Genomic DNA, 48574 nt, shown 5'->3' with positions numbered 1-48574 from the left:
AGATCAGACATGTTCACCGCTCGTTTTTGAACCGTGAATCACGCCGCAAAACGGAAATCAATGGGTCCTGACCCTAGACAATATGCAATGGAAACAAGAGGCGGATCAGGGGTTAATTCGGGGGTCAGTTGCACCGCTTACGCTCAAAGAATACATCAACGGATTCTACAACCCGGGCCACCGACATTCAGCACTGAGCGGGAGCATCCGGTCGCATATTGAGGGTTCGGGCATCCGTATTGAGAAAAAACCGACGCAAGCAGCGCCGGTTTTCATAGTCTCATCCTAAGAGACTGCTAACGGTGTCAGCCGAATACACGCCCCAGTGCGCCATCGACAGCATCGGTGATTTGGTCGATGTCATCCGCGGTGGCAATCAGCGCTGGTGAGAAGCACAGAGTGTTGTTCCGACCGGGGACCGAGCGGTTGGTGACGCCGATGATCACGCCTTGCGCCATGCAGTCGGCCACAACGGCCTGGGCAAGCTTCTCATCAACTGGCTCACGGGACGCGCGGTCTGCGACCAGCTCAGCCCCCAGGAACAAGCCTTTGCCGCGTACATCGCCGATGACCTTGTGCTTTTCCATCAGCGCCTGAAGGTTGCCCGTCATCCGGTCGCCCATGGCCGAGCAGTTGCCCAACAGGTTTTCATCCTCGATAATCCGCATGTTCTCGATCGCGGCCGCTGGACCGGCGGTGCAGCCACCAAATGTCGAGATATCGCGGAAATAGCCCATCGGGTCCGAGGCGTCTTCTTTGAACATGTCAAAGACTTCCTCAGTAGTTACCATGCAGGCGATGGCGGCATAGCCCGAGGCGACACCCTTGGCCATGGTCACAAAATCTGGCTTTACGCCATATTGTTGGTAACCGAACCAGGTGCCGGTGCGGCCCACGCCGCAGACGACCTCGTCGATATGCAGCAGGATATCGTATTTCTTGCAGATTTCCTGTACGCGCTGCCAATACCCTTCGGGCGCTTCGATCACGCCGCCACCGGCGGTCACGGGCTCAAGGCACAGGGCGCCAACCGTATCGGGGCCTTCGCGCAGGATCACCTCTTCGATCTGATCCGCGGCCCATTCGCCGAAATTCTCTTCGGGCGCGCCGTCCAGCTCGTGCTTGCGGTATTCCATGCAATGCGGCACGCGGATGAAACCGGGGGCGAAAGGCCCGTACTGCGCGTTGCGCTCGTCCTGACCACCTGCCGACATCGCTGCCAGGGTCGAGCCGTGATAGTCGCGGTCACGGTACAAAATCTTGGTCTTCTTGCCGCCGTATTTCTTGTGGGCGATTTGGCGAACCATCTTGAACGCCTTCTCATTCGCCTCGCTGCCCGAGTTGGTGTAATACACGCGGCTCATGCCAGGCATTTTCTCGATCAGCTTTTCGGCGAACAAAGCACCAGGGATCGAGCCCGCCGAATTGGCGAAATAGCACAGCTTCATCAGCTGGTCGTAAACCGCCTTACAGATCGATTCGCGGCCATAGCCGACATTCACAGTCCATACGCCGCCCGATACAGCGTCCAGATGCTCTTTGCCTTTTTGATCCCAGACACGCATGCCCTTACCTTCGACAATGATGCGCGGGTCGTTGGTTTCAAAGGGTTTATGCTGGATCAAGTGGTGCCAAATATGGGCGCGGTCGGCTTCGACGACGCGGGAAAGATCGTTTTCGTTGAACGTGCCGTCCATGACATGTCCTTTCAAAATTAGCGTGTGCACATCTTGCAGAGGCGGTGTTGCCTCGGCTTGTATATTCGATGGCTCAGATCAGCGTGAATGGCCAGTACAAGATAGGGCCAGATCGGGTAGGTTGGTATCGCCAGTCGGGCACAGCACAGTTATTTGGCCGCCTCAGCCCGTATTTCTACGGGTTTGTCATGGGACTATGTTTGTGTTCAATTCGCGCAACTTGCGATTTGGGAGGATCCGCAGATGACAGGGGCCAACATATATGAACGCCACTTGGATCAATGCCAGGCGAATTATACGCCGCTGTCACCGCTAAGCTTTATCGAACGGACGGCGCAGGTCTACCCTGATTACCCGTCAGTTGTTTATGGCGTCCGCCGGTATTCCTGGGCCGAAACCTATACCCGTTGTCGTCGACTGGCGAGCGCTCTGGATAGGCGTGGAATAGGGCGAGGAGATACAGTTTCGATCATCGCAGCAAACATCCCCGAACTGTACGAGGCCCATTTTGGCATTCCCATGGCCGGCGCCGTGCTGAACGCGATTAACACCCGGCTGGACGCGCCGATCATTGCCTTCATCCTGAACCATGCGGAATCCAAGGTGCTGCTGGTCGATCCGGAATTTTCTGCGGTTGTGCAAGACGCACTTGAACAGGTTGATCACGATATTCTCGTCATCGATATCGAGGATCCCAGCTTTGATGGTGGCGAGAAACAGGGCAGTCTGACTTACGATGCGCTCTTGGCCGAGGGCGATCCCGAGTTCGCATGGTCCCTGCCAGCGGATGAATGGAATGCGATCACGCTGAATTATACCTCGGGCACCACAGGCAATCCAAAAGGGGTTGTGTATCATCACCGCGGTGCGGCCCTGAATGCCCAATCTGATCTGCTGGACTGGGGCATGCCTCGGCATTCTGTCTATCTGTGGACCTTGCCGATGTTCCACTGCAACGGCTGGTGTTTCCCTTGGGCCATGGCGGCAAATGCAGGGGTCTCGGTGTGCCTGCGGGCGGTGCGGGATGAGCCGATCTATGCCGCCTTCCGGGATGAGAAGGTCACGCATTTCTGCGGTGCGCCGATTGTTCTGAACATGTTGGCCAACGCGCCTGATAACCTTAAGGATTTCGATCACGAGATCAAAGTGATGACCGCAGGCGCACCACCTCCGGCGGCTGTGGTTAAGAAGATGGAGGATATGGGGATCGAAGTTACCCATGTCTATGGCCTGACCGAGACTTATGGTCCGTCCGTGGTCTGCGCCTGGAAGGATGAATGGAACAGCAAAGAAGGCGAAGAACGCGCCGCTTTGAAGGTTCGTCAGGGTGTGCGGTATTCGGCCCTGTCCGGCCTTATGGTGGCCGACCCGGATACGTTGGAACCCGTGCCTGCGGATGGCGAGACGCTGGGTGAGATTTTCATGCAGGGCAATGTTGTCATGAAAGGGTATCTCAAAAACTCCGATGCCACGGACAAGGCGTTCCGGGGCGGCTGGTTCGCCTCGGGCGATCTTGGGGTGATGCATGCGGATGGATATGTCGCACTCAAGGACCGGTCCAAAGATATCATCATCTCGGGAGGTGAGAATATCTCATCGGTTGAGGTTGAGGATATCTTGTACAAGCACCCCGCCGTGATGGAGGCCGCCGTGGTCGCCCGCCCCGATGACAAATGGGGCGAAACACCCTGCGCCTTTGTTGAACTCAAACCAGATGGGCAAGCGACAGAAGCAGAGATCATCGCGTTCTGCCGGGACAACATGGCCCATTTCAAGGTGCCTAAGACGGTGGTCTTCGGTCCTTTGCCAAAGACTTCGACCGGCAAGATTCAGAAGTTCAAGCTGAGAGATCAGGCGAAGGCGTTGGGTTAAAGCTGGTCGAAGATCGACAGATCCAGATCCAGCATCTCACCCATCCAAATGGCGCGGTCGCGGTGGTCTGCCAGATGCTCGCCGGTTTCGGGATGGGTGAATATCGTCAACCCTTGCCGATTCAGCGTCAGCCAGGGAATGACCTGATCAAATGCGTCGGCTGCAAAGCCCAACTGGCAGCTCCACCTTGGATGTGGGCCTACATTGCGGGCGTGCATCCGCCCCATTGCAACTGGGAACAGGCGCACTGCTTCTTCACAGAGCTGCCGGGCGGTATCCTGCGTTTCTGCATCGAAATAGACATGGGCGTGATAGCCGATGATTTCGGGCATTGGGGCCTCCTGCATTTTGTTTTGAAGAACGTAAGGCAGGGGTCAGGCAATTCCCATTCGCATCGGCACACAGACCCTGTGCAGAGGATCAGGTGGGGGCGTGTTGATCGGGATACGCTGCGGCAAAGGCTGGGTGTTTGGCGCAAGCGGCCTCGACGCCCAGGATACGGGGCAGGTCGGTCAGATCGACCTGATAGCGGCGGGCATTGTACATCTGTGGGACCAGGCAAAGATCAGCCAGCCCTGGCTGCGGCCCAGTGCAATATGGGGTCTGTTGGAAACCGCCCAACTGGGCTTCGAACGCAAGCAGACCCGGTCGTATGAAATGGTTCATCCAGTTGCCAGGCATACCTTCCGCATTCCCACTGAGCGCGGTTGCATGGCGTGCGACTGACAAATTGCAGACTGGGTGAAGATCAATTGCGATGGTTTGTGCCAGCGCCAGTGCTTGTGCGCGAATACCGGGTTCCGCAGGAAGCAACCCCAGACCCCGTGTCATGTCCAGATAGTCGATGATTGCCAAAGATTGCGTCAGCCGCAGCCCGTCAATCTCAAGCACAGGAACCAGCCCCTGCGGGTTGCGCCTCAGATGTGCATCAGATTTGTGATCTCCGGCGACAAGATCGACAGACACCGCACGATAGGTGATGCCAGCCAAGTTTAACGCGATCCGCACCCGGTAGCTGGCCGACGAGCGCCAATAATCATACAGAACTACGCCACTCATCGCGGGCCTCCTGTTTACGTCAATTCTCGTTCAGCTTGGCGGCTTTCAGGGCTTCAGACAACACCTCGGCATTTCCGATATGGTTGGCTAGCACCAGTACCAGCCGCGCATTCAGCGCGTCGCTGTCGGATTTATCCAGCCCGTCATGGGCAGCGATCAGTTCAAAATAGAAATCATCTGCATTGTCCAGATTAGGTGTGAGGATCAGTTGGGTCATCTCGCTTACTCCTTACCGGTGGCCCTGCGGATCGCCTGCCGGAATGCGTTTTCTTCGTACGTATCACGGCGGGCGGCCACGTGTTGATCGGGACGGATCAGATAAACCGCGCTGGTGGCATGCCCCAGATAGCGGCGCTTGAGCGCCAGGGTCGGATCGTCCTTAACCGACAACGCCAAGCGGGTTGCCTGAACCCCGTCTTCCTCAAGAGTGTCTGGTGCGTCGGCGTCAATCGTCAAAAGGGTAAACTTGCCCGCGAGTTTCGGCAGCAGGAACGCGGCGCCGAGGGGGGCATCCGGGCACGCTGCGCCGGGACGGGTGATATCTGGCCCGTTCAGCGCATCTGCGGAATTCAACGACGAGCCCGCATAGGTACAAGGTGTGCTCAGACGGCCGGAATTCACCAGAGGGCGCGCGAATTCGTAGTGCTCGCCCAGGTCAAGAACGGCGTCGCGCAACAGGCGGGACATCTGGGATTTCGGCGTGATAAAGTCGGTCGAGCGACTGGAATAGGCAATGTTCTCATCAGCGGCCTGCACCCGTTCATGGCTGTAGCTATCCAGCAAATAATCGGGCGCTTTTCCGTCGATAACCAGCTTCAGCTTCCAACACAGGTTGTCCGAATCCTGCACACCCGAATTGGCCCCACGCGCACCAAACGGGCTAACCTGATGGGCGCTGTCGCCGGCAAACAAGACCCGGCCATGCCGGAATCGCTCCATCCGGCGACACTGGAAGGTATAGATCGAGACCCATTCCAAATCGAATTCGACATCTTCGCCCAGCATCTCCTTGAGGCGCGGGATCACATTCTCGGGCCGTTTTTCCCGTTCCTTGTCGATTTCCCACCCCAGTTGCAGGTCAATGCGCCAGACATTGTCGGGCTGTTTGTGAAGCAGGGCGGATTGCCCCCTGTTGAACGGTGGATCAAACCAGAACCAGCGTTCGGAAGGAAAGTCAGCCTCCATCACGACATCAGCTATCAGGAAGTTATCTTCGAACACGCGCCCGTCGAAGTCCAACCCGAGCATCCTGCGGGCCGGAGAGTGCGCGCCATCACAGGCGATCAACCAGTCGGCTTCTATGTTGTAGGGGCCTTCGGGGGTCTCTACCTCAAGCGTGACATGGTCCTCATGGGTGCCGATCGCTTCGACCCTATTGCGGCCGCGAATATCGATTGGCGCGCCTTCGGCTTGGAGTGCGCGCAAGCGGTCCACAAGGATCTGTTCTAGGTGATATTGCTGCAGATTGATAAAGGCCGGATTGGCATAGCCTTGTTCTGGCTGCAAATTGAATTCATAGATCTGTCTTGTGTCGAAAAAGACCTTGCCGGTATCCCAAAGAACACCTTTCCGCACCAAGGGCTCTGCGCATCCAAGCCTGTCGGCTATGTCCAGCGTGCGCTGTGAAAAACAGATGGCCCGGCTGCCAAAGCTGACCTTGTCATTTTCGTCCAGAACGACAACCTCAACGCCCTGTTGTGCCAGATCAATAGCTGTGGCCAAGCCGATTGGCCCGGCGCCGATGACGATCACCTTGTGGCGTATTGGGGCTACGGCGTCCTGATCGGGATTTCGCGCGTAGGCGTAAAGCGGTATTTCGAAGATCTTGTTCATGGGGCTCTCCCATTGCGCTGCGCTGAGGGTCCTTTCCACCAGCCGTTCAGGCTCAGTGGTCCCGGTCCCAGGGTCTCACCAATCCGTCCTGCGAAAAACGATCTGGATCAAATGCGACCGTATGTCCTTAACTCTGCAAGGCTTCCCACATCTCCAGATCTCGTTGGGCGGTCCAGATGCGCGGGGTGTCGATCCCGCGCGCCTCGTCATAGGCACGGGCGACGTTGAAGGGCAGGCAGTGTTCATAGATCGCGTAATCGGCGAATTTCGGGTCGCATTCGGCGCGCACCGCGTCCCATGCTTCCTTCAGACTTCCTCCGCGCGCCGCAACCTTGGCTGCCGGACGATAGGTGCTGTCGACAAAATCGCGGGTGTTTTCGATGGCTGCATTGACCATGTCCTTGCCGACCAGGGCATCGCCACGGCCTGGCGCAATGGCGTCGACATCAAACCACTTGATCTCATCCAGTGTATCGCCCCAGTCGCCGAAATGCCCATCGCCGCAGTAGCAGGCCGAGTGATACTCGACGATGTCACCGGTAAACATCACATTCTGATCGGGTACATGGATCACGATATCGCCTGCTGTATGTGCGCGGCCCAGATGCTTCAGGTCAATCCGACGTTTGCCCAGATACACCGTCATGGTGTCGCTGAACGTGGTCGTTGGCCAGGTCAGACCGGGAATGCTTTCGTGCCCTTCGAACAGGCGCGGGAAACGCTGGAACTCACTGTCCCAATCTTCCTGTCCCCGTTCCACCACCATCGCGCGGGCCATGTCTGACATCAGGATCTGCTGCGCCCCAAAGGCGCTGGCACCGAGAACACGGACGGCGTGATAATGGGTCAGCGCCACATGCGTGATCGGCTTGTCGGTGACCGAGCGCACGCATTCGATTACCTTGTTGGCCAAACGGGGCGTCGCCTGTGCCTCGACAATCATGACACTGTCATCACCGATGATGACGCCCGAATTCGGATCCCCTTCGGCGGTAAAGGCATAAAGCCCGTCTCCTACCTCGGTGAACGAGATTTTCTTTTCCGACATGTCCCCCTGGGACGCAAATGCCTTGGCCATTTGTGGTTCCTTATCGCGAGTATGGGTTTTCGAGAGCGGGCAGCACGGTTCCGGCACATTCGCCAAATCCGATCGTGTACCCTTTCCCCTTGGCCGCTCCTGTCAGGGTCAGCGTGTCGCCATCCTCGATAAAGCTGCGGCTTTCGCCGGTTTCCAGTGTCAGCGGCTCTTTCCCGCCCCAGCTGAGCTCCAGCAACGAACCGCGCTCGGGCTTTGTCGGACCAGAGATCGTGCCGGACCCCAGCAGATCACCTGTGTTCATCGGGCAGCCCGACGTCGTGTGATGGGCCAACTGCTGTGCGGCGGAATAGTACATCTGACTATAGTTTGTTCGCGCGATTGTGGTTGCGGCCTTGCCGTCCGGAGCCATCGTGATCGACAGATCAATGTCATACAGCATCGGGCCGGTCTCTTTGAGGTGACCCAGCAACTCAAAATCCCGCTCGGGCGTGTCACAGCGGAAAGGTTCCAGCGCCGCCTTGGTCACGATCCATGGGCTGATCGACGTTGCGGTTGCCTTGGCCTGAAACGGCCCAAGCGGCTGATACTCCCACGCCTGAATATCGCGGGCGGACCAGTCATTCAGAAGGACATAGCCAAAGATATTGTCGTCTGCCTCTTGTACGGAAATTGGTCCGTCAGAGGGCGTGCCCACGATGGCGCCCATCTCAAGCTCGATGTCGAAACGACGGCTGGGAAGGAAGGCCGGAAGGTCCTGATCGGGGGATTTCAACTGGCCCCAGGGGCGGCGGATATCTGTTCCCGACACCACGACCGAAGACGCCCGGCCATTATACCCGATGGGAATATGCAGCCAGTTAGGGGGCAATGCATTCTCTGGTCCACGGAACATGGTGCCGACATTTTGGGCGTGGTGCCGACCGGCGTAGAAATCGGTATATTCGCTGACGGCAAAAGGCATGTGCAGCTCGGCATCTGCCTGCGCCACAAGCAAAGGCGCGACGTCCTCTTGTGCCGCGCTGCCTTCGGCCAGCAGATCCATCAGACGGTTGCGCAGGGCGGCCCAAACGGCGGGGCCTTGCTCCATCAGCGGGTTCCAGAAAGGCAGGTCGAACAGCGGTTCGTCGTCCAGAACGACCAGTCCCTCGGCCTCGGCAGCTGTGACATCAAGGATCATGTCGCCGATTGCAACACCACAATGCGGGTCTTCGCCGCCAGTCGAAAACACGCCATAAGGCAGGTTGTTCAAAGGAAAAGGGTGATCGGCAGAATTGGCCGAGCTCACCCAGGATTTCTTCAATGGCATTTTGTCTCCAAACCTCTGTCAGGGGCCAAGATTTTTCGTCGAAAAATCTGCGACCTCAATCGGAATTATTTCTTGCCCGGTGTACCGTCGAACTTTTTCTCAAGCGACGTCCAGCAGTCAATGTAATCATCCTGCAGCGGGGCCTCGGTCGCTGCAAATGATGTCAGATGCTGCGGGAACCGGGTTTCGATCATGAAGGACATCGTATTATCCAACTTATCCGGTCCAAGGTTCGAAATCGACGCGTTGTCAAAGGCATCCTGGTCAGGTCCGTGCGGCAACATCATGTTGTGCAGACTCATGCCGCCGGGAACAAAGCCCTGTGGTTTGGCGTCATACTGGCCATAGATGTTCCCCATCAGCTCAGACATGATGTTCTTGTGATACCAAGGGGGGCGGAATGTATCTTCGGCCACCATCCAGCGTTCGCGGAACAGGACAAAGTCGATATTGGCCGTGCCCGGTTGTCCAGACGGCGCGGTGAGTACGGTGAAGATCGACGGGTCAGGGTGGTCAAACAGGATCGCCCCCACCGGGCAATATGTGCGCAGGTCGTATTTGTACGGGGCATAATTGCCGTGCCAGGCGACTACATCCAGCGGGCTTTGCCCAATCTTTGTAGTGTGGAACTGCCCGCACCATTTGACAGTGACGGTCGATGGTACCTCACGGTCTTCATAGGCCGCGATAGGTGCCTTGAAATCTCGTGGGTTAGCCATACAGTTGGCGCCGATCGGGCCGCGTCCGGGCAGTTCGAATTTTTGCCCGTAATTCTCGCAGACAAAGCCACGGGCAGGGCCCTCAAGAACCTCAACCCGATAAACCAACCCGCGCGGCAGAATGGCGATTTCCTTGGGCTCAAGGTCGATGATCCCCAACTCGGTCGCAAAGCGCAGGCGGCCTTCTTGAGGCACCACCAGCAATTCGGAATCGGCCGAGAAGAAATAGTCATCCACCATCGATTCGGTGACCAGATAGATATGGCTGGCCATCCCGACCTGCGTATTCACATCCCCTGCTGTGGTCATCGTGCGCATGCCTGTCAGCCATGTCAGCCCATCTCGGGTATGAGCGACGGGGTCCCAGCGATACTGGCCCAGGCTGGTCACATCTGGGTCAACACAAGGTGCCGATTTCCAATAGGGCAGGTCGATCTTATCGTAGCGATGCGAATGCTTCACCGAAGGGCGGATACGATAGCACCAGGTGCGCTCGGGTGGGTTGGCGGTAAAGGCAGTGCCGCTCAGTTGTTCGCCGTATAGCCCATAGTTGCAGCGTTGCGGGCTGTTCATGCCCTGCGGCAGCGCACCGGGTAGGGCCTCGGTTTCGAAATCATTGCCAAAGCCGGGCATATAGCCCGGATGGGTGCCAGCGGGCGTACTGGCCTGGATCATTTTATGCGGGTCTGTCGGATGGTTCATCCTTGGCTCCTGCTGTTTTCTGCTTGTGAGATAATAGTTGATTTTGTAACTAACAAGCATGACAAAGACAGAAAGTACCGAAAGAGACGGGTTTGATCTGCTGGATTTCCTGCCCTATCTGCTGAACCGGGCAGCCGAAGAAAGCGCACTGGAATTTCAGCGTGTATACAAAGACCGCTATGGGATGCTGCGCACGGAATGGAGAGTGTTGTTTCATCTGGGCAATTACGGAGAATTGAGCGCGAAAGAAATCGGTCAACGCGCCAGGATTCACAAAACCAAGATAAGCCGCGCGGTCAGCAGGCTTGAGCAGCGCCGATTTCTTGTCAGAACCGTCAGCCAGACGGATCGCCGCGTTGAACATCTTGCATTGACCACGGCCGGACGGTCGGTTTATCGCGAATTGCGTGGTATTGCGCAGCAATATGATGCTCAGCTTGCCGCAATGTTCACAGAAAACGAGGCTACCTTGTTGCGCAAAATGTTGCGAAAGCTGGCTGATATGAATTGACCTCTGGTAATTCGAACCCTTCGCTCCCAGATGGAAGCCAGAGCGGACACAGGAATGTGAAATGACAGCCCCGAACCAAAACGCGGCAAAATCAAATGATCTGATCAACTGGCTGGTGACGCGGGGCATTGAAGGTGCCGAAAAAGAAGAATTGCTGGACGGCTATTGTACCCGTCTGATTGAACTTGGTGTGCCCCTGATGCGATTTCACGCGGCGCAATCGGCGCTGCACCCGGTATATGGCGGCACCGGATACAGCTGGTATCAAGACACCGGCGGTGATTATCAGAAATTCGAGTATTCAGAAGAGACCAGAGAAGACTGGATGAGCAGTCCTCTATATGCGATTTTACATCACGATCTTGACGGCGTCCATGAACGCATGGTCGATCAGAACGAGCCCAGCCGCTATCCATTGATCAATGAATTACGCGAAGCTGGTGCGACCGAGTATTACGCTAAAGGTGTGAATTTCGATCCGCGGTCGCAGACCTCAAAAAAAGCCGTAGATGGAGTCCTGTTGTCGTGGGCCTCAAACGCGCCGGATGGGTTTCGGGAACAGGATCTTGACCTTATCAATACGGCTCTGCCCCATTTGGGCCTGGCACTAAAGTCAGCCTCGAACGCGCGGATATCCAAAGATCTGATGCGCGTCTACTTAGGTCGGGATGCTGGACGGCGTGTTTTGTCGGGTGAAATTCGTCGCGGATCCCTACAGCAGATCGACGCCGTGATATGGAATTTTGACCTTGAAGGCTTTACCAGCCTCTCCGAGAATCTGCCCGGAATCGAGATCATCGATATGTTGAACGACTATCTGGCGGTTGCCGTTGGCGTCGTGCACGATAATGGCGGCAATATCCTGAAGTTCATGGGCGATGGACTGATGGCTATGTTCAATGTCGGCGAGATTGAAGAGGACGTGCAGGCGGCCCTGCAGGCGGTTCCCATGTTGCAGGACCGGATCGCCGAACTGAATGCGCAGCGCGAATCCGCTGGACTGCCGGTGGCCAACTTCACACTGGCCTTGCATGCGGGCGAAATTCTGTATGGCAATATCGGTTCTGAGACACGTTTGGATTTCACGGTGATCGGCCCAGCGGTGAATCAGGCCGCGCGTATCGCTGGCATGCATCGGTCCTTGGGGCAACGGATACTGATCTCGGATGACGTAGCTCGCGCGGCGCAGCCCTGCGATCAGGATCTGATCTCGGTCGGGCGCTATATGCTGCGCGGTGTGGCCGAGCCGAAAGAGCTGTTTACGGTTTATAATGTTGCCGGAACGCAATCAGGCGTTTGAGCGTCCGGTTTGAGCCCATATTAGCGATTTTCTGCAACGCGGCGTAAGTCAGCTTCCGCAAATCGGATGCAGTCTAACCGCTTGACGACAGAAAAATTTCAGATTAGCCAACGTACAGGCTGTGGACGCCTGCCTCCCGCTGACTTTTGTCTTGGTTAAGTTCTGCGACTTAATTCTCTATCTACCTCTTTCCGCATATCGCGCGGATGGTAATGCGGGTCCCATCTCAAATTGCGCGATCAGGCAAGAGAGATATGGGATATGACTGATACCCCCACTAATACATTCACCGATGGGCCGCTTGGCACCATCTACTTTAGGACCGCATTTCCGATCATTTTCGTGATGGGGATGAATGGGCTTCTGTCTGTTGCAGATGCGCTGTTTTTGGGCATTTATGTGGGTCCTGATGCGCTGGCTGCGGTCACGTTGATGTTCCCGATCTACATGCTGATTGTGGCGCTTTCCACGCTTGTGGCGAACGGCATGTCGAGCCTTCTGGCGCGATCCCTTGGCGCGGGTGACATGAACGCCGCGCGTGCCACGTTTGCAGGCGCACACGGGCTGGCAATTGGATTGGGCGCAGTCCTGATAGTGTTGTTCCTTCTATTGGGCCAGCCAGTTGCATTGCTGGCCGCTGGTGGGTCAGAGACTTTGGCCCAGATGGGGGTGGTCTACCTGCGGATTACGGTGTTTTTCTCGCCACTGTTGTTCGTGTTGTCAGTCAATTCTGATGCGTTGCGCAACGAAGGGCGCGTGGGCTTCATGGCGGCGATGAGTCTGTTGGTTTCGATTGCAAACATCGGGTTCAACTACGTACTAATCGCCGTTCTGGACATGGGCGTCGCTGGGTCAGCCTATGGAACTGCGGCGGCACAAGCGCTCGCGTTTGCGATCATTTTTGCGTTCCGATTGTTTGGGGAAACATCGCTGCGTCCTGCGACCTTGCTGTCCCATTCCGTATGCGGAAAATGGGGGCGGATCCTCGCACTGGGTGCACCACAAAGCCTCAATTTCATTGGACTAGCTCTCGGGTCGGCCGCGATTATCTCAGCCCTGCAATGGATTGGTCGTCCGGGTTATGCCGACGCAATTACTGCTTACGGGATCATCACGCGAGTCATCACCTTTGCTTTCCTGCCTCTTCTGGGCTTGTCGTTTGCAATGCAGACGATCACGGGCAACAACTATGGTGCTGAACTTTGGCAAAGGTCAGATGCAAGCCTGCGCATGGCACTTTGTGTCGCGTTTGTTTATTGCTCAATCGTGCAGGTCGTTGTGATTAGCATGCCTAGCCGGATCGCCAGCGCGTTTGTAGACGACACGTCGGTCATTGCAGAGGTTGCGCGCATCTTGCCGGTAATGACATGTGTCTTTTTCCTGTTGGGCCCGTTGATGATGATTGCGACCTATTTTCAGGCGATTGGATCTGCAGGAAAGGCAGCCCTTCTAGGGCTGACAAAACCTTATGCCTTTGCGATCCCGTTGACGTTCCTGTTGCCCCTCTGGTTTGGCGAAGTCGGCATCTGGTATGCGGGCCCGCTGGCCGAAGTGATGATGTTGGGTCTCACTGTTGTAGTGTTGTGGCTCTCCGCGCAAGACCCAGAGTTAAAATGGGGTATTTTCCACACCAAAAAAGGAGTGGCGTCATGAACACGCAGTTTCCGTCAGCTACGCAAGCCAAGGATCAAGCTAAGCGTTTGCGCACAAAATTGACCGAAGAAGGGGCATCGATTGGCCATGCCAAGTCCCTCGAGTTGGTCGCCCACCAACACGGGTTCCGCGATTGGAACACGATGTTTGCAGCCATCGGAAACGGACCACCCAAGGGATGGGCCATCGGTGACAAGGTCAGCGGAACGTATCTATCGCAACCGTTCACGGGGCATGTGGTCTCTATTTCGATCATAAAACCAGGATGGTTCCGGTTAGAACTGCACTTGGATGAAGCCGTAGACGTTGTCACATCCGAAGGCTTCTCAAATTTCCGCTCGCGCATTCGTGGTGTAATTGGTCCCAAAGGACATTCTGTTGAACGGACAAGCGACGGGCAGGCGCACCTTCAAATCAATTTATGCTGACAGGGAAATCCGGATTTTAAATTTGTCAGCGGCTGTTGGCGCGATTGAAGCCGATGGCGGTCTTGTCCCGTAACCTGTGAATATGTCGTATTAGAAATTCTGCGCAATCGGCGAATGGCAGATTTTGCCGCAGCCTTGCGGCGGCGGAACCTGACCTCTTACGGAGATTTTCGTGCGCGAGCGCGCGCAGCTAAAATACCGAAGGTACAGATTGGGCTCAAAGCCGTCATCTGACAGTTTTTGTATGGTTCAAACGATCAGAAGTGGTGGTCGATGTCTGCTGTGCGGACAAACATGCCCCTGGTATTTTCCGCTCGAATGACCGCTTTGTACGCTTTGTGATCGCGGCGAAAAACATCTCCGGCGGGAAGTAGGCCTTCGGTGGTGATGTAAAACTGAACGGTTGCTGGATAAGATCAAACCTTCGATCTGACAGAAACAGTAGACTTCTTTCTGTGGAGAAAGCCTCTGATTGAGTTATGTAAATTGCAAGATTATCGAAGTCCTTTTGATCTGTTTGAAACGAACCCACGTTGTTGGCTTCGAGTACTGATTGATGGACCAAACCAAGGTTAAGGGGTCAAGAAAGTTATTCCGTGAGGACCAAAGGCGGCAATTGCCCAGCACCTGCACTCCGATTTTCTCTGGCAGGAGACTGAAAACACCGCATTTTCAGTTCCTGAATCTCTAGTATCCGGACCTGATACCGAGAGGCTTCCAAACAATAAAGCCAAGCCATCTTTTCGCATGGAAACACCGTTCATCCAACGTTCACATTCTATATATGCGCTTTTTATCTCTGCGAGCCATATTGTCCTACTGAAATTAAATACCGTTGGTTCACAGAAACAACCGACGAGTAACCATACCGCTGCTTAGAACACCGGCTTGTTCAGAGAACTTTGGCTCACTTTCACCATATAGGGTGAAATGAAACATACCGGTTTCGTTATCTTTGTCTGTTACGCACGCCCAGTCAGTAGTGTCGCAAACTTTTCGAAAGACTAGAACCAGTGTTATGCTTTTTCACAACCCACCTATTCAATGTGGCGTGGTCAACTCGCATACTGCGTTCAGCCATGATCTCTCTATTACTTGCCCACGTAGTGCAAGTCCGCCAGCCACAAAGAAGTGCCTCTTCTGACCGTGAACTTGAAGTCAGTCTGGCCGTCATTCAAACCTGCTCGCAGAAGATCGGCAATCGTATCTTGCCCATCGATATTTTCATTTGTCGGAAAATATGCTGTCAGCTGGTCGTTCGGTTTCAGAGTTGTGCCTGGGCCTACATCTTCTGGGACATGAGCCACGCTCGTAACCCATTTTCCATTCTCTGCATATTGAGTTTGAAAAACGACGCCATTCGACAAGGTCGTGTCTTGTACGACACCCAGTGTAACGTCCCGCACTTCGACACCGTCTCTTGGGTTAGAAAGTCCGATGGTCACATCCATGGTTCCCTCTTGCGAAGGAGTAGCCCCAGATTGAAGTAGAACGGCAGCGATGGAGTTCAGATCATTGATTTCAATCCCATTGACAGAGTCAATACGCAGCCCCGCGTGAACCCAAACCGGGGCCTCACTAGCGACGTATTCCACAGTATCGGGACTATCCGCCGACGCTACAAAAGGCAGAAGAACCTTCCATTCAGACTTCACTGAAGTCGGACCTAAATCCTGAACGATTTGAGTGGTAGTATCAGCTTCGACATTCGCCTGATCTGTGTCGCCAGTGCTCACTTTAGCAGCAACTTCATCGTTAGCCTGCGCGCGCGATTCTGCCTCTGCCATCGCCATTGCGACTGCTTCGATCTCAGCCTGTGCTCGGGCTTGCGCTTCTGCTGCGGCTTTGGCTGCCGCTTCGACTTCGGCCTGCGCGCGGGCTTCTGCCTCTGCTGCGGCTTTGGCTGCCGCTTCGACTTCGGCCTGCGCGCGGGCTTCTGCCTCTGCCGCGGCTTTGGCGGCCGCTTCAACCTCGGCTTGCGCGCGTGCTTCTGCCTCGACAGCGGCTTTGGCACGTGCTTCGGCTTCGGCTTGGGCCGCCGCCTGAGCAGCCGCTTCGGCCTCAGCCTGTGCACGAGCTTCCGATTCGGTTGCCGCTTTGGCGCGGGCTTCGGCTTCGGCCTGAGCCGCTGCCTGAGCTGCAGCTTCGGCCTCAGCACGCGCTATGGTCTCTGCCTGCGCGCGGGCTTCGGCTTGGGCCAGTCGTGCCTCGGCTTCTGCGACCCGTGCGGTGGCATCTGCGATTGCTTCTGCTGTCGCCGCTGCTTCGATCTCAGCTTGGGCGCGGGCTTCAGCTTCGGCAGCCAAAACGTCCTCTTGCGTTGCTTGTGGCTCGGAGGATGGTGAAAATGCTCCGATGGCCAGCACGCCGACTACGGCACCTACAACTCCAAATGCCAGCAGCCCGCCGGTTATTGCGACACGGTTGATTCCGCCGGATGAAGAGACCGCAACTCTAACATCCTGTTCAACGGTGGTCGGTTCGGTCAAGTGATCTATCGCCTCGAGCCACTCATCAGCGGTTTGAAAGCGATCCTTTGGCATCGCCGACATAGCCTTGTCGAGCGCTTCGAGAAAGACGTCATCATACTTATCAAAGCGCCCCTGCAAAGGTTTGCAAGGATCGGGCTTTTGCTCGGCAATCGCAGAGACCCGAGTCTGGCTGTCTGGCGCGCGCTCTCCGGTGATCACATGATAGAATGTTGCCGCCAAGGAATAGAGGTCGCTAAACGGTCCTTGCACGCCGTCAGTGACATAAAATTCCTGTGGGGAATAGCCATCCTTGACTGCGCGTAAGGCAGACAAAACACGGTTTGTTTTCCTATTTTGCTCACGCGCAGCACCAAAATCAATCAATACAGGTATCTTGTTGGGTCCGACCAGAATGTTGTCAGGCGATATGTCCCGATGCAACATCCCTTGCTTGTGCATAAATGCGACCGCATCCAGAATCTGCCGCAGGATCGACATGACATCGGCTTCGTCCAGCTGGGTTTCAGCGTCGTCGATTGCGTCCAAAAGGTCCGGGCCTTCAACGAAGTCCAGTGCCATATAGGCGGTGTCGTTGTCCTCAAAGACTTGGTGCACACCAACGATATTGGGGTGATCCATAGTTGCCAGGCGCTGTGCTTCGTTGATGAAGTGCCGCACAATCTGGCGAAGATCTTCTTTGTGTTTTTGCACACGAGCCTTCACCAGCAGATTCTGTCGGCGCGCGAACATGGCTGGAAAACACTCTTTGATGACCACCTTGCGGTTGAGACTGTCATTGGCCAGATAGGTAATGCCGAAGCCGCCGCTGTTCAGGTAGTGGTCAATTTTGTACTGACCATGCAACAACCGGGCGCCGGCAGGGAGATCATCTGCGGAAGAGGCTCCGATCATCTGACCCGTATCTTCATCACCAGTCGTTACTAGTTTCATTACGTTGCCCATGCCTCGTCCCGTCCGTTATCGTCCCTTGCACATCAGGAATTATTCAATTTCCAATCACAAAACGTTTCTCAGTTATACACACTCTTTACGCGAGTCCGTTTGTTTCGTGATTTCCAGTATGCACACTGTTCGATCCAAGTTGGTCAGCGTAGGAAGTCAGTACATACAAACGTTTTACTTTTGCTTTATCGGAACCGGAACCATTGAACGGTTAAGCTATTTTGCAAAGGTTCACGACGCCTTCAAACATGTGATAATCTCAATCAAACCTTGTTTTAGCTATATGTTAGATCTTGGCTTTCAGATTAGCGGCAATGCAAGACGATCGAATGCCACGAGAGTAGTGGCGGCGCATGTTGTTTACCAACTGCGCGAAGATTTCGACCGAACGATTAGAATTCATGAATGTAGCCTGGTCAATTGACCCCTCAACTGGGGTGCGGATGGACATCAGCGTCTTGTAGCCACCTATGATTTCCAGAGCCTGAACCACGCAATCGTAGTCTACTGTTTCACCTTCGCATGAGTCGCAGTAGCGTTTTACGATGTTCAAGTATTTATCGGTTTCACTGATGCGAGAAATGCTTTCGTTCAAGCGAACCAAATCGACACTTTCAGGCAAGTCCGAGCCCCGGCCCAGCATCACTGTCGTGAACTGGTTGGCTTCGTCGGAAAAATGCTGATTGAGGTTCAACAGTCGTGCCAGTCGTTTGAGACCCAACAACCCCGAAACACGTTTGGGATTGGATTCTTCCACAAAGGCCCGCATCGTGATCGCCTTGTTTTCCCGCGCCATATAAGCTTCGATCCACTTGAGAAAACCGGCTTCGGACAGGCCGTAGTTTTCTGAAGGCATGGAATTGATCAGATCAAAGCGGCCGTTATTCAGTGTATTCCACAATACATACTCGGCGCCTTCAATCTCACCATGAGTTTGCAGTGCTATCGCATTGCTGATTGGCTGACGACCAACCCGATATCCAAAGATGGCCTCGCCGTGTTTTTGTAGGGCAGGATTGCTCAGAGCAAGCAACCAGTTTACGGTTCCCTTATCGGGATCCGGTGCACGAAGAAGCTGGTCTCGTGCCTGATGATTGATCAAGTAATCGGAAAATCCTCCAGGTACAGTATCGCGATCGATCTGACCAAGGATCATTTGCGCCGATGTGTTCCCCTGACTGGCCGCTTCCGACAAACCTTGCAGGCCTACGGCCTCGCTACCATTGAGCCAGCTGTCTACTGCGGATTTGTATGGGTCTTCCTGCGCGACAGCCGCCCCTGACAATTGCAGTAGGAAAACATTGGCCAATACTGCGAGCATTCTCATACGACGTTACTCCATTGAATTATCGTCTTGGTCACTGACCGTTGTATTCCCGTTCCGAAGCTGAGTTGGCGCTTCGCTACTGGGATGTGGTGACAACGTCTCGCAACCAGACTTCCACTCGGCGGTTGATACGGCGACCATTCTCAGTGTCGTTGCAACTTAGCGGCGAGATCTCACCATAACCCAGAGTTCGGATGGTTAACCCGTCCAGGCTGTTGGTAGGCGCTGCTTGTAGCAACGCATTGCTAACTTGTTTGGCACGCTGCTGACTGAGTGACCGGTTGGATCCCCCAGCGCCGACAGAGTCTGTGTATCCGATCAAAAGAAGTTCTTTGTTTGTGGTTTCTTCCTTGGCAAGCAACGAAGCAAGGCGCCTTATGTCGTCCTGTGCCCGCGTATCCAGGCGAGAGGATCCGAATGCAAACCGAAAGGTTATAGAACTACGGTCGGCACCGGACAGCTCAGCGGACATTTCCTGCAACTGTTTCAGGGTAACCTCTGCATCGGTTGGCATTACTGCGCCAAGATAGCGTAGTCCCTGCTCATTGGGGCCTTGCAGGGATTCACCAAGTGACACAAAGCCCGAAGCATCAATTGTCTCTTGCGCCTTTTCGCTTTCGAGGAATTGCATGAAGCGGTTCAACTGTGCTGGCGCAGTTTTGCCGGTATATGCATACAAGCGTCGGCTAAGCGGGTATTCTTCTGTCTTGATGGTGAAAGGTGTCGCTGGAACCTGAATTCCACAAACACCGCGAATTGCAAGAACCTTGGCCTCATCAGCACTTGCGAGGCTGGTAATTCCGATACCAAGCGGATCAGAAGCAACTGCTGCAGCCAATTCCGTGTCTGTTTCGAAAAAGCTTGTATCGCTCGCGTATGTTGCGCCCACGGGGTTCATGATCAGGTCATTGAAAACCAACGCAGTTCCGCTTTCAGGCGCTCGCATGTAAAGCTGGATCGGGGCATCGGGCCCACCAATCTGGCTCCAGTTGGATATGGCTCCGGAAAATATTCGCGCTAGATCCTGTTCGGCGACTGCCCGCAGTTGGTTACTTTGCGATGTAATAACAACTAGACCGTCCAGCGCAAAAATTTTCTCGTTTTCACTCGTGGTGATATCCCCGAGTCCAGCCTGCGATGCGCTCGCCAGCTCGTCGGGTTGAGCAGGGCGTGTGGTCACGGCCAGTGCTGAGTTCCCATCGACCAGTTGTTTGATCCCGTCTGCGGAGTCACCACCCATCAAGGAGACTTCGGCCAAAAACTCGCCTAGCTCGTTACGGAGCAGTAGCTTATCGACACCTTCTTCCTCAGAGCGCAAAGCAGTGCCGCCAATCTCCTCACCGAATTGCGTCGTAAGATCAGCGAATAAGACATCGACCAGGCGAGAAGAACCTGAAATGCCATATTCGACTGGACCTTCGTTCCGACTGGGGCAGGCTTCGCCAATGCATTCAACTTTGAAAGCGTCAACCGTGATTGTACCAACCACCGTTCGGAGTTCGTAATTGGCGCCATCAAAATCTATTAGCTCTCCGGTCAGAGTCATTCCGCCGTCTAAACTGTTCAACTGAACAGTTTCAGCGTTTGCCATGGTCGCGACGGACAACATCAACGCACCAGAGGTAGTTTTCAGGACCCGATTTAACATTTTCCTAACCTCAAACTTCTGATTATTGATTCTCGTTTTACTCAAGGTTGTTTCGCAAAAACTGATACAACCTTCATAATTTCTTAATGACGTAGCGGTACCCGGGAAGTTTAGTCAAGGCTGCAGCGGGGATACATAAAATTGCCTTGCTTCCCCCCACTTATGGACACGTTTGAGGCAGATTCTGACCACAGTTGGCGCTCTTTCTTAGCTTGTATCCGAAGCTGACGCGATTCAACGTCGAATTGAGTCGTGATTTTAGGGGCTCAGGTTTTCCCTGAGATTTCCCAGAACGAACCTCATACCTTTCTTGCCACGCATTCGCAGCCTTTGACCCAGGTGATTCTTAACTATTTCGGGCACTCGAACGGTTCTGTTGGAAAGTTCTGAACCCGGCGAGCGGTTTCAGCAATCGCTCGTGAGTTAGGCCGCGAGCTTGGCGAACTGCCGAAACGGACAGAATCCGGGTGTGAATTGCCCCTTGCGGATTATGTGAGGGACTTCGATATCATCCAAAGTTGCCGCTGCTGAAGCGAAGGGGTTGTGTCGCAAACTTTAAATGACGCGTACGGCACATGTGTGGGTTCAAGCCATTTAGATCAGCTTCAGCCACACTGGATGGCATTGAGGTAGTCAACATGATCCGGAAGAAACAATTCTCTAGTAATACAACCTCTGGCTTTCGGGTGTTTGCTGAGATCGCAGGATAATTGGGTCTAGCATAACGCTGGTTCTAGTCTTCGAAAAGTTGGCGACACAACCTTTGGGCCAGTCGCAAACGCGCAGCACTCCAGTTGGAGTCGTAGATGCCCATCATCGAGCACAAGCTGCAACTACACTTCGATTGTGAGGTATATTATTTTTGACACTGAGTATAATATTTCATACAACGTGTAAGTAATAATCGACTCACTAGAAGTGTTCTGTCCAATAGGGATTTCAGAAATGACCTACCAAGATCGCAATACGGTCGTCTCGATCTTCGTGAACCTCGCCGTTAGTGCATTTGTCGTTTCACGGCTTCTGGATATGAATGCCTCTGGATTGTTTGATGGCCCAGACGCTGTAAACAACTGGGCCCGCATGGTGATCTGGCTGATCCCCCTGGGCGTCGTGGCCACCATCATCGGCACCATACTGTTCAACATTGGGTTTGCGATTGTTACTCACGAACCCAAACCCAGCTTCGTCGTTGATGAACGTGACAAGATGTTCGAGCGCCGTGGCAGCTACGCCATCATTATCTTCGCGGGTGCGGGTTTTATCTCAGCTGTCGTCGCCATGGCTCTCAACGCATCAGCGCTCACTGGCTTCAACATCATCTATTTCGGAATGGCCTTCGGATCCCTGTCAGCAGATATTGTCAAATTTGCTAGCTATCGGCGGGGGTACTGATCCATGGGCAAGCTCAGGATCACCAACAACATTAGACGTCTACGCTTTGACGCAGATGAAATGACGCAAAAAGAACTCGCCGAAAAGGTTGGAGTCACCCGACAAACCATCGTTGCCATTGAAAACGCCAAATATTCACCAACGCTCGAACTGGCGATATTGATTTCTCGTGTATTCGACAAGCCCCTCGAAAAAGTCTTCGACGTCCAAGACGCCAGCTAAATCATCGCGTCTGCTGCACCCTACCAAAGGATTAGATATGTTCATCAAACCCACCCGGTTCTGGAATCTGATGGCGAGATCCTATGCCCGCCGTCCGGTCCAAAACCAAGCCGCCTATGAATACAAACTGGACATAACTGCAAGACACCTGTCCCCCCAAGACCGCGTCCTGGAATTTGGCTGTGGCACAGGTACGACGGCGCTCATTCACGCCCCAAAAGTCGCCCATATCGACGCCATCGACTATTCATCCGAAATGATCTCAATCGCCCGGGAAAAAGCCGACGCGCAGGGCAGCAAGAACATCAACTTTGAAGTCAGCGCGTTCGAGTGCTGGCCTATTCCGGCGAAGGGTCAACAGTATGATGCCGTACTGGCTATGTCGATCCTGCACTTGGTACTGGATCTTGACGCGACACTGGACCGTGTTCGTAGTTCCTTGAAGGAAGGTGGCCTGTTCTTCAGCTCGACGGTCTGCCTGGAAGGTCTCGAGAAGTTCGTCATACCAGCTCTCGGGACCATTGGCCTATTGCCCAAGATCCGCGCCCTGACGCAAGAAATCCTTGTAGAGCGTATGCAAGCTCATGGGTTCGAAATTGAACAAAAGTGGCGTCCCGAAACGGGTTCGACTGCTTTCATCATCGCAAGGAACAGCGGTTAGTTCGTTCGACTTCTGACAACACTGACCCAGCCGTTCATGCACGCCGCCGAGAACGGCTGGAGAGAGCCCTGATTGACCTATGCTGAAACACGCATGAATGTCTGCTATGGGGCAAGCAAAGCAATAGCGATGGTTGAGGCGATGATGCGAAGTACAATGTGGCGACGGATTGATGTCGTGGGCACAGAAGCCTGTTCGGTTAACTGTAACGGAACGTCTCGCGTAATCTCGGGCATGGCTGTCTACGTAGTTGAAAATTCTCCTGTCAGAATAGCTTATTCCGTGACCTGTAATGACGAATGGGAGTGTAGCGCCGCCACCGTACAGCGTTGGATTGGGGCAGATAGGGTTGATCTTGTTTTAGTGAAGCAAGGCGATGGTACATGGACCTCGAATGACAAAGTTGTGGATGCTGTTGATGAATTGCTCGACATCGATCCTGGGTTTACACCGGCCACGAACACGAATGCGATCAAGCGACTCCAGCTAGGGATTGGAGATCAGGCAGAGTTCACTGCTGTTTGGTTGGATGATGAAACCTGGACATTCAAACCGCTGAAGCAACGATATGAGCGGCTGAACGAGAATACCTATAGGTACACTTCGATCAATAGTGGATACGAAGCAAATTTGACTGTCGATGGATTTGGTTTCGTTCGAGTTTACCCTGAGTATTGGAAAGCAGTAATAGCTTAGGCCCAACAAGGGCTCTAAAGCGAAAACGTTGCCAGAAACGGACTTTCGTTTTTCCAGGTGAGCGGCAGTATAGTTCGTCTACCCGTCGTAAAAAGCTTCTAAAAATCGATCTCAACACCCGGCAGGTTCAGCTCTTTCATCATGTCGCGCAATTCCTGACGTGCTGCGATGTTCGAGATGTTCAGCTGTTTGATCCCGATATCCTTGAGGTCCAATAGGGTCAGCCCGCGCGGGAACAGCTCTCGGAAAATAACGCGTTCGGAAAAGCCCGAAGCAACCCGGAAGCCGATGCGCTGCGACAGCATCTCGATCGCGCGCTGCATCTTTTCCTTGTTGACCATGCGCTGGGTGCCGACGCGGTTGCGCACTACGACCCAGTCGATGGGCTTCAGGCCGGCTTGCGCGCGCAGCTGGCGTGCGTTCCAGACCATCTCGGAATAGACCGACGGGCCCAGAATTTTCTCACCCTTTGAATCGATGCGTGCCAGCAGGTCAAAATCGATAAAACTGTCGTTCAGGGGAGTGATCAGCGTATCAGCCAGCGAATGCGCCACCTGGCTGAGACGGGTATGAGAGCCGGGGCAGTCGATCAGGATGAAATCGCTATCGCTTTCCAGCTCGGACACGGCCGCTGAGAGGCGGTGGTCATAGATGTTTTCTCCCGGTTTCAGCGTGCTTGCATCAATCTCGGGCAGGTCATGGTGGCGGGGGCTGGGAAGGGTCAGGTCCGCGCTTTTCAGAAAGCTATTCCGGTTCTCGAAATACCGTCCCAAGCTGCGTTGCCGCAGGTCCAGATCCAGGGTGCTGACCTTGTGACCCAGGCGGGCGAGTGCGGTGGCCACATGCATGGACACAGTCGATTTGCCCGCGCCGCCCTTCTCGTTCCCCACTACGATAATATGTGCCATGCCTGTATTCCCAAGTCTCACCGTGTTTGCGTACACGTTGTTGCAGGCCACTATATGTTGTGGAAAGCGGGAAGGGAAGAACCCGAAACAAGGTAGGGCTGCATAAAAAGCCCCTGTTGCGGAAATCTCAGCCTGCCCTTAGGCCGCTGACTTGCGAAAGCCGGGACTATGTTTCAATCTCCAGGCTTAAGGACTGTGAGAAAGACATGGCTTGGAGCATCTGTTTCTGAACGTACTGAATGTGGTGCTGCCGGTGCTGATCTGTGCCGGGGCTGGGTATGTACTGGCGTTGACCAAAACGCCCTTTGACAACAAGGTCATTGGCGCGATCGTTTCGCGGGTTGGATATCCCACACTGATCATCTCGCATCTGTCGGCCACAAAGATCGCTGTTGGAACGTTTCTGGACGTGATGGCCGCTGCGGTTTTGGCGATTGCCGGGTTTGGTGTTCTGGGATTTGCGGCGCTGAAGGTTATGCGTCTGCCGGCGCGGGCCTTTCTGACGCCTCTGATGCATGGGAATGTGGGCAATATCGGATTGCCAATCACCTTGCTTGCGTTAGGCGATGCGGGGATGGCCTATACGATGGCATTTGTAGTGGTCGTTCTTGTCAGCATCTTCACTGTAGGGATGTGGATACCAGCCAAAGAGTTTTCGCCCAGAAAGCTCGCCACGTCGCCGATCATATATGCGGTGGTCCTATCGCTGGTGCTGATGGCCAGCGGCTATAGCCTGCCTCAGCCTGTTGCGAAGTCATTCGATATCCTGGGTGGGCTTTCCATCCCGCTGATGCTGCTGACATTGGGCCACACATTGGCCAGCCTTCGGGTCAACCGCCTTGGGCGTGCGGTGACGCTGACCGCTTTGCACCTGGTGATGGCAGTTGCAATCGCCAGCGGGTTGGTCTGGGCCTTCGGCTTTACAGGCGCTGAGCGCGGCGCGGTGATCCTGTGCTGTTTGATGCCGTCATCGGTGGCGACCTATTTGTTCATAGACCAGCATGTGCCGGAATACGGCCCCGATGTTGCCGGGTTCATACTGGTTTCGACCCTGACAACGATCATCGCTTTGCCGCTGGCGCTGTCCTACTGGATCTAAGGCTAGGCGGCCTGCACATTCCTGTTAAACTATCGTTGTGACGATCCAAAACCGCCACCCGTATTTAAGGACGTATTTGATGTTAAAAGCGAATTCATCTGATGCTGGCGCACGCGTTGTATTGATCATGACGGCGATTTGCATGGTTGTTGTTGGCTTCAATTCCACGGCGGTCGCGACCATCCTGCCTGATCTCAAAAATGAGTTCGATCTGTCGCCTTCGGGCCTGCAATGGGTCATGGCCATCTATACCGTGGTCAGTGCCACGCTGGTGACGATTATCAGTCGGCTGGGTGATATCACGGGCAAGCTGGGCGTGTTTCTGGTTGGCATGATCGTTTTTGCCATAGGCTCTGCCTCGGCCTTGTTCGCGCAGGACGGGGCGATGATGCTGTTTGGCCGTGGGGCGCAGGGGGCAGGGGCCGCAGCGCTGTTTGGCACGTCGTTGCCCTTGTTGACTGCAGCGACCCCGGAGGAAAAACGCGCCAGCGTTACCGGAGCATGGGGCGCCATCGTCGGACTGTCGATCGGGATCGGCCCTATCCTTGGCGGCGCATTCGCCCATTACATCAGTTGGAGAGCCGTATTCGCCACCGATCTGATCCTGCTGACCACCGCGTTTATCATTGGCTTGACCGTGAGAAAACGGAATTATGTACCGAACACGCGACTGGCCGATGCCCGGTTCGATTATCTCGGCGCTGTGGCTCTTGTGCTGTTTCTGGGGCCGCTATCATTTGCCCTGAGCAATGGGGAAAGTGGCGGATGGCGAGCACCGTTGACTCTGGTGCCGCTGGGTGTCGCCATGCTGGCCTTGGTCGGCTTGGTGCTGGCCTCGCGCCGCAGCGAAGATCCGTTGGTCGAACTGCGCTATTTCCTTCATCCGCGCTATTTCATGGCGGCAGCGGGGATGTTCCTTACCGGCTTTATGCTGTTTGGCTTTTTCGTCTACTTCAACACATTCGTCCAATCGCCTGATACATTCGGATACACGTCTGTCGGGGCTGGGCTTGCGATTATGCCGTTGAGCCTAAGCATGTTCGCGATCTCGGTCATCGCGCCCCGATTTCTTGCGCCCTACAGCTTTCAATGGCCTGTTGTGATCGGGCTGGGCGCAATGGCCGCTGGGTTTTTGTTGCTGACCACGATTACAGTTCCCACTCAATATGCGCAGATCTGGTGGAAGTTGATGATCGTCGGCATTGGTCTTGGTATCTGTTTCTCGCTGCTACCGCGTCTTGGGTTGCGGCTTTTGCCTGATGAGCATGTGGGGCAAGGCTCAGGTGTAATCAATGCCTGCCTCTATTTCGGGGCTACGTTGGGGGCTGTGGTCTGCGGGCTTGCCGAAGCCATCACCTCTCGTCGGGGTCTTACCGAAGTGATCGACGCGTTACCGGCCGGCTCGGCCCCCCGTGAAGATCTGGCTCATGCGCTGACCCACGGAACGCCCAGTCAAATCCAGCAACTGATCGCCGGCATGGATCCGACGTCGGGAAGTGCTCTGTCAAATGCTTTACGCGACCTGCAGGACAACGCTTTTGACAGCGCCATGATGGTGACGGCGATTGCGGCGCTGATCGGCGTGACGCTGGGGTTGATGTTGCTGCGCGGCCCTGTGCCCCCGGTGCACAGCGCGGCGGATCTGACACGCGCGAAGAATTCCTGAGGGATTGATCCTGACGCGTTTCTTGTCAGGGCGGTGTCAGAGGTTTCGGGTAAAACGAAAAAGGCCGCCCAGAAGGGCGGCCTTTCGCATTCGAAACGGGTCAGGCTTAGAAGCCCAGACCTTCGTATTTCTTTTTGAACTTCGACACACGGCCACCGGCGTCCATCAGACGCGCGCCGCCACCGGTCCATGCGGGGTGCACGGAGGGGTCGATTTCCAGAGCCAGCTGATCGCCTTCGGAGCCCCAGGTGGATTTCATCTGAACTATGGTGCCATCGGTCATTTTGACGTCGATGACGTGATAATCGGGATGGATGTCTTTTTTCATCTTTCCGTTCCTTACGCTTCGGCGCCAGCTTTGGGCTTGTAGTTGGTGACCTCTGCGATACGTGCGGATTTACCGCGACGAGTGCGCAGATAATACAGTTTGGCGCGACGAACGCGGCCACGGCGGACAACGGTGATGCTGTCGATATTGGTTGAATACAGCGGGAACACACGCTCCACGCCTTCACCAAAGGAAATCTTACGCACGGTGAACGCACCGGCGATGGTGTTGCCACCTTTACGGGCGATGCAGACGCCTTCGTAGTTCTGAACACGGGTGCGCGACCCTTCGGTCACTTTAAAGCCGACACGAATGGTGTCACCGGCTTTGAAATCAGGGATGTCTTTCCCCAGGGCGGCAATCTGTTCCGCCTCAAGCTGTGCGATCAGGTCCATCGCAGGTTCTCCTATCTGCTCGTGGTTGGTCCACGAAGTTTGGGCACGGCCTGAGAGCTCTTGGTCTTCACCGGGTCCTGCGTACAGCCCGCCAGAGGTCAGATCGAATGTTCACTTGGTCTCTGGCCTGCCCGCCGCGCCGTGGCTGAAGAAAGCCGGGCGTCACGACATGATGCAAACCAAAACACCGGAGTCGCGAAGTTGCGGCACCGGATTGCGGTCATTTACGGGCATCGGGGGCAGGGATCAAGCCTAAATCGCCATGCAAGGCGGGGAAAACGGTGGGTTTCCGCCGCACGCAAACAGAACCATTGCCTTGCGGGGCTGATTAGGCAAACTGGACGTAATTATAAGAGCAGTCATTTGATACAGGATTAGATCATGCGCACCGCATTGATGCTCGCCGTCATGGCCTTTGCGACCCTGTCCTGCGGTCGCAGCAGCCCGACGCCGCAACTGGTCGAGGCCCAGTCGTTTCCAGATGCTACGCCGCCCTCTGTGATCTTCCCAGCCTTTGCAGATGCAGACCCCCACGAATGGGAAGGGAGACATCCGGGGCATTACCCGGTGCACGGGCTGGACGTATCGCGCTGGCAAGGAGCGATAGACTGGCGCACCGCCAAGCAGTCCGGCGTTAGTTTCGTCTTTATCAAAGCGACCGAAGGGGGCGATGTCGCCGACCCCATGTTTGCCAGCCATCGGCAAGGTGCGCAGGCTGCGGGCGTGCCGTGGGGGGCATATCATTACTACTATTTCTGCCGGTCGGCGCGGGAACAGGCCCGCTGGTTCATCCAGAACGTACCCAAGGGATCGGATCTGCCACATGTGCTGGACATGGAGTGGACCCCGCATTCTAAGACCTGCACCTTGCGCCCCGATGGTGCGACGGTCCGGGCCGAGGCTCAACAGTTCCTGGATATCCTCGAACGCCACTATGGGCGCCGTCCGATCGTCTATACGACGGTGGATTTCTATGGTGATACGAATATCGGGCGGCTGCCCAAGACTGAGTTCTGGTTGCGTTCGGTCGCCGGTCATCCGCGAAATGTGTATCCCAAAGCGGTGTGGCGGCTCTGGCAATACACCGGCACCGGGCTGGTGCCCGGTGTTCAGGGGAGGGTTGATATCAATGTCTTCAACGGGCCACCGGAAATCTGGGCGCGCTGGAAATCTGGTAGCCCTTAGACTTTGGGCACCCCATAGGTTTCGATGGTGTCGCCCACGACGAAGTGATCAAGCCTGCATTCGCGCTTTTCCCCCCGAATAATTCTGCAACCGGGACCGCTCAGCTGCGGGGCTCATGTCACACGGGGGATGTCAGTCAGACGTCTCTTCCCGTTCACTCAGATAGGCCTCCCACAGATCGGGTCGCCGTTCGCGGGTGATCTGTTCGGACATATCGTGACGCCATTCGGCGATGCGACCATGATGGCCTGACATCAAAATCTCGGGGATTGGGCGGCCTTTCCATTCGGCCGGGCGGGTGTACTGGGGGTGCTCCAGCAGGCCCGACGAAAAACTCTCTTCTTCGGCCGAGGCCTGATTGCCCAGAACGCCGGGGATCAGACGCACCGTGGCGTCGATCAGCGCTTGCGCGGCAATCTCGCCTCCGGTCATCACGAAATCCCCCAGCGAGACCTCTTGGACGCCGTAATGCTCCAGCACCCGCTCATCAACACCTTCAAACCGCCCACATAGCAGGGTCATGCCATCACAGCGCGCGAGGTTCTGCATCATGCGCTGGTCCATGCGGCGACCGCGCGGGCTAAGGTAGATCAGAGGCCAGTTTCCTTGCGCCTCGGTCATCGTGTGCTCGATTGCTTCGCCCAATACATCAGAGCGCAACACCATCCCCGCTCCGCCGCCGGCCGGGGTGTCGTCCACATTGCGATGCTTGCCGACACCGAACTGACGCAGGTCAACGGTTTCCAGCTGCCACAACCCTTCTTGCAGGGCTTTTCCAGTCAGGCTTTCGCCAAGAACTCCGGGAAAGGCCGACGGAAACAAGGTGATGATCTTGGCCTTCCACACCCCATGCAAATCGGGCGTGGGCGTAAGCAGTTCGCGCGGTTTCAGCGTAGGACGGATCGCCTTGCGACCATGAGATTTCGGGGACGTATCAGTCATGATGTACCAATCAGGTCTGTCTGCGCGCGTTCAATCACGGCAGTCTTTTGCGCAACCAGAGCCGCTTCTTCCAGGCGCGAACGGTTCAGTTCCAGCAACTCGGACAGGACGTCTTCGGGGAGCCGGGTATTGACCTGAGTCGGAGGCACCAGAAGGTTGGCCTTTTCACGCGACAGGTCCATAAATTCGGCAAAGGGGTCGCCAGGTCCAAGCCGTCGCAGTTGCAAATCTTCCAGCCATTCAGTCGTAACAGAGACGGAAGGCAGCTTTTCCTTGATGCGGCTGACGGTGTCTTGCAGCGGGGGCAGGTGGTCCAGGTTGTCGCGAAAGGTTTCAAAGTCAAAAACCTGTCGCATCCGTTCCAGATCATGTGCCCACAGGCTGCGCAACCAGCCTCCGCGCTGGCGCAGAGACAGGTATATCGTGATCTCAACCTCTTGCCCTGAAAATCGCTGGCGAATTGAATCCACCAGACAGGCAGCCAGATCGGGGGCCGCAGCATAGCCTTGGTCGATATTGCGGCTGGGCCTGAGGCCGGCGAAGTTTTCTTCGCTCAGGATCAGTCCCCGCTTGTCGCCGAAATCCAGGCTGTCCAGAAATTCGCGCAGCTGACTGCCAAACTCGGAGAGGGTTCCCACTGTTCCATAGACGGAATGGTTGGTGGCCGCGCGGGACAGGCCGGAATTGCGGGTGCGATACGGTAGGACCAGCGCAAAATGCGGCCAAATCAGCTCGCGATTTTCATAGAGGAAGGATTGCGCTGCTGTTGTGCCAGTTTTGTGCAGGCCCAGATGCAGCAGGACCCGACGCATCAGATCAGCCCTTCGGGCGGGTCGGCGACGATGCGGCCCTGTTCCAGATCAACTGTAGGAACCGACTCGAGTGTGAACGGTAGCAAAACAGTGGAATTCAGGCCCGGCCCGTGCAATTCCAACAGGTCCGCCGCACCGTGGTTCTGGACAGATTTAACCTGACCCAGCAACGCGCCCCCTGTGTCATAGACCGCAAGTCCGATTAGATCTGTGTGGTAGAACTCGTCATCAGGTAGCGAAGGCAACTGATCGCGCCGCGCAAACAGGCGCAGCCCCTTCAGGTCATCTGCCTGTTCCTTGGTTTCAACTCCGCCCAATCTGGCGGCAAAGCCATTCTTGATCGGACGAGTCAGGACCAGCGGATAGCGTTTCGCGCCCTGTTCATCCGTCAGCGGCGAATAGGCTTCGATATCCTCAGGGATCGCGCAATAGCTTTTCAGGCGCACTTCGCCGCGCACCCCGTATGAGCCCGCAACACTTCCTACGCAGATCAGGTCATTCATTTGGTCCATCCACCGTCACACATAGCCCGTCTTGCCATAACCCGCGTGCCTCACACGCTTCGCGCTGGTTCGAGCGTTCGAAAAACACGCCCACAATAAAGGCGATCATCAACAGGATAGGAAGCCGTAATAGTCCGAACATACGTCTATCGTACCTCCACAAGCAGGTTGTCGTCGCGGAATTCCCAGCCAGATTGCTGCAACTCGGGGGTTTCCGAGTGCTCTTCGGGCCATCCGACACAGAAGTAACCGATCAACCGCCAGCTATCCGACACATTCAGATCACGCGCCATTCGTTCGGGGTCCAGAATAGACACCCATCCCAACCCCATCCCTTCGGTCCGCAAGGCAAGCCAGAACAGGGTGACTGCCGAGACCACGGAATAGCGCCGCATCTCGGGCATCGAACCTGCACCCAAACCGCGCCCCTTGTCGGTGGAATCGTCGCAGAACACGGCCAGCTGCACCGGTGCTTCCTGCATTCCCGTCAGTTTCAGCTGACTGTAGAGCCGCGCATTGTCGCCCGAGTATCCCTTTAGGGCCTGGGCATTCGCCGCCTGAAAGTTCTTAAGCGCAGCCTCACGCGCGGCGGTACTTTCGACTCGGACCACACGCCAAGGCTCGCTGAGCCCAACAGACGGCGCCAGTCGAAATGCGTCGAGGCAGCGCGTCAGCACTGCCTCGTCCACAGCATCGTCGCGAAACCGGCGCACATCGCGCCGGAGCCGCAACAACAGATCGAACTGCGCGCGAAAATCGTCGGTAAAGGTCTGATCCCGCACGCGCCGCCCTGCTTACTCTTCTGCTGCTGCTTCTTCAGCAGGCGCAGCAGCAGCTTCGGCAGCTTCAGCGGCCTTTGCAGCTTTTTCTTCCGCGCGCTCCTGAGCTTTCTTGCCCGGGGTACCCTTGTTGGGGTTGCTACGCTCGGCTTTTTCCTTGGCGCCGGCTGCTTCCAGCATGCGGGCGATCCGGTCGGTGGGCTGGGCGCCCTGGTCCAGCCAGTACTGGATGCGCTCCATGTCCATTTTAACGCGCTCTTCGTTGTCTTTCGGCAGCAGCGGGTTGTAGGTGCCCAGCTTTTCGATGAAACGGCCGTCGCGCGGCATGCGGCTGTCGGCAGCCACGATGCGGTAGAAGGGACGCTTTTTCGAGCCGCCGCGGGCGAGACGAATTTTCATTGCCATGGTGGTATCTCCTTTAGATGGCGTGTGCCGGGAACGGCCCGGTCAATTCTGGTGTTTCTTATGGTGTCGGATGACTTCCTGAATGATGAAATTCAGAAAAGCCTTGGCGAAATCGGGGTCAAGATCGGCCTCTTTCGCCAGGTCTTCTAACCGTGCGATCTGCGCAGCTTCGCGCGTTGGATCGGACGGGGGAAGGTCGTGTGCCGCTTTCAGTTTGCCAACGGCTTGTGTGTGCTTGAACCGCTCGCCCAGTGTGTAAACCAGAATCGCGTCCAAGCGATCGATGCTTTCGCGGTGGTCCTTGAGCAACGCGGCAGCCTGAGTCACGGGATTGGTCATTGGCCGGTCCTTTCGGTGGTCAAAGCAGGTTCGGATAAATCGAGCGTGGGATGGCGCCAGACCTGGCAGGGCTTGCCCATCACTTCGCCTTCGCGCTCGAAGCTGGCCCCCATACGCTCGGCCAAGGCACGAGAGCGCGTGTTTTCATGCGCGATATAGCTGATGACGCCATTCAAACCCTGTTGGCGCGCAGCATAGTCGCGAGCTGCAAGGGCTGCCTCGAAAGCCAGACCTTTGCCTTCCGCCCCGTCCATCAGGGTCCAGCCGAGTTCGGGTTCGTCCCAGCCAGGTACATCAATGATGCCAACCGCGCCAACAAAGCGACCGCTGGAATTCTCGGTCAGATGCCAAAGGCCGTAGCCTTTCAGCGCCCAGTGACCCAGACGCGTTGCCAGAGAGCTCCAGCTGCCCACCTGATCCCGCGGACCGCCAACCATATGGCTGCGCTCGGATGCATAGAAGGCAGTCAACTCAGGCAAGTCATCCGCATGCGGGGCCCGCAGAACAAGGCGTTCAGTTTCGATGATCGGGATGGAGAACGTCGTCATGCGTATGCCTCCACTCCACCGTTCTCAAGGTCTGATGGAGCCGGATGCCGCCAAACCTGCATCTCGCCATAGGCCGGGTGTTTATAGATGCAGTCAAACCGCGCACCCAATCGATCGGCCACGGCTCTGCTCGCCAGATTGTCGGGGTCGATCAGAGAAATAGCAGTATCCCAGCCCAGTACGTCATAGGCATATGTCCGTGCTGCGAGCGCCGCCTCGGTCGCGTATCCTTTGCCTGTTGCGCTGCTCATCAGTGTCCAGCCGATTTCCGGCTCAGGCCAGCTATGCGGAAACCACAGCCCTACATGGCCGATGTATTTGCCGGCGCCTTTTTCCTCTACCGCCCAATACCCATAGCCGCGAAGGGTCCAGTGACCCAGCAGTAGGGCAAGTGTCCGCCATGTCTCATCCGCACGTTTGGGACCGCCGACGAATTTCGATGCGTCGCTGGCAAAGAATGCTTCCAGCGCGCTGAAATCGTCCTCGCACGGGGCGCGCAGGATCAGGCGTTCGGTTTCAAGCCGGGGGATATGAGGTGCAGCGGCGGTCATTTACTTCTTTTTGCCAAATCCGCTGAGGCCCGGAGGCAGGGCCATGCCTCCGCCCATTCCGGGCATCTTGCCACCCATCGCTTTGGCCGCCTGCTCCAGCGCCTTGGGGTCCATGCCTGCCGCCATGTCTTCTGGCGAGGGGCCGCCTTTGCCAAACATGCCCTTCATGGCCTGTTTCAGCATCTTGCCTTTGCCCATCTTGCCCATCTTCTTCATCATGTCCGACATCTGCCGGTGCATCTTGAGCAGCTTGTTGAGGTCGCTGACCTCCATACCCGAACCCGCCGCGATACGTTTCTTGCGGCTGGCTTGCAGCAGTTGCGGGTTGGCGCGTTCACGCTTGGTCATGGATTGGATCAAGGCGATCTGGCGCTTGAGCACCTTATCATCCATGCCCGATTCTTCGACCTGTTTGGCCATCTTGCCCATGCCGGGCATCATGCCCATCATGCCTTGCATGCCGCCCATCTGGATCATCTGTTCCAGCTGCATCTTCAGGTCGTTCATGTTGAACTGACCTTTGACCATGCGCTTCATCATGCGCTCGGTCTGTTCGATCTCCATTGTTTCCTGGGCCTTTTCGACCAAGGCAACGATGTCGCCCATTCCCAGAATACGTCCTGCAATCCGGTCCGGCTCGAACGTCTCAAGCGCGTCCATCTTTTCGCCCAAGCCCACAAAGCGGATCGGTTTGCCGGTGACCGCGCGCATCGACAGCGCCGCACCGCCGCGCCCATCGCCATCCATACGGGTCAGAACCACGCCCGAGATACCGACCTTGGCTTCGAATTCCTCGGCGACCTCAACGGCGACCTGACCGGTCAGACCGTCGACGACCAGCAGGGTTTCGCGCGGGTCGACCGCGTTGCGAACCTGCTCGACCTCGTTCATCAGCACTTCGTCGATGTGCAGACGGCCCGCAGTGTCGAGCATATAGACGTCATAACCACCCAGCGTCGCTTGCTGCTTGGCGCGTTTGGCGATGTCGACGGGCTTCTGTCCGGGAACAATCGGCAGCGTATCGACGCCGATCTGTGTGCCCAGAACGGCCAGCTGATCCATCGCCGCCGGGCGATAAACATCCAGCGAGGCCATCAGGACCTTCTTGCCCTCTTTCTCTTTCAGGCGTTTGGCCAGCTTACCGGTGGTTGTCGTCTTACCCGAACCCTGCAAACCGACCATCAGGATCGGGGCAGGCGGGTTGTCGATCTTGAGCGCACCGGGGTCTTGCTCACCGCGCAGCACGTCAACCAGCGTGTCATGCACGATCTTGACGACCTGCTGGCCGGGGGTGATCGACTTGGTCACCGCTTGTCCGGTGGCTTGGTCCTGCACCTTCTTTACGAACTCACGCGCGACCGGCAGCGAGACGTCAGCCTCAAGCAAGGCAACCCGTACTTCGCGCAGGGCGGTCTTGACGTCCTCTTCAGACAGCGCACCCTGTTTGGTCAGCCGGTCAAAGACGCCAGAGAGGCGTTCGGATAGATTTTCAAACATGCCTGCGGCCTCCTTAGCCGGTTATCTGGTGGCGCTTCTCAGATAAGAAACACCGGTTAAATACACAATTGCCCCCACGGGCGAAACTCGCTGGTGGGGGGCGATCCCTGAACGACTCAAGGGACCGGAAGATCAGACGCTTCCGGATGTTGGGCAGGGATTTAAGCTGAACGGCTAGCGGTGTCAACCTTGCGCGCAGGAAGCCAGTTATTGACCGCATCAACCAGCCGATGCGCGCCACGACCGTTCGAGAACGCTTCGACGATGGGATGACGTCCCGCGCTCATCCCCTTGTCCAATATTAGCACAGGGCGATAGAGGGTGGATGACCCCTTGTCGCTTCTAGATATCGTGCTTTCAATCTCCGCATGGGATAGGTTTGAAAGCACATGCTCGACAGTCTCATAGCCAAAAACGGACTGCCTGCGGATCATAATGCGGTCTTCCTTTCGGTCCAGGATGACCTGAACACGACGGACAAATGCGCAGAATGCTCCAAAACCCATTCCACCGCCGAACAGTGCAAAGAAGATGCCGAACAAGATGCCCTCACCGCCTTCGCTGGCCAAGAACAGGCCTGCGCCGACAAATGCCAGAATGAAGAAGACCAGCATGATGCCGATAAACCAAGGGGTATCGGAAAGGATCAACTGGTTAGAGGAATTGCGCGTCACTTTCATGGCGGCACGCTAGCACCCGTTTTGCGGTTTGTCTCGGCTTGAAATCGTACCCGTGTTGGGCGATGAGCGAGGCAGACAGGAGGTTCCCATGGACGCATCATCCGCTTTTCAAGACACATTGCCGCTCAGTTCCGATGGGCTGTTGGCGCAGCTGGGTGCGTGGGGCCTGACCTATAGGCTGCATACCCACATCCCGCTGCGCACGGTTGAGGATGCGAAAGGCGTCGAAGATCAGTTTCTTGTGCCGGGTGAGCGTACCCTGCGCCTCAAGAACCTCTATCTGCGCGATAAGAAAAAGCGGAACTATCTGGTGACGCTGGAACAGAGCCGCGACATCGACCTCAAGGCGCTGGGCGCCGAGCTGGGTGTCGGCAGCCTGTCCTTTGGCTCGGCGGATCGGCTGTTGCAAAACCTCGGCATCCGCCCTGGGGCTGTCAGCCCGCTGGCGATGATCAACGGGGTGCAGAATGATGTACGCTTTTACATGGATGCTGCCGCACAACAGGCCGATGTGATCAACATGCATCCCTTGGTCAACGACCGCACAGTTGCCATATCGCGCGCTGATTTGATGGCCTTCTTCGATCGGATTACATGCGCGGTGAACTGGCTGCCCTGATCAGGGCACTAACGCCTCCTCCAGGGCCGCGGCCACATGTGCAGCGGACGGGTTGATGAACAGATGCCCGTCAGCCTCGAACACAGGGTCGTCCAGATGATCGGGAAAGGCCAGCGGCAGTTCCGTGCAGGCCAGAAGGATTGCGGTTCCGGGTTCGGCATGCCGGTTACAAAAGGCCAGCAGGCGCACACGGGCGCTTTCTGACGCGCCGCCGTAGAAATCACCGTCGATCATCGCTTGCATCTTTGCAATTTCGCTTTCGGGCAGGCGGGCGTTTGCGCTGATGCCAATCTCGCCCAGTTTGTTGGCATAGTGCGTCGCCTGCATCGTTACCGTGGTGCCCAGAACCAGCGCGCGCGTGGCCTCTGTCGAGGCCGTAACCTCGGCGGTTGCATCGAAGATGCTGAGAATGGGCATCGTAACGCCCTGTCGGATTGCATGCAGCCGCGCGTGGGGTGTGTTCGAGGCGATAATCCCAAAGTCACAGCCAGCGGCTTCAAGAGTTAACAAAGCTTCCCGAAATACAGCATCAAATCCGGTCCAACTGGCCTCATCGCCCGCGACGCCGCGTAGGGCGCGGGTTTTAGCCTGGGTCACGGACTCGATGGTCATGGGTGGGATGGGCAGAGGGGATCCATGTCCGCGCTGGGCGAAAAACCGCCCCGCGCCTTCGGCAATCGCCCGGTAATAATCAACGGTCGAGGCCCAGCCCACGCCGCCCAGAATGCCGATCTTTTTCATTGCGTGCGTCCAGTCTGCCCATTTGGTATCCAGGACAGACTGGACGTTTTCTGAGGTGAAGGTCAATCAGGCTGCCAGTTGCGAAACCGCATTTCGTGCATTGCTGAGAGAACCTTCGGCATCCAGCGCCAACTGGTCGGCGGCGACGATTTCGACGTCATGGATACCGATAAAGCCAAGTACATGCTTGGCATAGGTGGTGGCAAAATCGACATCAGACCCGACAGCTGTGCCACCCGACGCCACGGCTAAAACCGCGCGCTTTCCATCCAACAGGCCTTTTGGACCGCTTTCGGAATACGAAAAAGTCACTCCGACGCGGGCAATCAGGTCGATCCAGGCTTTGAACGCCGCGGGCACCGAGAAATTGTAGATCGGCAGGCCTATGACAAGCGTATCGGCCTGCTGCAGTTCAGTTACCAGCTCGTCAGACAGGGATAACTGGTCCTGTTGCATGGCACTGCGCTGATCGGCAGGGGTGAAATTTGCGCTGACCCAGGCTTCGGTCAGCAGCGGTAGAGGTGTGGCAAGGTCACGGCGAATTATGCGGTCAGCGCCCAAGTGATTGACGATGCGTGCCGACAGGTCACGAGTGGTCGAGCCTTCGCGGCGGGCCGATGCGTCGATATGCAGGATAGTTTTAGTCATGGTTCAATTTCCTTTGGTGTGCAGGATGTGTCTTGGCCCGATATGAGCGTTGCGCGAGCGAACAAAACTCTGGTAAGTCAACAGGGTCTGTTAGAATTTGCACAATGGAAAACCGCAGTGGACAACTGGGACGAGGTAAGAACCGCCTATCAGGTGGCGCGTATGGGAACGGTCAGTGGCGCGGCCGAGGTGCTGGGTGTGCATCATGCCACCGTCATTCGCCACATTGATGCAATTGAGGCCCGGCTGGCGGTCAAGCTGTTCCAGCGCCATGCGCGCGGCTATACACCGACCGAAGCCGGAGAGGACCTGTTGCGTGTGGCACAGGCGACTGAGGATCAGTTCAATCAACTGATCGGCCGGATGAAGGGTCGGGGTGATGACGTGTCGGGCGAGTTGGTCGTGACGTCGCTGTCCTCTCTGGCGTCTCTGGTGGTGCCGGTTCTTGCCGAGTTTCAGCGACGGCACCCGGAACTGATCGTCCGGTATCTGACCGGTGATCGGCTGTTTCGTCTGGAATATGGCGAAGCGCACGTGGCGATCCGTGCCGGGTCAGCGCCTGATCAGCCCGACAACGTGGTTCAGTCCTTTATGAAGCAAGAGGTCGGATTATACGCCAGCACCGATTATGTCGCGCTGCACGGCAAGCCTGGCAGTCTCGATGACTTTGCAGATCATTCTTTCATCAGTACCGATGACGAAAACAGCCGAGCGCCGTTTTCCCGCTGGTTGCGCCAGACCGTGCCAGCCGAGCGCATCACCTTCCGTTGTACCAACAACTTCTGTATCCGCGAGGCGGTCCTGTCCGGCGCGGGTATCGGTTTCATGCCACGTTGGTCAGCTGCAGGAGATCCGAATCTGGTCGAAGTGATCGACCCGATGCCGGAGTGGTTTGGTGATCTGTGGCTTGTTACCCATGTGGATCTGCATCGCACGACCAAGGTGCAGGCCTTTCTGACCTATCTGAAAGAGCAATCCAAGAGCTGGGCAAAATGAGTCAACAGGCGCGTGGCCATCTGGCCATGCTGATTTTTTCGGCCCTGGTTGCAGGGAGTTTCTCGCTGGGGTCACTGATCGCCAATCAGATCGCGCCCGAAGCCATTACCGCGGCCCGGTTTGGCATCGCATCCGTGGTGATTGGGGGTGCCGCCCTTATGACCACCGGCCTGCCGCGCAGCGCGGCACAAGCCTCGTGGCGCTATTTGGTTCTGGGCGGAGTATTCGCGGCCTATTTCGTGTTGATGTTCTACGGGTTGAAGACTGCACCGCCTGTCAACGCGGCAGCGGTCTTTACGCTGACTCCGGTTATGGCCGCATTCGCCGGTTGGATCTTGTTGCGCCAGATCACCACACCAAGGATGGCGCTTGCACTGACCCTTGGGGCAGTCGGGGCGCTGTGGGTGATCTTTCGCGCCGATTGGCAAGCCGTGCGCGCGTTCGATATCGGGCAGGGGGAAATCATCTATTTCTGGGGCTGTGTCGCGCATGCTTTGTATACTCCCCTTGTACGCAAGCTGAACCGTGGAGAGCCTGCAGTGGTGTTTACCTTTGGTACGCTTCTGGCGGGATGCCTGATGCTGACGATCTACGGCTGGTCCGAGATCCGTGCCACCGACTGGGCGAACCTGCCAGCGATAGTCTGGGTGGGTTTGATTTATGTTTCGGTCTTTGCAACCGCGGCCAGTTTCGTGCTGGTTCAGTATTCAACGCTGCGCCTGCCATCGGCAAAGGTGATGGCTTATACTTATCTGGTTCCCAGTTGGGTCATTCTGTGGGAAATCTCTCTGGGGCAGCAGGCGGTTGGCCCTGTCGTCTATTTTGGTGCCGGTCTGACGATCCTGGCCCTGGTTTTGCTACTGAAATCCGAGGAGGGCAAACCCGCGCGTCCTTTGCCGCAAGCTGATTGAACTTGTGAAACGACCAAATTGTGTCAGGCTTAGCCCTAGACCAGAATATGAAACGTCCAAGGGGACGACATGAAACCAGTTCTTTCCATAATGATATTGGTGGCTTGCGGCGCCTGTGCCGGGTCATCTGAAACGGATTTACAAGCCAGTTGCGAGACGCTGGTCGCAGCCGAAACTGGAACGCGGCCCGGGGATGTTCGGGCAATGTCCACCGATACCGAACCGGGCGGGTCGGTCACGACGGTTTCCGTTACCGGGGCCCAGGCCCCGTGGTTGTGTCGGGCGGACCCTTCGGGGGTCGTGACCGGTGTTGAATACAGTCAGGAAGGCTAGCCCGTTTCAATGTTTGACCAAGCGGGCGACGGTGTTGAGGCAGATCAAGGCCTGGCACCCTCTGGTTTCTCTATGCTTCAGGCCAAGGAGGAACGTCCCATGTACAGTCATATCATGATCCCGGTTGATCTTCATCTGCCACCCGAGGTGCGCAAGGCCGCCAAAGTTGCAGCAGCTATAGCCGAATGGCAGGGGGCCAAGATTACTTTGGTCAGTGTCACCGGCACCCAACCGGGTGACCCTGTTCAGTCAGATGCTGCGATTGACAAGAACCTACGTGATTTTGCCAAACAGTTGGCTGAAAGCAGCGGGATCGAAGTGGCGTATCGCAATATCCATTCGGTTGATGTCGCCGCCGAAGTTGACGGTGGCCTGACACGGACTGCCGAAGAAATCGAAGCTGACCTTATCGTCGTCGGCACCCATGCGCCGCGTATTACCGACTATATATTCTCGAGCCATGCGGGGTATCTGGCGAAACATGCCAGTGTCTCTGTTTTTGTAGTCAGGTAGGCGGATCATTCCTCGGCTGCGGGCAGTTCAACCTCAAGAAATCGTTCGAACGCGTCCAGATTGACCGGCTCGAACTGCCCGAACCCTTGCATCCAGACGGATGCGGATCGCAGCGCGTCAGGCTCCAGCTTGCACCACTTCACCCGTCCGCGCTTTTCCTGGCTGATCAGACCGGCTCTGGTCAGGATCACCAGGTGTTTTGAAATCGCGGCAAGCGACATCTCGAACGGTTCGGCGACATCCGTCACCGCCATGTCATCCTCCAGCAGCATCGCAAGGATGGCGCGGCGTGTGGGGTCGGCAAGGGCCGCAAAAACGGTATCGAGATCATTGGACATACTCCTTTCCTAAAGCGCAAGAACCGGTTTGACAATTTTCGGTATGAGGTCACTGTGCCCCGGCATGTGTATCGGGGGTTGGGATGTCACTAAAATACTGGCTGGTGATTTGTATTCTTGGCATCGGCTGGGGCATGTCCTTCATGTTTAATGCCATTTTGCTGCGGGAACTTGGGCCGCTTTCGGTGTCGATGGGACGGGTTGCATTTGGGGCGCTGGGGTGCTGGGTCTATGTGATCGGGGCGCAATTGCCAGTCAATCTGACACTGACACGTGCGTTTGGGTTGTTGGGATTTGGTGCGCTCAGCTATGCTGCGCCCTTTGCCTTCTATGCGCTTGGGCAACAGCATATCGCTTCGGGTGTGGCAGGGATCGTCAATGCAACGACACCGGCCTTTGCCGTCATTGTTTCGCATTTCTGGCCCGGAAGTGAACGTGCCACCCTGTTAAAGTCTTTGGGCGTGGTTTGCGGTTTCACCGGCATCGTTGTGCTGTCCCTGCCTGTACTGGGCGGTGGCGCGTCGTCCGAATTTTGGGCGATCCTTCTGACACTTTGCGCACCGATCTGCTATGCGTTCTCAGTCAACATCGCGCGGGCCTTCCGGGATATGCAACCTGTGGTTCTGACCGCCCTTGCATTGACGGGTGCTACGCTGGCCATCACGCCCTTGGCGCTTTGGCAAGAAGGACTACCCCAAATAACCCGGGCCGAGACTTGGGCCTCGCTGGCGATGATCGGGTTTGTGCTGACATCCGCCGCCTTTATCGCGTTCTACTGGTTGCTGCCCAAGGTTGGCCCGACCAATATCTCGACAGTGACATTGATTGCGCCTGTTTCGGCGCTGGTGCTTGGAACATGGGTGCTGGGAGAAACCCTGCGGCCCGAGCATCTGCTGGGAATGGCAGCGATCTTCGCCGGTCTGCTGCTGATCGACGGGCGCGTGATCAGACGTATCTGGCAGGGGGTTTCGGGCAAAGATCAACCAAAAGGTTGAATATGCGGATTCCGTACCTTTGTACCCGCTTCCTGTGGTTCGGGCTGATCACGTCTATGCTGACTCGGAAAAAATGTCTTTAAAAACAATAGAGTAAAGTGCGGCAATTCGGGCTGCCAACGCCGTTGACTCTGCGCTCTCCGCCCCTTAGCACCGTGCCCAAGACTGTACGAGGGAAACGCCCGTGACTGATGATGACCAAAAGCAGCGTATGGCGCAGCTTGAGGCTAAGATCACGGCGGCAAAAAAGGCCAAGTCAAAGCCTGAGGCCCGTGCGGACGCCGATTATTCGGGAGGCGAGCTTGCCTGGCGGATGGTCATCGAAATGGTATCCGGTCTGGGGATCGGATTTGGCATCGGATACGGGCTGGACAGCCTGTTCGGGACAATCCCGATCTTCCTGGTGCTGTTCACATTGCTGGGTCTGGTCGCCGGAGTAAAGGTTATGCTCCGCAGCGCACAACAGGCGCAAGAGAAACAGATGGCCGACAAGGCCGACGAAGACGAGAGGGACTGAACGTGGCAACTGAGACCACCGCAGCAGAAGGCAGCAGCCTGGTTTTCCATCCGATGGATCAGTTCATCGTCAAACCGCTTTTTGGCGACGGTGCGATTGCCTGGTACACGCCCACTAACGTCACTCTGTGGCTGTTTTTCGCAATTCTCGCCGTGATCGGCCTGCTGGTGCTCAGCACGTCCAAGCGCGCCATTGTCCCGACGCGCATGCAGTCGGTGGCCGAACTGGCCTATGGCTTTATCTACAAGATGCTTGAAGACATCTGCGGCAAGGATGGCGTCAAATACTTCCCCTATGTCATGACCCTGTTCATGTTCATCGTGACCGCGAACTTCCTGGGTCTGATCCCGACCTCGTTCACAACTACATCGCATTTCGCCGTGACCATCCCACTGGCGCTGGCCGTGTTCCTGACTGTGACCATTCTGGGTTTTGTCAAGAACGGCGCCGGGTTCCTGGGCCTGTTCTGGGTCTCCAGCGCGCCGCTGGCGCTGCGCCCGATCCTGGCGATCATCGAGCTGATCTCGTATTTCGTGCGCCCGGTCAGCCACTCTATTCGTCTTGCCGGTAACGTCATGGCAGGCCACGCGGTTATCAAGGTTTTCGCAGGCTTTGCCGCGATTGCAGTGATCTCGCCTGTGTCCGTTCTGGCGATCACCGCAATGTACGGTCTTGAGGTCCTAGTGGCCTTTATCCAGGCCTACGTATTCACCATTCTGACCTGTGTATATCTGAAGGATGCACTGCATCCGTCGCACTAAGGTCCGATACCCAAACATCGAAACTTCCAATTCGTAAGGAGAAACATCATGGAAGGCGATCTCGCACACATCGGCGCAGGCCTAGCAGCAATCGGTTCCGGCGCAGCCGCAATCGGGGTGGGCAACGTAGCAGGCAACTTCCTGGCTGGCGCTCTGCGCAACCCTTCGGCGGCTGCTTCGCAGACCGCAACCCTGTTCATCGGTATCGCATTTGCAGAAGCCCTGGGGATCTTTGCATTCCTAGTTTCGCTGCTGCTGATGTTCGCCGTCTAATCTGCGGAACCTGATCCTTACGCGCAGGTGGGCCCAAGCCATAGCGGCCCGCCTGTTGTAAAGACAACGTTCCGACGGAGGACATCATGGCGACAGAACCCGTATACGAAGAGGTGGCTGGCACCTGCGTTGACTCTCATGGGTCGGCGATTGGTATGCCTCAGCTTTGCTTCGATTGGTTCCCCAACCAGATTTTCTGGCTGGTCATCACGCTGGTCGTCATCTTTCTGGTCCTGTCCCGCGTGGCTCTGCCCCGCATCGCGGCAATCCTGGCGGAACGTCAGGGGACCATTACAAATGACCTGGCTGCGGCCGAAGATCTAAAGGCCAAAGCGGTCGAGGCTGAAGAGGCCTATAACAAGGCGCTGGCCGATGCCCGTTCTGAGGCACAGCGTATCGCTGCCGAAGCACGCGCCGAAATCCAGTCTGGTCTGGATGACGCGATTGCCAAGGCAGATGCTGAAATCGCTGCAAAAGCGGCTGAATCGGAAAAGGCTATTGCCGACATCCGTGCAGGTGCGCTGGAAAGCATTCAAATCGTTGCCAAGGATACGGCAGTAGAACTGGTTACCGCTCTGGGTGGCGAGGCTGATGCCAAAACCATCAACGGTGCGGTTGACGCGCAGACAAAAGGATAAGTGACATGCGGAACACTCTTGCCCTTATCCTGACATTTGCTGCCGCCAGCCCCGCGCTGGCCGCAAGTGGCCCGTTTTTCTCGCTTGGCAACACCGACTTTGTGGTTCTGCTGGGCTTCATCGTTTTCATCGCAGTCCTGTTCTACTTCAAGGTCCCGGGCATGATCGGTGGAGCGCTGGATAAGCGTGCCGAAGGCATCAAGTCCGAACTGGACGAAGCTCGCGCCCTGCATGAAGAAGCGCGTAGCCTGCTTGCCTCGTACGAGCGCAAGCAACGCGAGGTTCAGGGTCAGGCGGATGCCATCGTGGCCGCCGCAAAGGAAGATGCGGTTCTGGCAGCTGAGCAAGCCAAGGTCGATCTGGAGAAATCCATCGCGCGCCGTCTGGCGACCGCGCAGGACCAGATTGCATCGGCTGAAGCGTCGGCTGTCAAGGAAGTCCGCGATCAGGCCATCACCGTTGCTATTTCTGCAGCCAATGCTGTGCTGGCCAAGCAGATGACCGCCACGCAGGCCAACAAGCTGATCGACGCATCCATTGCGGATGTGAACGAAAAGCTTCACTAAGACAATTCCGGCCCGGCAGCACATCTGCCGGGTCCGGACATTGGGCTGCGAATCTCGCACCCCGCTTCCCGATTTGACCGGGGACCGATTGTCTGCGTTACATATTCGGAAACACTCCAACCAATTTTGCGCCCGTGCGACGGCATATGCCGAAACCGGGCTGGATAAGAGCCCTTTATGACCGAATTGCCGACGATCAGTGTCGTTATTCCCAACCTGAACTGCGTCGATTTCATCGAACGGACAATCCTCTCTGTGCTTGAGCAGGAATATCCTAAGCTGGACCTGATCCTGACGGACGGCGGTAGCACCGATGGTTCGATGGAGGTGGTCGAAAAGTACCGCGATGCGTTTTCACATATCATCTCGGGCCCGGATACCGGGCAGGCCAACGCTGTAAACAAAGGCTTTGCAGTGGCCACGGGCGACGTAATGGGTTGGATCAATTCGGACGATGTTCTTATTCCCGGCGGCCTTGCCACGGTAGGATCGCTGTTTGCGTTGAACAAAAACATGAACTGGATGACTGGGCGGGTCACGTGCATTGACGAGGAAGACAATGTCCTGACTGTACGGCGCCCAAAGCCTGTTTCACGGGTAAGACTGCTTGCCGGGGATTATCAGTGGGTTCAGCAGGAATCGACCTATTGGCGGCGTGACCTATGGGATCAGGTCGGGGGCCAACTGAACGAGAACCTCAAGCTTGCCGTCGACGGAGAGTTATGGCTGCGGTTTTCGCGACATACCGATTTGGTGCCCGTGCATGCTCAGGTTGGGGCTTTCCGGTTCCGCAAGGGCCAGCGGTCCGAAGCGGCTGAGGCTTACCATGCGGAAATGCTTCAGGCGATTGAGGTCGAGCGTCAGGCGCAGAGCCGGTCGGATGACCTGATCGGGGCGATATTGGACACGCCGTTGGAATTGCGCTCTCGGACCGAAGCTGAAGGGTTGTTTCCGTCGCTGTCCAGTCAGGACCCGAAGGCAATGAAACGGCCAAATTTGTGGGTTCACAGTCTTAAGCGGCGGCTGAACGGAATTTAACCCTCAAGGCCCTGCTGTTTCTTGCGCCTGCTGGTCCACCACACATAGGCCGCCAGGAGAGTGATTGCGATTTCGATCTTGAAGGTCCAATGGCTTAGAAAAGATAAAATCCAATGAGAATGCGTGGCCTGAACAACCACCAGCGGGTGGGTGAATTCGGAAATTGGCCAAGCCCATGCCACTTCGCCAACGATCGAATCCAAGGTCATATGCACCAGACCCCCGGCGCCGAAGGCTGCAGTAATGAGACCTGCGCGCGGGAATCTTAGCCGCAGCAGCAGGCCGAGCGTCAGGATGCCGAGCCAGAGCAGAGGGCGGTGTGTGAGGTATTCGTGATGGTGGTGGCTGCGATTGTCTACGAAATAGAACCACAGCAAATCGATATCCGGGACGATGGAACCAATCATCGCAGCGGCAAACGCAGCTTTATCCAATCCGGGCGTCGCAGTGCGAAAGACCAGATACGCACCAGGTAGGTGCCCAATGAACATCAGTGCTGTCCTGTCTCATGGTCCAGGCGCTGCTGCGCAATGGCTTCGTTCCGCAGGGCTTTCTGGTGGTCTTTCATGCAGATGCGAACAAAGCCCAGATGCTCCTGGACTGCAACGCGCGCCGCCTCAGGGTCGCGAGCCTGCAGCGCTGAATTGATTTCCCGGTGCTGATCCAGAATGGCGTCTCGTGTCGTACGCTGCCGGAACATCATCTGCCGATTGTAGAAGACACCCTGTCGTAGCAGGTCGAACATCGACCGCATCATATGCAGCATGACCACGTTGTGACTGGCTTCAATGATGGCCATGTGGAACTGCGCATCCAGATGGGCCTCTTCCTCGGCCGCATTGCGGGCATGGGCGGCTTCCATCTTGTCAAAGATCGCCTGTACGACCTTCAGGTCGCTTTCCGACCCCAGTCTTGCCGCGCGTTCTGCTGCAAGCCCTTCCATGTCCCGACGGAAGGACAGATAGTCGAAAACCGCCTCGTCATGGCTGCTGAACAACCGGATCAGAGCCGGTGAAAAAGCCGAGCCTAAGACTTCGGCAACATAGATTCCTGACCCCGCCTTGGCTGTCAGCAAACCCTGATGCTGAAGATCAGAAATCGCTTCGCGCAGTGACGGGCGTGAAACGCCCAGACGGTCGGCCAGTTCCCGTTCTGCAGGCAAACGTTCTCCCGGGCGCAGAATCCCGCGCAGAATCAGCAACTCGATTTGTTTGACCACCGCAATGGACAGCTTTTCAGTTTGGATCTTTTGGAAGGGCATGGCGGCGCGTTTTCGAAATTGGTCAATTCATATGACCACGTATCCGGGTCTGGTTCAAGCAGGGGGGTGTAGTTGAATTTAGGTCAGCAATATTGACATTATAAAATTTGCACCTAGGGTGGGTCGCAACAGGGCAGGAGGAGGCCAAGGATGACCCAGAATCTGTTTGCAACGCGCGCGTCCCGGATGAAAGCATCGGAAATTCGCGAGTTGTTGAAACTTCTTGATCAGCCGGGAATCATCTCGTTCGCCGGCGGCATCCCAGACCCAAACCTGTTTCCCACCGAGGCCTTTGCCCAAGCTTGTCAGGCCGCTTTGAATGCTGGGCCGCAGGCGCTGCAATATTCAGTCAGCGAGGGCTATGGTCCATTGCGCGAATGGCTTGTGCAGCATATGCGCGAGATCGGCGTCGATTGTAGTGTCGATAACATCCTGATCACCTCGGGATCGCAACAGGCCTTGGATTATCTGGGCAAGCTCTATTTGTCGCCAGGGGATACTGCGTTGATCGGCTGGCCGACCTATCTGGGGGCGATCAACGCCTTTAATGCCTATGAGCCCCGGTTCGACCGTCTTATGCTTAATGGCAATAGAGGTGCCGCCGAATATTCCGAAGCCGCAGGCGAGGGCGCGGTCAAATTCGCTTATCTGTCGCCTGATTTCGCAAATCCAACCGGTGAAACCGTTGACCTGCGTGGTCGAGAATACCTGCTGGATCTTGCCGATGATCTGAGTATCGCGGTGATCGAGGACGGGGCCTATCAGGCTCTGCGCTATGAAGGAGATGCCATCCCTCCGGTTTTGTCGTTAGAACAGGCGCGAAAAGGGTCGATCGAGGCCTGCCGTACGATCTATTGCGGTAGCTTCTCGAAAACGCTGTCTCCCGGTTTGCGCGTTGGCTGGGTGGTGGCCGCCAAGCCTGTCATCTCGCAACTGGTGTTGGTCAAGCAGGCGGCGGATTTGCATTCGCCCACATTGAACCAGATGGCGGTTGAGCAGGTTGCGCGCACGCATTTTGACACACACATCCCGCTGTTGCGGCAGGCCTATGGTGCCAGGCGTGATGCGATGCTGGAGGCGCTGCAACAGAACATGCCCGATGGTGTTCAGTGGACGCATCCGCACGGGGGCATGTTCATCTGGGTGACTCTGCCTACTGGTATGAACGGGGCAGACCTGCTGGCCCGTGCGCTCGACACAGTGAAACTGGCCTTTGTGCCGGGTCGGGCCTTTTTCGCAGATGGTTCGGGCGCCAATACGATCCGGTTGAGTTTCTCGAACTCGGAT

The 48574-nt window shown here is 56.2% G+C and carries 55 protein-coding genes (1 of these 55 cut by a window edge); 25 read left to right on the top strand and 30 right to left on the bottom strand.

The window, feature by feature from the left end:
- Window positions 1-305 precede the first annotated feature (305 nt).
- On the bottom strand, window positions 306-1697 hold the full coding sequence (locus AC2FGB_RS11985; RefSeq protein ID WP_496694529.1) for an aminotransferase family protein: 1392 nt from the start codon (window positions 1695-1697) through the stop codon (window positions 306-308).
- Between the two features lie 243 nt (window positions 1698-1940).
- Here AC2FGB_RS11985 and AC2FGB_RS11980 point away from each other — a divergent pair, with 243 nt between their 5' ends.
- Entirely contained in the window at window positions 1941-3569 is a 1629-nt protein-coding gene (locus AC2FGB_RS11980; RefSeq protein WP_496694528.1) for an acyl-CoA synthetase, read from the top strand.
- Here the strand turns inward: AC2FGB_RS11980 and AC2FGB_RS11975 are convergent.
- The 7 genes from AC2FGB_RS11975 to hmgA all read right to left on the bottom strand — a co-directional run bounded on the left by AC2FGB_RS11975 (window position 3566) and on the right by hmgA (window position 10227).
- The gene (locus AC2FGB_RS11975) at window positions 3566-3901 is read right to left on the bottom strand and encodes a DOPA 4,5-dioxygenase family protein (RefSeq protein WP_142639094.1); all 336 of its coding nucleotides are present in this window, start codon (window positions 3899-3901) and stop codon (window positions 3566-3568) included. The two genes, AC2FGB_RS11980 and AC2FGB_RS11975, sit on opposite strands and share 4 nt — an antisense overlap.
- Window positions 3902-3989: 88 nt before the next feature.
- A complete protein-coding gene (maiA, locus tag AC2FGB_RS11970) occupies window positions 3990-4628 on the bottom strand; it encodes a maleylacetoacetate isomerase (RefSeq protein WP_496694527.1) in 639 nt (212 codons plus the stop codon).
- A gap of 19 nt (window positions 4629-4647) precedes the next feature.
- The gene (locus AC2FGB_RS11965) at window positions 4648-4845 is read right to left on the bottom strand and encodes a DUF2783 domain-containing protein (RefSeq protein ID WP_271951493.1); all 198 of its coding nucleotides are present in this window, start codon (window positions 4843-4845) and stop codon (window positions 4648-4650) included.
- 5 nt (window positions 4846-4850) lie between these two features.
- Window positions 4851-6461, bottom strand: coding sequence for an FAD-dependent oxidoreductase (locus AC2FGB_RS11960; protein WP_496694526.1), 1611 nt, complete (start codon window positions 6459-6461; stop codon window positions 4851-4853).
- 127 nt (window positions 6462-6588) lie between these two features.
- Complete coding sequence (locus AC2FGB_RS11955) at window positions 6589-7539, bottom strand: MBL fold metallo-hydrolase (protein ID WP_496694525.1); 951 nt, start codon at window positions 7537-7539, stop codon at window positions 6589-6591.
- A 10-nt stretch (window positions 7540-7549) separates the two neighbouring features.
- Complete coding sequence (gene fahA / locus AC2FGB_RS11950; protein WP_281973539.1) at window positions 7550-8806, bottom strand: fumarylacetoacetase; 1257 nt, start codon at window positions 8804-8806, stop codon at window positions 7550-7552.
- Between the two features lie 65 nt (window positions 8807-8871).
- Window positions 8872-10227: a homogentisate 1,2-dioxygenase gene (hmgA, locus tag AC2FGB_RS11945; RefSeq protein ID WP_496694524.1), complete on the bottom strand. Its 1356-nt coding sequence runs from the start codon at window positions 10225-10227 to the stop codon at window positions 8872-8874.
- A gap of 58 nt (window positions 10228-10285) precedes the next feature.
- On the opposite strand from hmgA, the gene AC2FGB_RS11940 reads away from it, so the two are divergent.
- From AC2FGB_RS11940 to AC2FGB_RS11925, 4 genes are all read left to right on the top strand, one after another.
- Window positions 10286-10738 carry a MarR family winged helix-turn-helix transcriptional regulator gene (locus tag AC2FGB_RS11940; RefSeq protein ID WP_142639108.1) on the top strand — a complete coding sequence of 151 codons (453 nt, stop codon included), beginning with the start codon at window positions 10286-10288 and terminating at the stop codon, window positions 10736-10738.
- Between the two features lie 61 nt (window positions 10739-10799).
- Window positions 10800-12038: an adenylate/guanylate cyclase domain-containing protein gene (locus tag AC2FGB_RS11935; protein ID WP_271951484.1), complete on the top strand. Its 1239-nt coding sequence runs from the start codon at window positions 10800-10802 to the stop codon at window positions 12036-12038.
- A gap of 261 nt (window positions 12039-12299) precedes the next feature.
- The gene (locus AC2FGB_RS11930; protein WP_496694523.1) at window positions 12300-13691 is read left to right on the top strand and encodes an MATE family efflux transporter; all 1392 of its coding nucleotides are present in this window, start codon (window positions 12300-12302) and stop codon (window positions 13689-13691) included.
- Window positions 13688-14119: a glyoxalase superfamily protein gene (locus AC2FGB_RS11925; protein ID WP_496694522.1), complete on the top strand. Its 432-nt coding sequence runs from the start codon at window positions 13688-13690 to the stop codon at window positions 14117-14119. The genes AC2FGB_RS11930 and AC2FGB_RS11925 overlap by 4 nt, the downstream gene beginning before the upstream one ends.
- Window positions 14120-15210: 1091 nt before the next feature.
- Here AC2FGB_RS11925 and AC2FGB_RS11920 read toward each other — a convergent pair.
- From AC2FGB_RS11920 to AC2FGB_RS11910, 3 genes are all read right to left on the bottom strand, one after another.
- Window positions 15211-17541, bottom strand: a complete 2331-nt coding sequence (locus tag AC2FGB_RS11920) for a serine/threonine-protein kinase (protein ID WP_496694521.1) — start codon at window positions 17539-17541, stop codon at window positions 15211-15213.
- Window positions 17542-17839: 298 nt separating this feature from the next.
- Window positions 17840-18862, bottom strand: coding sequence for a hypothetical protein (locus tag AC2FGB_RS11915; protein WP_271951478.1), 1023 nt, complete (start codon window positions 18860-18862; stop codon window positions 17840-17842).
- Window positions 18863-18956: 94 nt separating this feature from the next.
- Window positions 18957-20573: a phosphate ABC transporter substrate-binding/OmpA family protein gene (locus tag AC2FGB_RS11910; RefSeq protein ID WP_496694520.1), complete on the bottom strand. Its 1617-nt coding sequence runs from the start codon at window positions 20571-20573 to the stop codon at window positions 18957-18959.
- A gap of 900 nt (window positions 20574-21473) precedes the next feature.
- Here AC2FGB_RS11910 and AC2FGB_RS11905 point away from each other — a divergent pair.
- The 4 genes from AC2FGB_RS11905 to AC2FGB_RS11890 all read left to right on the top strand — a co-directional run bounded on the left by AC2FGB_RS11905 (window position 21474) and on the right by AC2FGB_RS11890 (window position 23502).
- Complete coding sequence (locus tag AC2FGB_RS11905) at window positions 21474-21923, top strand: hypothetical protein (protein ID WP_142639122.1); 450 nt, start codon at window positions 21474-21476, stop codon at window positions 21921-21923.
- 3 nt (window positions 21924-21926) lie between these two features.
- The gene (locus AC2FGB_RS11900; protein WP_496690345.1) at window positions 21927-22145 is read left to right on the top strand and encodes a helix-turn-helix transcriptional regulator; all 219 of its coding nucleotides are present in this window, start codon (window positions 21927-21929) and stop codon (window positions 22143-22145) included.
- Between the two features lie 37 nt (window positions 22146-22182).
- Window positions 22183-22806, top strand: a complete 624-nt coding sequence (locus tag AC2FGB_RS11895; protein ID WP_496678718.1) for a class I SAM-dependent methyltransferase — start codon at window positions 22183-22185, stop codon at window positions 22804-22806.
- A gap of 72 nt (window positions 22807-22878) precedes the next feature.
- Window positions 22879-23502 (top strand): putative glycolipid-binding domain-containing protein, encoded by a 624-nt coding sequence (locus tag AC2FGB_RS11890; protein ID WP_496694519.1) that lies wholly within the window; start codon window positions 22879-22881, stop codon window positions 23500-23502.
- A gap of 98 nt (window positions 23503-23600) precedes the next feature.
- Here AC2FGB_RS11890 and AC2FGB_RS11885 read toward each other — a convergent pair whose 3' ends face one another.
- A complete protein-coding gene (locus AC2FGB_RS11885) occupies window positions 23601-24410 on the bottom strand; it encodes a division plane positioning ATPase MipZ (RefSeq protein ID WP_142639130.1) in 810 nt (269 codons plus the stop codon).
- A 211-nt stretch (window positions 24411-24621) separates the two neighbouring features.
- Between AC2FGB_RS11885 and AC2FGB_RS11880 the strand changes: the two genes are divergently transcribed.
- Window positions 24622-25509, top strand: a complete 888-nt coding sequence (locus tag AC2FGB_RS11880) for an AEC family transporter (protein ID WP_142639132.1) — start codon at window positions 24622-24624, stop codon at window positions 25507-25509.
- Window positions 25510-25588: 79 nt separating this feature from the next.
- Window positions 25589-27175 (top strand): MFS transporter, encoded by a 1587-nt coding sequence (locus AC2FGB_RS11875; protein ID WP_271951466.1) that lies wholly within the window; start codon window positions 25589-25591, stop codon window positions 27173-27175.
- Window positions 27176-27281: 106 nt separating this feature from the next.
- Here AC2FGB_RS11875 and rpmE read toward each other — a convergent pair whose 3' ends face one another.
- Window positions 27282-27503: a 50S ribosomal protein L31 gene (gene rpmE / locus AC2FGB_RS11870; RefSeq protein ID WP_142639136.1), complete on the bottom strand. Its 222-nt coding sequence runs from the start codon at window positions 27501-27503 to the stop codon at window positions 27282-27284.
- Window positions 27504-27514: 11 nt separating this feature from the next.
- Complete coding sequence (gene rplS, locus AC2FGB_RS11865) at window positions 27515-27898, bottom strand: 50S ribosomal protein L19 (RefSeq protein WP_142639138.1); 384 nt, start codon at window positions 27896-27898, stop codon at window positions 27515-27517.
- Between the two features lie 381 nt (window positions 27899-28279).
- Here rplS and AC2FGB_RS11860 point away from each other — a divergent pair, with 381 nt between their 5' ends.
- On the top strand, window positions 28280-29083 hold the full coding sequence (locus tag AC2FGB_RS11860; protein ID WP_496694518.1) for a glycoside hydrolase family 25 protein: 804 nt from the start codon (window positions 28280-28282) through the stop codon (window positions 29081-29083).
- 132 nt (window positions 29084-29215) lie between these two features.
- Here AC2FGB_RS11860 and trmD read toward each other — a convergent pair whose 3' ends face one another.
- The 11 genes from trmD to AC2FGB_RS11805 all read right to left on the bottom strand — a co-directional run bounded on the left by trmD (window position 29216) and on the right by AC2FGB_RS11805 (window position 36139).
- Window positions 29216-30025, bottom strand: a complete 810-nt coding sequence (trmD, locus tag AC2FGB_RS11855; protein ID WP_271951461.1) for a tRNA (guanosine(37)-N1)-methyltransferase TrmD — start codon at window positions 30023-30025, stop codon at window positions 29216-29218.
- Window positions 30022-30837 carry a hypothetical protein gene (locus AC2FGB_RS11850; protein WP_281995860.1) on the bottom strand — a complete coding sequence of 272 codons (816 nt, stop codon included), beginning with the start codon at window positions 30835-30837 and terminating at the stop codon, window positions 30022-30024. Before AC2FGB_RS11850 ends, trmD begins: the two co-directional genes overlap by 4 nt.
- Window positions 30837-31340 carry a ribosome maturation factor RimM gene (rimM, locus tag AC2FGB_RS11845; RefSeq protein WP_281973529.1) on the bottom strand — a complete coding sequence of 168 codons (504 nt, stop codon included), beginning with the start codon at window positions 31338-31340 and terminating at the stop codon, window positions 30837-30839. Before rimM ends, AC2FGB_RS11850 begins: the two co-directional genes overlap by 1 nt.
- The gene (locus AC2FGB_RS11840; protein WP_185956731.1) at window positions 31333-31482 is read right to left on the bottom strand and encodes a hypothetical protein; all 150 of its coding nucleotides are present in this window, start codon (window positions 31480-31482) and stop codon (window positions 31333-31335) included. The genes rimM and AC2FGB_RS11840 overlap by 8 nt, the downstream gene beginning before the upstream one ends.
- Window positions 31483-31486: 4 nt before the next feature.
- A complete protein-coding gene (gene bluB / locus AC2FGB_RS11835) occupies window positions 31487-32122 on the bottom strand; it encodes a 5,6-dimethylbenzimidazole synthase (protein ID WP_271951454.1) in 636 nt (211 codons plus the stop codon).
- A 12-nt stretch (window positions 32123-32134) separates the two neighbouring features.
- Entirely contained in the window at window positions 32135-32524 is a 390-nt protein-coding gene (rpsP, locus tag AC2FGB_RS11830) for a 30S ribosomal protein S16 (protein ID WP_142639148.1), read from the bottom strand.
- A gap of 42 nt (window positions 32525-32566) precedes the next feature.
- A complete protein-coding gene (locus tag AC2FGB_RS11825) occupies window positions 32567-32863 on the bottom strand; it encodes a chorismate mutase (RefSeq protein WP_142639150.1) in 297 nt (98 codons plus the stop codon).
- Window positions 32860-33411, bottom strand: coding sequence for a GNAT family N-acetyltransferase (locus AC2FGB_RS11820; RefSeq protein WP_142639152.1), 552 nt, complete (start codon window positions 33409-33411; stop codon window positions 32860-32862). The genes AC2FGB_RS11825 and AC2FGB_RS11820 overlap by 4 nt, the downstream gene beginning before the upstream one ends.
- Complete coding sequence (locus AC2FGB_RS11815) at window positions 33408-33962, bottom strand: GNAT family N-acetyltransferase (protein WP_496694517.1); 555 nt, start codon at window positions 33960-33962, stop codon at window positions 33408-33410. The genes AC2FGB_RS11820 and AC2FGB_RS11815 overlap by 4 nt, the downstream gene beginning before the upstream one ends.
- Entirely contained in the window at window positions 33963-35459 is a 1497-nt protein-coding gene (gene ffh, locus AC2FGB_RS11810; RefSeq protein ID WP_142639156.1) for a signal recognition particle protein, read from the bottom strand.
- Window positions 35460-35620: 161 nt separating this feature from the next.
- The gene (locus AC2FGB_RS11805; protein WP_281995862.1) at window positions 35621-36139 is read right to left on the bottom strand and encodes a hypothetical protein; all 519 of its coding nucleotides are present in this window, start codon (window positions 36137-36139) and stop codon (window positions 35621-35623) included.
- An 88-nt stretch (window positions 36140-36227) separates the two neighbouring features.
- On the opposite strand from AC2FGB_RS11805, the gene AC2FGB_RS11800 reads away from it, so the two are divergent.
- Window positions 36228-36758: a prolyl-tRNA synthetase associated domain-containing protein gene (locus tag AC2FGB_RS11800; RefSeq protein ID WP_496694516.1), complete on the top strand. Its 531-nt coding sequence runs from the start codon at window positions 36228-36230 to the stop codon at window positions 36756-36758.
- Here AC2FGB_RS11800 and AC2FGB_RS11795 read toward each other — a convergent pair whose 3' ends face one another.
- Window positions 36759-37499 carry an aspartate/glutamate racemase family protein gene (locus AC2FGB_RS11795; protein WP_496694515.1) on the bottom strand — a complete coding sequence of 247 codons (741 nt, stop codon included), beginning with the start codon at window positions 37497-37499 and terminating at the stop codon, window positions 36759-36761.
- A gap of 66 nt (window positions 37500-37565) precedes the next feature.
- On the bottom strand, window positions 37566-38147 hold the full coding sequence (locus AC2FGB_RS11790) for an FMN-dependent NADH-azoreductase (RefSeq protein WP_271951444.1): 582 nt from the start codon (window positions 38145-38147) through the stop codon (window positions 37566-37568).
- 117 nt (window positions 38148-38264) lie between these two features.
- Between AC2FGB_RS11790 and AC2FGB_RS11785 the strand changes: the two genes are divergently transcribed.
- The 4 genes from AC2FGB_RS11785 (at window position 38265) to AC2FGB_RS11770 (ending at window position 40900) form a co-directional block, all read left to right on the top strand.
- Complete coding sequence (locus tag AC2FGB_RS11785) at window positions 38265-39143, top strand: LysR family transcriptional regulator (RefSeq protein ID WP_142639300.1); 879 nt, start codon at window positions 38265-38267, stop codon at window positions 39141-39143.
- Window positions 39140-40054, top strand: a complete 915-nt coding sequence (locus AC2FGB_RS11780; protein WP_281973522.1) for a DMT family transporter — start codon at window positions 39140-39142, stop codon at window positions 40052-40054. The genes AC2FGB_RS11785 and AC2FGB_RS11780 overlap by 4 nt, the downstream gene beginning before the upstream one ends.
- Before the next feature lie 69 nt (window positions 40055-40123).
- Entirely contained in the window at window positions 40124-40387 is a 264-nt protein-coding gene (locus AC2FGB_RS11775; protein WP_496694514.1) for a hypothetical protein, read from the top strand.
- Window positions 40388-40396: 9 nt separating this feature from the next.
- Window positions 40397-40900, top strand: coding sequence for a universal stress protein (locus AC2FGB_RS11770; protein WP_496690335.1), 504 nt, complete (start codon window positions 40397-40399; stop codon window positions 40898-40900).
- 5 nt (window positions 40901-40905) lie between these two features.
- On the opposite strand, the gene AC2FGB_RS11765 is transcribed toward AC2FGB_RS11770, so the two are convergent.
- Window positions 40906-41238, bottom strand: coding sequence for an ArsR/SmtB family transcription factor (locus AC2FGB_RS11765; protein ID WP_142639170.1), 333 nt, complete (start codon window positions 41236-41238; stop codon window positions 40906-40908).
- An 83-nt stretch (window positions 41239-41321) separates the two neighbouring features.
- Here AC2FGB_RS11765 and AC2FGB_RS11760 point away from each other — a divergent pair, with 83 nt between their 5' ends.
- The 7 genes from AC2FGB_RS11760 to AC2FGB_RS11730 all read left to right on the top strand — a co-directional run bounded on the left by AC2FGB_RS11760 (window position 41322) and on the right by AC2FGB_RS11730 (window position 46026).
- Window positions 41322-42233 carry a DMT family transporter gene (locus tag AC2FGB_RS11760; protein ID WP_496694513.1) on the top strand — a complete coding sequence of 304 codons (912 nt, stop codon included), beginning with the start codon at window positions 41322-41324 and terminating at the stop codon, window positions 42231-42233.
- 184 nt (window positions 42234-42417) lie between these two features.
- On the top strand, window positions 42418-42750 hold the full coding sequence (locus tag AC2FGB_RS11755) for an AtpZ/AtpI family protein (RefSeq protein ID WP_142639174.1): 333 nt from the start codon (window positions 42418-42420) through the stop codon (window positions 42748-42750).
- 2 nt (window positions 42751-42752) lie between these two features.
- The gene (locus AC2FGB_RS11750; RefSeq protein ID WP_142639176.1) at window positions 42753-43511 is read left to right on the top strand and encodes a F0F1 ATP synthase subunit A; all 759 of its coding nucleotides are present in this window, start codon (window positions 42753-42755) and stop codon (window positions 43509-43511) included.
- Between the two features lie 48 nt (window positions 43512-43559).
- Window positions 43560-43784, top strand: a complete 225-nt coding sequence (locus AC2FGB_RS11745) for a F0F1 ATP synthase subunit C (protein WP_005981269.1) — start codon at window positions 43560-43562, stop codon at window positions 43782-43784.
- Between the two features lie 86 nt (window positions 43785-43870).
- Window positions 43871-44422 (top strand): F0F1 ATP synthase subunit B', encoded by a 552-nt coding sequence (locus AC2FGB_RS11740; RefSeq protein ID WP_271951428.1) that lies wholly within the window; start codon window positions 43871-43873, stop codon window positions 44420-44422.
- 5 nt (window positions 44423-44427) lie between these two features.
- The gene (locus AC2FGB_RS11735; protein ID WP_271951426.1) at window positions 44428-44988 is read left to right on the top strand and encodes a F0F1 ATP synthase subunit B; all 561 of its coding nucleotides are present in this window, start codon (window positions 44428-44430) and stop codon (window positions 44986-44988) included.
- 177 nt (window positions 44989-45165) lie between these two features.
- Window positions 45166-46026 carry a glycosyltransferase family 2 protein gene (locus tag AC2FGB_RS11730; RefSeq protein ID WP_496694512.1) on the top strand — a complete coding sequence of 287 codons (861 nt, stop codon included), beginning with the start codon at window positions 45166-45168 and terminating at the stop codon, window positions 46024-46026.
- On the opposite strand, the gene AC2FGB_RS11725 is transcribed toward AC2FGB_RS11730, so the two are convergent.
- Both AC2FGB_RS11725 and AC2FGB_RS11720 read right to left on the bottom strand, forming a co-directional pair.
- On the bottom strand, window positions 46023-46517 hold the full coding sequence (locus AC2FGB_RS11725; RefSeq protein WP_496694511.1) for a metal-dependent hydrolase: 495 nt from the start codon (window positions 46515-46517) through the stop codon (window positions 46023-46025). The genes AC2FGB_RS11730 and AC2FGB_RS11725 overlap by 4 nt on opposite strands.
- Window positions 46517-47287 carry an FCD domain-containing protein gene (locus AC2FGB_RS11720; RefSeq protein ID WP_496694510.1) on the bottom strand — a complete coding sequence of 257 codons (771 nt, stop codon included), beginning with the start codon at window positions 47285-47287 and terminating at the stop codon, window positions 46517-46519. The genes AC2FGB_RS11725 and AC2FGB_RS11720 overlap by 1 nt, the downstream gene beginning before the upstream one ends.
- A 150-nt stretch (window positions 47288-47437) precedes the next feature.
- Here AC2FGB_RS11720 and AC2FGB_RS11715 point away from each other — a divergent pair, with 150 nt between their 5' ends.
- A protein-coding gene (locus AC2FGB_RS11715) for an aminotransferase-like domain-containing protein (RefSeq protein WP_496694509.1) crosses the window boundary here: on the top strand, window positions 47438-48574 show its 5' portion. The gene runs 54 nt beyond the window's last position; the window shows 1137 of its 1191 coding nt (coding positions 1-1137); its start codon is at window positions 47438-47440; its stop codon lies beyond the right edge, outside the window.

It is taken from the genome of Ruegeria sp. CDSC021 (assembly GCF_059610845.1).
The sequence above is the reverse complement of the archived record's forward strand: the minus strand, read 5'-3'. Positions and strand labels throughout refer to the sequence as shown.

Coding starts and splice junctions, on each gene's coding strand:
- AC2FGB_RS11985 (WP_496694529.1), bottom strand. CDS start 1,697: ATGGACGGCACGTTCAACGAAAACGATCTTTCCCGCGTCGTCGAAGCC.
- AC2FGB_RS11980 (WP_496694528.1), top strand. CDS start 1,941: ATGACAGGGGCCAACATATATGAACGCCACTTGGATCAATGCCAGGCG.
- AC2FGB_RS11975 (WP_142639094.1), bottom strand. CDS start 3,901: ATGCCCGAAATCATCGGCTATCACGCCCATGTCTATTTCGATGCAGAA.
- maiA (WP_496694527.1), bottom strand. CDS start 4,628: ATGAGTGGCGTAGTTCTGTATGATTATTGGCGCTCGTCGGCCAGCTAC.
- AC2FGB_RS11965 (WP_271951493.1), bottom strand. CDS start 4,845: ATGACCCAACTGATCCTCACACCTAATCTGGACAATGCAGATGATTTC.
- AC2FGB_RS11960 (WP_496694526.1), bottom strand. CDS start 6,461: ATGAACAAGATCTTCGAAATACCGCTTTACGCCTACGCGCGAAATCCC.
- AC2FGB_RS11955 (WP_496694525.1), bottom strand. CDS start 7,539: ATGGCCAAGGCATTTGCGTCCCAGGGGGACATGTCGGAAAAGAAAATC.
- fahA (WP_281973539.1), bottom strand. CDS start 8,806: ATGCCATTGAAGAAATCCTGGGTGAGCTCGGCCAATTCTGCCGATCAC.
- hmgA (WP_496694524.1), bottom strand. CDS start 10,227: ATGAACCATCCGACAGACCCGCATAAAATGATCCAGGCCAGTACGCCC.
- AC2FGB_RS11940 (WP_142639108.1), top strand. CDS start 10,286: ATGACAAAGACAGAAAGTACCGAAAGAGACGGGTTTGATCTGCTGGAT.
- AC2FGB_RS11935 (WP_271951484.1), top strand. CDS start 10,800: ATGACAGCCCCGAACCAAAACGCGGCAAAATCAAATGATCTGATCAAC.
- AC2FGB_RS11930 (WP_496694523.1), top strand. CDS start 12,300: ATGACTGATACCCCCACTAATACATTCACCGATGGGCCGCTTGGCACC.
- AC2FGB_RS11925 (WP_496694522.1), top strand. CDS start 13,688: ATGAACACGCAGTTTCCGTCAGCTACGCAAGCCAAGGATCAAGCTAAG.
- AC2FGB_RS11920 (WP_496694521.1), bottom strand. CDS start 17,541: ATGAAACTAGTAACGACTGGTGATGAAGATACGGGTCAGATGATCGGA.
- AC2FGB_RS11905 (WP_142639122.1), top strand. CDS start 21,474: ATGACCTACCAAGATCGCAATACGGTCGTCTCGATCTTCGTGAACCTC.
- AC2FGB_RS11900 (WP_496690345.1), top strand. CDS start 21,927: ATGGGCAAGCTCAGGATCACCAACAACATTAGACGTCTACGCTTTGAC.
- AC2FGB_RS11895 (WP_496678718.1), top strand. CDS start 22,183: ATGTTCATCAAACCCACCCGGTTCTGGAATCTGATGGCGAGATCCTAT.
- AC2FGB_RS11885 (WP_142639130.1), bottom strand. CDS start 24,410: ATGGCACATATTATCGTAGTGGGGAACGAGAAGGGCGGCGCGGGCAAA.
- AC2FGB_RS11875 (WP_271951466.1), top strand. CDS start 25,589: ATGTTAAAAGCGAATTCATCTGATGCTGGCGCACGCGTTGTATTGATC.
- rpmE (WP_142639136.1), bottom strand. CDS start 27,503: ATGAAAAAAGACATCCATCCCGATTATCACGTCATCGACGTCAAAATG.
- rplS (WP_142639138.1), bottom strand. CDS start 27,898: ATGGACCTGATCGCACAGCTTGAGGCGGAACAGATTGCCGCCCTGGGG.
- AC2FGB_RS11860 (WP_496694518.1), top strand. CDS start 28,280: ATGCGCACCGCATTGATGCTCGCCGTCATGGCCTTTGCGACCCTGTCC.
- trmD (WP_271951461.1), bottom strand. CDS start 30,025: ATGACTGATACGTCCCCGAAATCTCATGGTCGCAAGGCGATCCGTCCT.
- AC2FGB_RS11850 (WP_281995860.1), bottom strand. CDS start 30,837: ATGCGTCGGGTCCTGCTGCATCTGGGCCTGCACAAAACTGGCACAACA.
- rimM (WP_281973529.1), bottom strand. CDS start 31,340: ATGAATGACCTGATCTGCGTAGGAAGTGTTGCGGGCTCATACGGGGTG.
- AC2FGB_RS11840 (WP_185956731.1), bottom strand. CDS start 31,482: ATGTTCGGACTATTACGGCTTCCTATCCTGTTGATGATCGCCTTTATT.
- rpsP (WP_142639148.1), bottom strand. CDS start 32,524: ATGGCAATGAAAATTCGTCTCGCCCGCGGCGGCTCGAAAAAGCGTCCC.
- AC2FGB_RS11825 (WP_142639150.1), bottom strand. CDS start 32,863: ATGACCAATCCCGTGACTCAGGCTGCCGCGTTGCTCAAGGACCACCGC.
- AC2FGB_RS11820 (WP_142639152.1), bottom strand. CDS start 33,411: ATGACGACGTTCTCCATCCCGATCATCGAAACTGAACGCCTTGTTCTG.
- AC2FGB_RS11815 (WP_496694517.1), bottom strand. CDS start 33,962: ATGACCGCCGCTGCACCTCATATCCCCCGGCTTGAAACCGAACGCCTG.
- ffh (WP_142639156.1), bottom strand. CDS start 35,459: ATGTTTGAAAATCTATCCGAACGCCTCTCTGGCGTCTTTGACCGGCTG.
- AC2FGB_RS11805 (WP_281995862.1), bottom strand. CDS start 36,139: ATGAAAGTGACGCGCAATTCCTCTAACCAGTTGATCCTTTCCGATACC.
- AC2FGB_RS11800 (WP_496694516.1), top strand. CDS start 36,228: ATGGACGCATCATCCGCTTTTCAAGACACATTGCCGCTCAGTTCCGAT.
- AC2FGB_RS11795 (WP_496694515.1), bottom strand. CDS start 37,499: ATGAAAAAGATCGGCATTCTGGGCGGCGTGGGCTGGGCCTCGACCGTT.
- AC2FGB_RS11790 (WP_271951444.1), bottom strand. CDS start 38,147: ATGACTAAAACTATCCTGCATATCGACGCATCGGCCCGCCGCGAAGGC.
- AC2FGB_RS11780 (WP_281973522.1), top strand. CDS start 39,140: ATGAGTCAACAGGCGCGTGGCCATCTGGCCATGCTGATTTTTTCGGCC.
- AC2FGB_RS11775 (WP_496694514.1), top strand. CDS start 40,124: ATGAAACCAGTTCTTTCCATAATGATATTGGTGGCTTGCGGCGCCTGT.
- AC2FGB_RS11770 (WP_496690335.1), top strand. CDS start 40,397: ATGTTTGACCAAGCGGGCGACGGTGTTGAGGCAGATCAAGGCCTGGCA.
- AC2FGB_RS11765 (WP_142639170.1), bottom strand. CDS start 41,238: ATGTCCAATGATCTCGATACCGTTTTTGCGGCCCTTGCCGACCCCACA.
- AC2FGB_RS11760 (WP_496694513.1), top strand. CDS start 41,322: ATGTCACTAAAATACTGGCTGGTGATTTGTATTCTTGGCATCGGCTGG.
- AC2FGB_RS11745 (WP_005981269.1), top strand. CDS start 43,560: ATGGAAGGCGATCTCGCACACATCGGCGCAGGCCTAGCAGCAATCGGT.
- AC2FGB_RS11740 (WP_271951428.1), top strand. CDS start 43,871: ATGGCGACAGAACCCGTATACGAAGAGGTGGCTGGCACCTGCGTTGAC.
- AC2FGB_RS11735 (WP_271951426.1), top strand. CDS start 44,428: ATGCGGAACACTCTTGCCCTTATCCTGACATTTGCTGCCGCCAGCCCC.
- AC2FGB_RS11730 (WP_496694512.1), top strand. CDS start 45,166: ATGACCGAATTGCCGACGATCAGTGTCGTTATTCCCAACCTGAACTGC.
- AC2FGB_RS11725 (WP_496694511.1), bottom strand. CDS start 46,517: ATGTTCATTGGGCACCTACCTGGTGCGTATCTGGTCTTTCGCACTGCG.
- AC2FGB_RS11720 (WP_496694510.1), bottom strand. CDS start 47,287: ATGCCCTTCCAAAAGATCCAAACTGAAAAGCTGTCCATTGCGGTGGTC.